Source organism: Frigoribacterium sp. Leaf44 (genome assembly GCF_001421865.1).
Classification (GTDB): Bacteria; Actinomycetota; Actinomycetes; order Actinomycetales; family Microbacteriaceae; genus Frigoribacterium.
Genome location: NZ_LMLG01000001.1, coordinates 204,553 through 246,911 on the forward strand (window position 1 = coordinate 204,553; position 42,359 = coordinate 246,911).

General features: G+C 72.0%; 33 protein-coding genes and 1 pseudogene. 23 read left to right on the forward strand and 11 right to left on the reverse strand.

The window, feature by feature from the left end; genetic code table 11:
* The 3 genes and pseudogenes from ASE87_RS16555 to araA all read left to right on the forward strand — a co-directional run.
* Positions 1–234, forward strand: a pseudogene (locus tag ASE87_RS16555) (hypothetical protein); the annotation flags it as partial.
* Entirely contained in the window at positions 231–944 is a 714-nt protein-coding gene (locus tag ASE87_RS01015; RefSeq protein ID WP_056225236.1) for an L-ribulose-5-phosphate 4-epimerase, read from the forward strand. The pseudogene ASE87_RS16555 and the gene ASE87_RS01015, both read left to right, overlap by 4 nt.
* Positions 941–2,470, forward strand: coding sequence for an L-arabinose isomerase (araA, locus tag ASE87_RS01020; RefSeq protein WP_056225239.1), 1,530 nt, complete (start codon positions 941–943; stop codon positions 2,468–2,470). Before ASE87_RS01015 ends, araA begins: the two co-directional genes overlap by 4 nt.
* Positions 2,471–2,637: 167 nt before the next feature.
* Here araA and ASE87_RS01025 read toward each other — a convergent pair whose 3' ends face one another.
* On the reverse strand, positions 2,638–3,087 hold the full coding sequence (locus ASE87_RS01025; RefSeq protein ID WP_056225241.1) for a LuxR C-terminal-related transcriptional regulator: 450 nt from the start codon (positions 3,085–3,087) through the stop codon (positions 2,638–2,640).
* A gap of 635 nt (positions 3,088–3,722) precedes the next feature.
* On the opposite strand from ASE87_RS01025, the gene ASE87_RS01030 reads away from it, so the two are divergent.
* From ASE87_RS01030 to ASE87_RS01050, 5 genes are all read left to right on the forward strand, one after another.
* Positions 3,723–4,481, forward strand: a complete 759-nt coding sequence (locus tag ASE87_RS01030) for a lysophospholipid acyltransferase family protein (protein ID WP_162235843.1) — start codon at positions 3,723–3,725, stop codon at positions 4,479–4,481.
* A gap of 86 nt (positions 4,482–4,567) precedes the next feature.
* Complete coding sequence (locus ASE87_RS01035; RefSeq protein ID WP_235472158.1) at positions 4,568–5,251, forward strand: ABC transporter ATP-binding protein; 684 nt, start codon at positions 4,568–4,570, stop codon at positions 5,249–5,251.
* Positions 5,211–7,676, forward strand: a complete 2,466-nt coding sequence (locus ASE87_RS01040; RefSeq protein ID WP_162235844.1) for an FtsX-like permease family protein — start codon at positions 5,211–5,213, stop codon at positions 7,674–7,676. The genes ASE87_RS01035 and ASE87_RS01040 overlap by 41 nt, the downstream gene beginning before the upstream one ends.
* A 110-nt stretch (positions 7,677–7,786) precedes the next feature.
* Entirely contained in the window at positions 7,787–8,794 is a 1,008-nt protein-coding gene (locus ASE87_RS01045; RefSeq protein ID WP_235472159.1) for a ThiF family adenylyltransferase, read from the forward strand.
* Between the two features lie 50 nt (positions 8,795–8,844).
* Positions 8,845–9,858, forward strand: a complete 1,014-nt coding sequence (locus tag ASE87_RS01050; protein WP_043595110.1) for an LLM class flavin-dependent oxidoreductase — start codon at positions 8,845–8,847, stop codon at positions 9,856–9,858.
* Between the two features lie 165 nt (positions 9,859–10,023).
* On the opposite strand, the gene ASE87_RS01055 is transcribed toward ASE87_RS01050, so the two are convergent.
* Complete coding sequence (locus ASE87_RS01055) at positions 10,024–11,415, reverse strand: mannosyltransferase family protein (protein ID WP_162235845.1); 1,392 nt, start codon at positions 11,413–11,415, stop codon at positions 10,024–10,026.
* Positions 11,416–11,539: 124 nt separating this feature from the next.
* Here ASE87_RS01055 and ASE87_RS01060 point away from each other — a divergent pair, with 124 nt between their 5' ends.
* The 5 genes from ASE87_RS01060 to ASE87_RS01080 all read left to right on the forward strand — a co-directional run bounded on the left by ASE87_RS01060 (position 11,540) and on the right by ASE87_RS01080 (position 20,610).
* Entirely contained in the window at positions 11,540–12,643 is a 1,104-nt protein-coding gene (locus ASE87_RS01060; protein ID WP_056225254.1) for a helix-turn-helix transcriptional regulator, read from the forward strand.
* A 109-nt stretch (positions 12,644–12,752) separates the two neighbouring features.
* Positions 12,753–14,060, forward strand: coding sequence for an esterase family protein (locus ASE87_RS01065; protein WP_056225257.1), 1,308 nt, complete (start codon positions 12,753–12,755; stop codon positions 14,058–14,060).
* Between the two features lie 229 nt (positions 14,061–14,289).
* Entirely contained in the window at positions 14,290–17,496 is a 3,207-nt protein-coding gene (locus tag ASE87_RS01070) for a S8 family serine peptidase (RefSeq protein ID WP_056225259.1), read from the forward strand.
* A 608-nt stretch (positions 17,497–18,104) separates the two neighbouring features.
* A complete protein-coding gene (locus ASE87_RS01075) occupies positions 18,105–19,805 on the forward strand; it encodes an Ig-like domain-containing protein (RefSeq protein ID WP_056225262.1) in 1,701 nt (566 codons plus the stop codon).
* Between the two features lie 112 nt (positions 19,806–19,917).
* On the forward strand, positions 19,918–20,610 hold the full coding sequence (locus ASE87_RS01080) for an endonuclease/exonuclease/phosphatase family protein (RefSeq protein ID WP_342212154.1): 693 nt from the start codon (positions 19,918–19,920) through the stop codon (positions 20,608–20,610).
* 149 nt (positions 20,611–20,759) lie between these two features.
* On the opposite strand, the gene ASE87_RS01085 is transcribed toward ASE87_RS01080, so the two are convergent.
* A complete protein-coding gene (locus tag ASE87_RS01085; protein WP_043596376.1) occupies positions 20,760–21,038 on the reverse strand; it encodes a hypothetical protein in 279 nt (92 codons plus the stop codon).
* A 332-nt stretch (positions 21,039–21,370) separates the two neighbouring features.
* Between ASE87_RS01085 and ASE87_RS01090 the strand changes: the two genes are divergently transcribed.
* Together ASE87_RS01090 and ASE87_RS01095 are read left to right on the forward strand one after the other, a co-directional pair.
* On the forward strand, positions 21,371–22,210 hold the full coding sequence (locus tag ASE87_RS01090) for an aldo/keto reductase (RefSeq protein ID WP_056225265.1): 840 nt from the start codon (positions 21,371–21,373) through the stop codon (positions 22,208–22,210).
* A gap of 174 nt (positions 22,211–22,384) precedes the next feature.
* The gene (locus ASE87_RS01095; protein WP_052505377.1) at positions 22,385–23,149 is read left to right on the forward strand and encodes a Pr6Pr family membrane protein; all 765 of its coding nucleotides are present in this window, start codon (positions 22,385–22,387) and stop codon (positions 23,147–23,149) included.
* Here the strand turns inward: ASE87_RS01095 and ASE87_RS01100 are convergent.
* Positions 23,080–24,594 carry an FAD-dependent oxidoreductase gene (locus tag ASE87_RS01100; protein WP_056225268.1) on the reverse strand — a complete coding sequence of 505 codons (1,515 nt, stop codon included), beginning with the start codon at positions 24,592–24,594 and terminating at the stop codon, positions 23,080–23,082. The two genes, ASE87_RS01095 and ASE87_RS01100, sit on opposite strands and share 70 nt — an antisense overlap.
* 110 nt (positions 24,595–24,704) lie before the next feature.
* Positions 24,705–25,502, reverse strand: coding sequence for an alpha/beta fold hydrolase (locus tag ASE87_RS01105; protein WP_043596371.1), 798 nt, complete (start codon positions 25,500–25,502; stop codon positions 24,705–24,707).
* 387 nt (positions 25,503–25,889) lie between these two features.
* On the opposite strand from ASE87_RS01105, the gene ASE87_RS15975 reads away from it, so the two are divergent.
* Both ASE87_RS15975 and ASE87_RS01115 read left to right on the forward strand, forming a co-directional pair.
* A complete protein-coding gene (locus ASE87_RS15975) occupies positions 25,890–26,747 on the forward strand; it encodes an NAD(P)H-hydrate epimerase (RefSeq protein WP_235472160.1) in 858 nt (285 codons plus the stop codon).
* A 777-nt stretch (positions 26,748–27,524) separates the two neighbouring features.
* Positions 27,525–28,172 (forward strand): hypothetical protein, encoded by a 648-nt coding sequence (locus ASE87_RS01115; protein WP_137847335.1) that lies wholly within the window; start codon positions 27,525–27,527, stop codon positions 28,170–28,172.
* A 91-nt stretch (positions 28,173–28,263) separates the two neighbouring features.
* Here ASE87_RS01115 and ASE87_RS01120 read toward each other — a convergent pair whose 3' ends face one another.
* The 4 genes from ASE87_RS01120 to ASE87_RS01140 all read right to left on the reverse strand — a co-directional run bounded on the left by ASE87_RS01120 (position 28,264) and on the right by ASE87_RS01140 (position 34,126).
* Positions 28,264–29,748, reverse strand: a complete 1,485-nt coding sequence (locus tag ASE87_RS01120) for an MFS transporter (RefSeq protein ID WP_056225277.1) — start codon at positions 29,746–29,748, stop codon at positions 28,264–28,266.
* Positions 29,749–30,642: 894 nt separating this feature from the next.
* On the reverse strand, positions 30,643–32,166 hold the full coding sequence (locus ASE87_RS01130) for a DHA2 family efflux MFS transporter permease subunit (protein WP_369813984.1): 1,524 nt from the start codon (positions 32,164–32,166) through the stop codon (positions 30,643–30,645).
* Between the two features lie 122 nt (positions 32,167–32,288).
* Positions 32,289–33,167 carry an ABC transporter permease subunit gene (locus ASE87_RS01135; RefSeq protein WP_056225283.1) on the reverse strand — a complete coding sequence of 293 codons (879 nt, stop codon included), beginning with the start codon at positions 33,165–33,167 and terminating at the stop codon, positions 32,289–32,291.
* Positions 33,164–34,126 carry an ABC transporter ATP-binding protein gene (locus tag ASE87_RS01140; protein WP_043593111.1) on the reverse strand — a complete coding sequence of 321 codons (963 nt, stop codon included), beginning with the start codon at positions 34,124–34,126 and terminating at the stop codon, positions 33,164–33,166. Before ASE87_RS01140 ends, ASE87_RS01135 begins: the two co-directional genes overlap by 4 nt.
* A 163-nt stretch (positions 34,127–34,289) precedes the next feature.
* Between ASE87_RS01140 and ASE87_RS01145 the strand changes: the two genes are divergently transcribed.
* The 3 genes from ASE87_RS01145 to ASE87_RS01155 all read left to right on the forward strand — a co-directional run bounded on the left by ASE87_RS01145 (position 34,290) and on the right by ASE87_RS01155 (position 36,831).
* Positions 34,290–35,024, forward strand: coding sequence for a DedA family protein (locus ASE87_RS01145; RefSeq protein WP_231567026.1), 735 nt, complete (start codon positions 34,290–34,292; stop codon positions 35,022–35,024).
* On the forward strand, positions 35,021–35,740 hold the full coding sequence (locus tag ASE87_RS01150) for a nucleoside/nucleotide kinase family protein (RefSeq protein ID WP_157489624.1): 720 nt from the start codon (positions 35,021–35,023) through the stop codon (positions 35,738–35,740). The genes ASE87_RS01145 and ASE87_RS01150 overlap by 4 nt, the downstream gene beginning before the upstream one ends.
* 422 nt (positions 35,741–36,162) lie before the next feature.
* On the forward strand, positions 36,163–36,831 hold the full coding sequence (locus tag ASE87_RS01155; protein ID WP_056225286.1) for a histidine phosphatase family protein: 669 nt from the start codon (positions 36,163–36,165) through the stop codon (positions 36,829–36,831).
* Between the two features lie 76 nt (positions 36,832–36,907).
* On the opposite strand, the gene ASE87_RS01160 is transcribed toward ASE87_RS01155, so the two are convergent.
* Positions 36,908–38,185 carry an FAD-binding protein gene (locus ASE87_RS01160; RefSeq protein ID WP_056225290.1) on the reverse strand — a complete coding sequence of 426 codons (1,278 nt, stop codon included), beginning with the start codon at positions 38,183–38,185 and terminating at the stop codon, positions 36,908–36,910.
* Between the two features lie 81 nt (positions 38,186–38,266).
* Entirely contained in the window at positions 38,267–39,442 is a 1,176-nt protein-coding gene (locus tag ASE87_RS01165; RefSeq protein ID WP_056225294.1) for an ABC transporter permease, read from the reverse strand.
* A 108-nt stretch (positions 39,443–39,550) separates the two neighbouring features.
* Here ASE87_RS01165 and ASE87_RS01170 point away from each other — a divergent pair, with 108 nt between their 5' ends.
* From ASE87_RS01170 to ASE87_RS01180, 3 genes are all read left to right on the forward strand, one after another.
* The gene (locus ASE87_RS01170) at positions 39,551–39,991 is read left to right on the forward strand and encodes a MarR family winged helix-turn-helix transcriptional regulator (RefSeq protein WP_043593105.1); all 441 of its coding nucleotides are present in this window, start codon (positions 39,551–39,553) and stop codon (positions 39,989–39,991) included.
* A 366-nt stretch (positions 39,992–40,357) separates the two neighbouring features.
* Entirely contained in the window at positions 40,358–41,722 is a 1,365-nt protein-coding gene (locus ASE87_RS01175) for a M23 family metallopeptidase (protein ID WP_137847341.1), read from the forward strand.
* 40 nt (positions 41,723–41,762) lie between these two features.
* Positions 41,763–42,287, forward strand: a complete 525-nt coding sequence (locus ASE87_RS01180) for a GNAT family N-acetyltransferase (protein WP_043596225.1) — start codon at positions 41,763–41,765, stop codon at positions 42,285–42,287.
* The last annotated feature ends 72 nt before the right edge of the window (positions 42,288–42,359 follow it).

Here is a 42,359-nt window from a genome sequence, read left to right on the forward strand (position 1 = left end):
CCCGACGAGGCGGCCGCCGACGCGTACGACGCGCTCTACGCCGAGTACCTCCTGCTGCACGACTGGTTCGGTCGGGGCGGCAACGACGTGATGCACCGTCTGCGGGCGATGCGTCGCGAGGCGACCCGCGCCTCCTCGGCGACCTCGGCGACGACCGAGGGCGGTGGAGGCACGGATGCCATCGAGCAGGACGCCACCGCCTCCGCCACGAGCGACGCGCAGGTGACCGCATGACCGGCTGGATCGACCGCTCGACGCAGGCGGCCATCGACGCCACCCGAGAAGACGTCGCCACCCTGCACGCCGAGCTCGTGCGCTACGGGCTCGTCGTCTGGACGGGCGGCAACGTGTCGGGTCGCGTGCCCGGCACCGACCTCTTCGTGATCAAGCCCAGCGGGGTGCTCTACGACGACCTCACGGCCGAGAACCAGATCCTCTGCCGCCTCGACGGCACCGTGGTCGAGGGCACGCCGGGCAGCGACCGCAGTCCGTCCAGCGACACCGCCGCCCACGCCTACGTCTACCGCACCATGCCGCACGTCGGCGGAGTCGTGCACACGCACTCGACCTACGCCACGGCCTGGGCCGCGCGCGGCGAGGCGATCCCGTGCGTGATCACGGCGATGGCCGACGAGTTCGGCGGCGAGATCCCCGTAGGGCCGTTCGCGATCATCGGCGACGACTCGATCGGCCGCGGCATCGTCGCGACGCTCGAGGGGCACCGCAGCCGGGCCGTGCTGATGCAGAACCACGGCGTCTTCACGATCGGCAAGGACGCCCGCGACGCGGTCAAGGCCGCCGTCATGACCGAGGACGTGGCCCGCACCGTCCACGTCACCCGCCAGCTCGGCGAACCCATCCCCATCCCGGCAGAGAGCATCGACGCCCTCTTCGACCGGTACCAGAACGTCTATGGACAAGCACCCGCAGGAGAACTGAAGTGACGAACGACACCCTCGACCCCACCGCCTTCCTCGCCTCGCGCGAGGTCTGGTTCCTCACCGGCAGCCAGGGCCTCTACGGCGAAGAGACGCTCCAGCAGGTCGCCGACCAGTCGCGTGCCATCGCCGACGAACTCGCCGCCGCCTCCGACGTGCCCGTGCGCCTCGTCTGGAAGCCCGTCCTGACCGACGCCCACGCGATCCGTCGCACCATGCTCGAGGCGAACCTCGACGACTCGGTCATCGGCGTCACGGCCTGGATGCACACCTTCAGCCCGGCCAAGATGTGGATCGGCGGCCTCGACGCCCTGCGCAAGCCGCTGCTGCACCTGCACACGCAGGCCAACGTTGCGCTGCCCTGGGCCGACATCGACTTCGACTTCATGAACCTCAACCAGGCCGCCCACGGCGACCGCGAGTTCGGCTACATGCAGACCCGTCTCGGGGTGCCCCGCAAGACCGTCGTCGGCCACGTCAGCGACCCGCGCGTGCAGCAGCAGGTCGGCACCTGGATGCGTGCCGCCGCGGGCGCCTCGGCCATGCGCTCGCTCAAGCTGGCACGCTTCGGCGACAACATGCGCTTCGTCGGCGTGACCGAGGGCGACAAGACCGAGGCCGAGCTGGCCTTCGGCGTCCAGGTCAACACCTGGGGCGTCAACGAACTGGCCGAGGCCGTCGCCGCGGCGTCCGAGACTGCGATCGACGAGCTCGTCGCGGTGTACGAGGCCGAGTACGACGTGGTCCCCGCGCTGCGGGCGGGCGGCGAGCGTCACCAGTCGCTGCGAGACGGTGCGGCGATCGAGATCGGTCTGCGCTCGTTCCTCGAAGAGGGCGGGTTCAGCGCCTTCACGACGAACTTCGAAGACCTGGGTGCACTCAAGCAGCTGCCCGGCCTCGCGGTCCAGCGCCTGATGGCCGAGGGCTACGGCTTCGGTGCCGAGGGCGACTGGAAGACCTCGGTGCTGGTGCGTGCGGCCAACGTGATGGGCGCCGGGCTGCCGGGTGGCGCCTCCTTGATGGAGGACTACACGTACCACCTGGTGCCCGGCGAGGAGAAGATCCTCGGGGCGCACATGCTCGAGGTCAGCCCGGCGCTGACGTCGGGGCGCGCCTCGCTCGAGGTGCACGCACTCGGCATCGGCGGCAAGGACGACCCGGTGCGCCTGGTCTTCTCCGCCGACCCCGGCCCGGCCGTCGTCGTCGCGATGAGCGACGTGCGCGACCGGTTCCGCCTCACGGTCAACGTGGTCGACGTGGTCGAGCCCGACGAGGACCTGCCGAACCTGCCGGTGGGGCGCGCGGTGTGGAAGCCCCGCCCGTCGTTCGCCGTGTCGGCCGAGGCGTGGCTGACGGCCGGCGCCGCGCACCACACGGTGATGTCGACCGCGGTCGGGCTCGAGGCCTTCGAGGACCTCGCCCGCATCGTCGAGACCGAGCTGCTCGTGATCGACGAGGACACCCGCATCCGCGACTTCCGTCACGAGGTCGCCTGGAACGCCGCGTACCACCGCCTCGCCCGCGGCCTGTAGGCCTCGCGGCCGGCTCGCGCGGCTCGCGCGGCTCGCGCGGCTCGCGCGGCTCGCGCATCGAGTGGTCCCGGATCGTCCTTCGCCCCATGGCGAACGACGGTTCGGGACCATTCGTCGTCGCGATGGCCGGGCCCGCTCGACCGCGTCTGCCCCGAGGAGGCGCGGGTCTAGATCCAACCGAGATCTCGCGCGTCCGAGGCGGCCCGTCCGCGGTCGGGCGCCCCGACCTTGCGGACGGCGGACGAGATCAGGTTGCGCACCGTGCCCTCGGCGAGGTGCAGCTCGGCGGCGCACCGTCTGGTCGAGAGCGACCGGTCGACGAGGCGCAGGACGTCACGCTCGCGTGCCGTGAGCGGGCACGCCTCGGCGCGGAGGACCGTGGCCGCCAACCTCGGGTCGACGTGGTCTTCTCCGGCAGCCGTTCGCCGGACGACGGCGAGGAGTTCGTCGATGCTCGCCCGCTTCGAGACGACCGCGTCGATGCCCGACTGGACGATCTGACGGACGAGCACGGCGGGCAAGCGGCGACCCAGGACGACGACCGCGTCGTGCCCTTCGCGCAGTCGCCGGGCGGCGTCCACGACGTCGGGGTGGTCGTCGGCGTCGATGACCAGCACGCTCCGCGGGGGTGGCCCTGGTTCGGAGCAGGGCTTCGCGGAATCGTGGATCGCGACAGCTCTCAGCCCTGGCGTCACACGGATGCACGCTTCGATCGCCGACCGCGTCAGCACCTCGTCAGCGACCACGCACACGTCGATCGGCCCGTCGGTCGACATGGCATCCCCCTACTCGTCATCGACTTCGGGACCAGTATGTCTCATGACGTCGACATGACGGATGCGTGGTGACTTCGTGACGGCCGTGACTTTTGAGTCGAGCTGCCGATGCCGAGACTCGGAGGTGTCTTGTCGACTCGACGTGGGAGGAGGGAACGCATGAAGAAAATCGAGAGCACGACGCTCAAGCCGGGTAGCGCAGCACGCTGCAACGGCGGATGCCTCTGCACCTGACATCCGGGGCGGGCCGCCCATCGGGTGGTCCGCTTTCCCCGTCAGTCCGGTGACCGCATCTCCCGAAAGTCGACATGTCCCTTCCCGTCTTCACCCTCTTCGAGGTCGTCCGATACGAACGTCTCTGGTCGGCGCTCCGCGCCGCCGGGCCCGCTGCCGCGTGGCGACTCATGAACGACATCGCCCGGTTCGACCTGCCCGCCTACGACTCGATCGCCGACCCGTCCGACACGAGCGCCGGCATGGCGGCCAAGGCCCGTGCCGCCATGGGGGGCTTGCCAGGTCTCGCCTCCGTCGACATCGACGCTGCAGCGGGGCGATATGGCGACTACGGGCCTCGGATGCAATTCGAGTCGACGTTCGTCACGCTGTGGCTCGACGACCGAGCTCGGCTGGACGAGGTCGTCGAGGTTCGTGGCGGCGAGCACCTCGAGGAGGCGATGGAGCACGGCCGTGGCGCCCTGGCCTTGCCCCTGCACTTCGGGGCGTCCTACGTCGTCCCGCCGATTATCGCGCACCGACACCCCACGCGCTTCGTCTTCAACAGGATGAACTTCGACGAGCTCCGGGATCGGGCGTTTCCCTCTCTCGATGTCGACGCGTTCGGCATCGACGACGACGCGACCTTCCGAAAGGGGCTCCGAGCGCTCAAGGACGGGCTCGTCTTCGCAATGTTCCCCGAATACGATCCCAGAGGCCGAGGCCGTCACCACACCGTCGTCCCGTTCCTGGGGGCTTCCGTCGTCGCACCGGAGGGGCCGGCCCTCATGAGTCGTGCCGCGGGCGCAGCCATGCTGCCGATGCACCTCGACCGGACGGGAGAAGCTCACTTCGTCCTGACGATCCACCCGGCGATTCCCGCCCCGACAGATGACGTCGAGGTCCAGGGGTCGACGGTCGCGTTGTGGCGACTCATCGAGAGGCTCATCCTCGACGGCCGCGCCGGCGACTGGGAGATGTGGACCGACTTCGATCTGATGCGGACGGAGTCGGCGGCATGAGCACGGTTCCGCTGGTCGAGATCCGAGAAGTGTCACGGCTCTTCGAGAGCCGAGGTGGGAGACCGCCCGCCGTCGACCGTGTCTCGTTGGACCTTCACGAGGGCGAGATCGTCGCGATCGTCGGTCGCTCCGGCTCGGGCAAGTCGACTCTGGTGCAGATGGTCGGTGCTCTCGACACCCCCGATCACGGTCAGATCGTCTTCGACGGAATGACACTTTCTTCCCTCTCCGAGGCGGAGCGCACCGTCCTGCGAAGAGATCGCATCGGATTCGTCTTCCAGGACTCCCACCTCGTCCCGACCCTGTCGGTGCTCGAGAATGTCGCGCTCACGTCACTCGTCGCGGGAAGACGCCGCTCGGAATGGGCGGATCGAGCGCACGCGCTGCTCGACGAACTCGGCCTCGACGGTCTCGGATCGGCCCGTCCGGCCACCTTGTCGGGCGGAGAGGCCCAGCGTGTGGCCCTGGCTCGAGCGCTCTTCTCCCGTCCGTCTCTCGTCCTCGCCGACGAGCCGACCGGCGCGCTCGACAGTGCGACCTCACGGGATGTCCTGAGGCTGCTCCGGGGCGTGGTCGTCGACGACCAGGCGTCAGCGGTCGTGGTGGTCACCCATGACCTCGAGACCGCCTGCATCGCCGACAGGATCATCGTCCTGCGAGACGGCCGAGTCATCGCCGACGAACGCTTCACACCGGCGGCCACGATCGACAGCGTCGAGGGGAGGGCCCATGAAGAACGCGTTCGCGCTTGGTTGGCGGAACATCGCTGACGGACGGCGGCGGGCAGGACTCACCGCCCTCACGGCAGCCTTGGGGGTCGCCCTTCTCACGGCCTCACTCGTCACCGGACTGACGGCGCGCCAGACGGTCGTCGACGGAATCGATTCGTTGCTCACGTTCGGGGACGTGGGCATCGTCCCCGAGGTGGATCGTGAGTTCGTCGACGAGGGTCTCGTGGACGCACTCGCCGCCGATCCCGGAGTCGTGTCGTCGCTCCCCACCCTGAGTCGAGAGACGGTCGCGGTCGGCGCGACAGGTGAGGCGGAGACCCTCCTCCTGACGGGCGCCCCGGCCGGGCCGGACTCGCTCGCCTCCCAGGTGGTCACCGACGGTCGAGCTCCTCGACCGGGCTCGGACGAGGTCCTGGTGCCGACCGATGTCGCAGACCGCATGGACGCCTCCCTGGGGAGTCGAATGTCGATGACGACTCCCTCGGGCGTCCGCTCGTTCGACGTGGTGGGGCTCGTCGACCCCCGCTCGTTGGGTGTCTTCGCCCGGGACAACCTCTTCACCGACCTCGAGGTCGTCCAGAGGGCGTTCGGGCTCGAGGGTGACCTCACCCGTCTCGACCTCGAACTCGATCCTGCAGTCGCGTCCACCTGGGCAGCAGAACACCGAGCGGCGCTCCCGTCCGGAGCCGTCTTCCAGGACACGTCGGCCGTGGCCGACGGCCTCGGGCCCATCGAAACGGCCGTGACGGCGGTGATGGCAGGGCTCGCTCTGGTCGCCCTCGCCGTGTCGGCACTGCTCGGTTCACTGGCGAGCACGGCTGCCGTCCGAGCACGGCGCCGCACCTACGGTGTGCTGCGCGCCACGGGCGCGTCCACGCGGTGGTTGGTCTCGTCGGTCGGCGCCGAGATCGCCATCTTCGCAGCGGCCGGAACGGTCGTGGGCGTCGCGGTCGGCGTCGCAGGCGCTGCGGTGGTGATGAGTCGGACGGACGGGGAGACCCCGTCTCTTCCGACCCTCACCCTCTCGGTCGGTCTCGGTGTCCTCGCGGGAGCGACCTCCGCCGTGCTCGGAGCCCGACGAGCCGTCGCCGACGTCCGTCGAATTCCGCCGGCGTTCGTCGTGAGGGGCGTCGAACCCGCAGACGGTTCGCCCGGATCGTGCTCACGGCGACGAACCGTCGTGGTCGCCGTGGTCGCATCGGTCTCAGCGCTGGTGATCTGGGCCCTCGACTCAGGCGCCGTCCTCGATGCTCTTGGCCTGGTCGCTCTGGCGGCCTGTGCGGTGGCCCTCTCCCGCCTCGCGATCGCGCCCCTGGCGGCGTTCGCGGCCAGGCTCCAATGGGCAGCCGACCTGGCGCGTCGCCGACCGACCCGCGGCAGGTCGACGGTGACCGGGGCCCTCACCCTGGTGGTCTTCGGTGCGGTGTCGCTCGCCACCTGCGTCGGTGCCGTCGCCTCCGCGACAGGGGAACAGATCGATCGGCAGTTCGGGGCCGACGTGCAAGTCACGTCGGTCGTGCCCTTGTCGGACGACGCCGAGCCGATCGTCGTCGTCGACGGCGTTCGGGACGTCGCGCGGTCGGTGTCCGGTGAAGCCACCGTCCTGTCGGCGTCCGCCGAACTCGACGTGCCGTTCCAGGCGATCGACCCCGAGACCTGGTTCGACGTGTCGGGGCTCGCGTGGTCCGCCGGTGGCGGATCGAGAGGTGTCGAGTTGCTGAGGGCCGGTGGGGGCATCGCTCTGCCGAGGGGGGTCGCCGAGTCCCTGACTGTGGCCCCGGGCGATGAGGTCGTCGTGTCGGCCGGGGGGACTCAGGTGCCCCTCGAAGTCGTCGGGCTCTTCACCTCGGTGGCCACGGGGCAACAGGTCGTCATCGACCGCAGGACGGCGGGGGAACTCGGTGTCACGGGGGTCTCTCGGTGGGACGTGTCGGCAGACGGAGGGGTCGATGTCGCCGACTTGTCAGACCGCGTCGCCGCGCAGGTGGTCGGTGTCCCCGGTGTCGACGTCATCACCGCCGAGGCGACGAGGGATCGTGCAGCCTCCGAGACGGCAGCCCTCACGGCAGGACTCTTCGCTGCGGTGACGGTGACTCTGGCCCTCGGGGCCCTGGGGGCCAGCAGCACGCTGAGCCTCGACGTCGAATCGCGGCGTGATGAACTCGCCGTGCTCCGCACCGTGGGGTGCCGACGTCGCGGCGTCGGTGCCCTCGTCGCCTGGGACGCCATCGTGATCGCCGTGGCGTCGCTGAGTGCAGGACTGCTCCTCGGCTCGTTCGGGGGAGCACTCGGGACGCGGATCGTCTCGAGGCTCCTCGGCGTGGGGGTCGACCCGGTGGTCGATCCCGTGACGATCGCGGGAATCGTCGGCGTGACGGCGATCGCTCTCGCCTTCGCCGCCGTGGGGCCGGTCCTGCGGGCCTCCCGCACGGAGCCCCTGACGATTCTGAGGGGCACGTCATGAGCGCTGACGCGAGAACGGGCTCAGCCGCCCGCCCCCGTCTGCGAGACAGCATCATCGTCGTCCAGCTCGCAGACGGTCGCCTGCAATTCAGGGCAACGTACGAGCGGGTCGTGTCGACCTTCTCCGTCGAGCCCTGGGTGGCGGACCTCGTCCCGCTGCTCGATGGGACTCGCACGCCAGTGCAGCTCGCCCAGACTCTTTCCTTACGTGATCGCGGAGCGCTCGAGGACGTGCTGGAGGTCCTCGAATCCGAACGCTTCCTGGCGTCGGAGGCATCTTCCACCGACCGTGCCACGAGGCATTCGCGTCAGCTGCAGCTGTTCGACGAGATGATCTCGGCCGATGAACTGTCAGCAGTCGCTCGAGGACACGACGCCTCGACGATCCAGAGCCGACTCACCGGTGCGTGCGTGGTCGTGGTCGGCGTCGGTGGTGCTGGTTCGTGGGTCGTCCAATCGCTGGCCGCGGCTGGGGTGGGGAGGCTCGTGCTCATCGATCCCGACGTCGTCGAACTCTCAAACCTGAACCGGCAGGTGCTCTTCGATTCCGGAGACATCGGACGAGTCAAGGTCGACGCAGCCGCAGAGCGAGTCGCCGAGATCGACAAGGACATCACCGTCGACGTCTGGCGCACTCGGGTGGACACCGCGGAACAGCTCGCGACCCTGATCTCGGGTGCCGATCTCGTCGTGAGTTGCGCAGACCAGCCCTCGGTGCCCGTCGTGGCCGACGTCGTGGCGACGGCGAGCACCGCGGTCGCTGTCCCGCACATCGTCGGAGGCGCGTACGGCGCCCTGCTCGGGGTGCCGGGTGTCACCGTCCTGCCCGGCCGAACGACGTGCTGGTCGTGCATCCGTGCCGCGACAGCCGACGATCACGGACGTGCCGCGCGAACTCTGAAGGGTTCTTCGCCCGGCGGCTCAGCCGCCCCGTTGGCCGGCGTGGTGGGGAACATGACGGCATGGGAGGCGCTCCGGATACTGCTCGGGGCACCACCGGCACTCGCCGGAGGTGTCCGCGAGGTCGATCTCGCCAGTTTCGACAGCGTCTGGCGCCCTATCCCACCACGTCTCGAATGCGGATGCGTTCCATCGTCCGAGACGACCGGTTCGACCTGACGATCGCCGAGACCGGGCATACGGCGACGCCCGTCGTTGTTCACCCCCGCATGAGCATTCCCCTCTCGATCCTCGACCTCGCCCCCGTCGCACCCGGTCAGACCGTGCGCGAGAGCTTCGCGGCCTCCGTGGCCCTGGCGCAGCAGGCCGAGGCGAGTGGGTACCGGCGGGTCTGGTACGCCGAGCACCACAACATGGCCTCCATCGCGTCGAGCGCGACGTCGGTGCTGATCGCCCACATCGCGAGCCAGACCTCGACCATCCGCCTCGGCTCCGGCGGCGTCATGCTGCCGAACCACTCGCCGCTCGCCATCGCCGAGCAGTTCGGCACCCTCGAGACCCTGCACCCGGGCCGCATCGACCTCGGCCTCGGCCGCGCCCCCGGAAGCGACCAGGCCACGTTCCGCGCCATGCGCCGCGACCCCTCGTCGTCCGAGCGCTTCCCGCAGGACGTCGTCGAGCTGCAGGCCTTCCTCGCGGGGGAGTCCCGCGTCGCCGGCGTCCAGGCCGTCCCCGGTGCCGGCACGAACGTGCCGCTGTACATCCTCGGCTCGTCGCTCTTCGGCGCGAAGCTCGCCGCCGCCCTCGGCCTGCCCTACGCGTTCGCCTCCCACTTCGCCCCCGGCGACCTGATCGACGCCGTCTCGGCCTACCGCCGAGAGTTCCAGCCGTCGACCCAGCTCAGCGAGCCGTACGTGCTCGCCGCCGTCAACGCGGTCGTCGCCGACGACGCGGACGAGGCCGACGCCCAGTTCGCCACCATGAAGCGCCAACGTCTGATGATGCTGCTGCGCCAGAGCGGCCAGATCGACCCCACGCGCGAGTTCGGTGACGACGAACTCGACCACCTGCTGCGGACCCCGGTCGGCCAGCACGTCCAGACCATGACGACCTACACCGCCGTCGGCACGCCCGGCGACGCCCGCGAGTACATGGAGCAGTTCGCCCGCACCGCCCAGGCCGACGAGCTGATCGTCGCGCACGCGGCCTCGTCGACGGAGGCGCGCCTCCGTTCGGTCGCGCTCCTCGCCGACGCGATGCAGCTGGCCCCCGCCGCCGCGTAGCCCGCCGGCGCCTCCGGGCGAGACGCGCTGCGCCCCTCCCGCCGGACACCGCCGAGTGGACTGGACACCGACAAATGCGACGGTGTGCTGTCCACTCGGCGGTGTTGTCGTCGTGACAGCTGACAGCGGCCAGGCCGCGACGCCGCGGCGGCCACGCAGCGGCGGCTACGGCGCGGTGAAGAGGAAGACGAACACGACGGCGACCGGCTGCAGGGCCGCCCCGCCGAGCAGCATCGTGCGGCGCAGCCACGGCCGCGACGAGATCGCGGGCGTGCCGAGCATGGGGCTGAGCGGCATGAGCAGCCGGAACAGGCTCTGCTGCGGCAGGAACACCGCGACGAGGTAGGCGAAGAACCCCGCGACGAACCCGACGACCTCGTGGCCGAGGCGCAGGGTCGAGCGGCGGGTCATCCAGAACGTGAACGACACGATGATGGCCAGCACGAGCACGATGCCGCCGATGCCCAACCAGCGGCCGGCCAGCAGGAACCACGGCGTCAAGGGCACGAAGGCCGGGCGGCCGACGTAGTCGACCCACCAGGCCATCTCGGTCTCGAGGTAGGCGTCCGACTGACCCGTGACGACGTGCGCGACGACCGGCCACGCGAGTCCGGCCGCGGCCATCGCGAGCCCCGCCACGACGATCGTCGTCAGTTCACGTGTCGGCATCCGGCCGCCGACGACGAACTCCCGCAGACCGGCCCAGGCGCGGCGGACCGACGTGCGGGCGGCGAGGGCGAGCGCAGGAGGCGCGGTGCCGATCCCGGCGATCCGCTGCGTCCCGGCGTCTGCGGAAGGCCGCGTCGCCGCCCCGGTCGTCGCGGCGGCGGCGGCGGCGGTCGCGGCAGGGGCATGGCCCCCGGACACAGCCGACGGCCGGGCCTCGGGACGCTCTCGCTCGGTGTGCCAGCGCACGATCAGGTGGATGCCGAGCGCCAACGCCAGGGCGAGCGCCCCGGGTCGGACGAACGACGCGAGGATGCCCGCCGACGCCACGAGCGGGTAGTTCCGCCGCTGCATGGCGAGCAGGCCGCCGAACACCAGCAGCAGGAAGAGGCTCTCGGCGTAGCCGACCGACATGACGAACGCCATCGGCCCGAAGCAGAACAGCAGCACGGCCCAGAGGGCGCCGGTGTGTCCGACCTTCGTCACGAGCAGGCGGTGGAGCACGATCGTCGCGCCCGCACCGAACACGGTGGCGAGCAGGGGCGCGGCGACGACGAAGTCCATGCCCGTGGCCACCATCAGCAGGTGGCAGAGGTACGGGAAGACCGGCAGGAACGCCCACTCGTTCGGCAGCACCTCGCCCGCGGCGTCGGTGGGCAGGGTCGACGGGTAGCCATGCAACGCGATGGTGCGGTACCGGTCGGCGTCCCACGACGACGTGAAGTCGAGGAAACTACGGTCGCTGCCCGGCGTGATGAAGGTCGCCCCGGCGAGTTTCGCGACCTCGTAGACGGCGAAGAGGACGCTCGTCGAGAACAGCCGCGACGCGAGGTAGACGACGAGCACGCTGCGCCAGCTGCCCGACAATCGACCGGCCAGATCGACGGACAAAGCGGGTCGGCGCAGCCTCGCCGCCGACGGCGACGCGATCGTCTCGCGGCTCACCGCCCCGCCCCGTGTCCGGTCATCTGGACGACGCTACCAAGAGTCGGCTGGGACGGGGCAAGATCGACCCGTGCCCCTTCCGTCCTTCGCCGCCCTCGGGATCGACGACGTCGCGGTCGCGGTCTACCGTCACGTCGTCGCCGGGGCCGGGGTGGCGGACGCCGCGGGAACGGCGGCCGGGCCGACGCCCGAGGCCGTGGCGCGGGCCGTGCACCTCGACGAGGCGACGGCCCTGGCCGCCCTGGAGCGCCTCCGTTCGCTCGGGCTCGTCCAGCGCTCGGCGGGAGGCGAGGGCTACGGCGCGGTGGACCCGCGCGTGGCCGTGCCGGCCGTCGTCGCCGCCCGTGCCGACGCGCTCGTCGAGGTCCGCGCGGCCGTGCCCGAGCTGGGAGCGCTGTTCGACGAGGGACGTCGCCCGCACGACGCCGACGAGCTGACGCGGGTGGTCGTCGGGCACGAGGCCGTGGGGGACTGGTACTCGAGGCTGGAGCACCGGGCGACCACCGACTTCGTCGCCTTCGACCGTCCGCCCTACGTGGTCGCGTCGAACGAGTCCACCCAGCGGGTCGCCCTCGGGCGTGGGGTGCGGTGGCGGGCGGTGTACACGGTCGCCAGCATCTCGGCCGACGGCAGCTGGCAGGGCGTGCACCGCCTCGGCGCCGACGGCGAGGAGGCCCGCATCACGCACGACCTGCCGGTCAAGCTCGCCGTCGCCGACCGCCGGGTCGCCCTCGTCTCGATCGGCCACGACCCCGACCGGCCCGAGGCCCTCGTGACCGAATCCGAACCGCTCGTCGCCGCCCTCCACGACCTGTTCGAGGCCCGGTGGCGCAGCGCGTTGCCCGTGCCGGGCACCCCGGGGGCCGGTCGTGCCGCGGTCGACTGGGCCTCGGTGGCCGCGCGACTGGCGTCGTCGACGACCGTGACGGCGACGTCGGGAGCCGCCGTGCCGTCGCGGGACCAGGAGGCGCGACTCGCGATGCGACCCCCCACCCCCGCCGAGCGCGACCTCCTCGCCCTCGTGGCGGCGGGGGCCACCGACGAGGTGATCGCGGGTCAGCTCGGCATCTCGTCCCGCACGCTCCGGCGGCGGCTCCACGCCCTCTTCGACGAGCTCGGCGCGAGCAACCGGTTCCACGCCGGAGTCGAGGCGGCCCGTCGTGGCTGGGTCTGACTCGGCCGACGCCCAGCCCCCTCACGGCTCACCCATCGAGTCACCTCGGTAGCGTCCCGGACGTGATCCATCCGCCCCGTGCCGAGCCGTCGTGCTGAGGCTCTCCCTGGTGTCGGCAGGCACCCTCGCCGTCGTCTACGCGGTGGCCGGCGTGCTCGTGGCCCGGACGCTGCGTCGCCCACGCCGTGCCCGCACCTGGTGGCGGTGGGTCACCGGGGCCGCCGCCCTGGGGGCCGGGCTCGGCGCGCTGGTCACCTGGTGGCTCGGAGACGTCGAGGACGTCCTCGACGTCTCGCCCACCTGGGTCGACCGCCTCTGGGTCGGGGCCCTGCTGATGGTCGCGGGCACGGCCGTGGTCGCCGTGGTCCGCGGAGGCGCGGGGCGACGGGTCCTGGCCGCGTCGACGGTCGTCGTGATGGTCCTCGCGACGGGCCTGGCCATCAACCGCGACAGCGGGCTCTTCCCGACCGTGGGGGCCTTGCTCGGCCTCTCGGACGTCCCGTCGCTCGTCCTCCCGGCCGCGCAGACGGCCGCGGTGCGGGCCGGCCGGACGTCGACCCCGGCCGCCCCCGACCTGGGACGCACCTGGCGGGCGCCCGCCGACCTTCCGTCACGGGGACGGCTCGGCAGCGTCGCGATCCCGGGCACCACGTCCCGCTTCGACGCGCGGGACGCCCTCGTGTACCTGCCGCCCGCCGCCCTCGTGGCCGATCCGCCGCCGCTGCCCGTCGACGTCGTCCTGTCCGGACAGGGCCCGGGCGCCGCCCCCGAGAACCTCGTCGACGCGGGGCGGATGGTCGAGACCCTCGACGCCCTCGCCCGTGCGCACGACGGCCTCGCGCCGATCGTCGTGATGCCCGACCAGCTCGAGCGCCCGACCAACAACCCGATGTGCGTCGACGGCCCGCTCGGGCACAGCGAGACCTACCTGACGGTCGACGTGCCCCGGTGGATCACGAGCCACCTCTCGGTCCAGGCGCCCGGCCGGGCCTGGGCGGTCTCGGGCTTCTCGCAGGGCGGCACCTGCTCGCTCCAGCTGGCGGCGGGCCACCCCGAGCTCTTCGGCTCATTCGTCGACGTCTCGGGGCAGATCGGGCCGCGGCTCGACGGGGGAGCGAGGGCCACGGTGGAGCGGGGCTTCGGCGGCGACCGGGCGGCCTACGCCGCGGCCCAGCCGCTCGCCGTGCTGGCCGCCCGCGCCCCCTACGCCGACAGCGCCGGGTTCTTCGCCGTCGGTGGAACCGACTCGCGCTACGGGCCCGTGATGCCCGTCGTCTCGGCGGCCGCCCGGGCCGCGGGGATGGACGTGACCCGCGACGTCCTGCCCGGCAGCGGCCACGACTGGGCCACGGCATCGCGGGGGCTCGCCACGGGGACCGCGTGGGCGGCGGTGCGGCTCGGGCTGACGAGGTCGTAGGGGGGTGCGGCGAGGCGACCGTCCGCCGAAGGGGGGACGACGTCGGTGCCCCGCCCGCGCCTCCTCATGTGAACTCTTTGGCCGAACCCGGTCAGTGGCCGGTTTCGGCCATGACCCCCACTAGAGGGTCGCCGGCATTCACAGGTAGTTCTTATGGATCGACCGCGGCCCGGGGCTGCGGCGCACCACCGACAGCACGTCCCGAACGACGTGCATCGAAAGGCGATCCGTGATCACACCATCCGGCCGACGCAGGCCGACCGCTCCGCCCCGCACCCGCCTCCGTGGCGGCTTCGCCACCCTCCTCGCCACCGGCGTCGTCGCCGCGGGCCTCGTCGCGGTGCCGGCCACCGCCTCCTTCGCCGCGGACGGCCCGGCCGTCGTGGGCGACAGCCAGTTCGCCGACGGGAAGTACATCGTCACGTTGCGCGAGCCGGCGGCCGCGACCTACGAGGGCGGCCAGCCGGGCCTCGCCCGCACCGCCGTGCCCGAGGGCAGCGATCTGGACGCGCAGAGCGCTCCCGTGCAGGACTACGCCGAGCACCTGAAGGGCGTCCAGCAGGACGTCGCGGCGGCCGCCGGGGCGACCGTCGAGGCGAGCTACGCCATCACGACCAACGCCTTCGCGGCCGACCTCACGGCCGCCCAGGCCGCGAAGCTCGCGAGCGACCCCTCGGTCGCCGCCGTCTCGAAGAACGAGCTGCTCAAGCTGCAGGCGACGCCGTCGACCGAGTTCCTCGGCCTGGGTGACGCCGAGGGTAACGGCGGCGTCTGGGACGCCGTGGGTGGACGCGAGAAGGCCGGCGAAGGAGTCGTCGTCGGCATCATCGACTCGGGCATCGCGGCGGGCAACGCCTCGTTCGCCGGTGACCCCCTCGGTTCGGCGAGCGACACCGAGCCCCACCTCGACGGCGACCGGACCGTCTTCGCCAAGGGCGACGGCGGGACCTTCACCGGCGTGTGCCAGACGGGCGTGCAGTTCGACGCGGGCGACTGCAACACGAAGCTGATCGGTGCGCGCTACTTCGTCGACGGCTTCGGCGTCGGCAACATCGGCACCGAGGAGCAGGGCGAGTACCTCTCACCCCGTGACGGCAACGGCCACGGTTCGCACACGGCGTCGACCGCCGCGGGCAACGCCGACGTCGAGGCCACCATCGGCGACCGCTCGTTCGGCACCGTCTCGGGCGTCGCCCCGGCCGCCAAGATCGCGGCCTACAAGGTCTGCTGGGACGGCCCCGACCGCGTCGCCACCGACGACGACGGCTGCGCCACGCTCGACCTGATCGCCGCCATCGAGGCCGCGGTCACCGACGGCGTCGACGTCATCAACTACTCGATCGGCGGAGGCGGGGCCACGAGCACCTTCTCGGCCACCGACCAGGCGTTCCTCGGCGCGGCCTCGGCCGGCGTCTTCGTGGCGGCCTCGGCCGGCAACGACGGCCCGACCGCGACCACCGCCGACAACGCGGCACCGTGGATCACCACGGTCGCGGCGTCGACCATCCCCAGCTACAGCGCGACGGTGCAGACCGCCGACGGCACCGAGTACCTGGGCGGCTCGATCACCGTGCCGACCGGCACCGACGGCCTGACGGGCGACTTCGTCTCGTCGACCGCCGTCGCGGCCGCCGGGGCGGACGCCACCGCGGTGACCCTCTGCGCACCGGACACGCTCGACCCGGCGAAGGCCGCCGGCACGATCGTGCTCTGCGACCGCGGTGTCTACGACCGCACGGCCAAGTCGGCCGAGGTCGAGCGCGTGGGCGGCATCGGCATGGTGCTCGTGAACCCGACGAGCAGCTCGGTCGACCTCGACGAGCACGCCGTCCCCACGGTCCACCTCAACGCCGACGACTACGACGCGATCCACGCGTACGCCGACACCGAAGGTGCCACCGTCACCCTGCTCGACGGCAACCCGGGCGCACTGCCCGAGCCCGCCAGCCCGCAGATCGCCGGCTTCTCGTCGCGCGGACCGGTGACCGCCGACGGCGGCAACCTGCTGAAGCCCGACATCTCGGCCCCCGGCGTGGCGATCCTCGCCGACGGCGCCAACGCGCAGGGTGAGCCCGGCACGTACGAGTTCCTCTCGGGAACGTCGATGTCGTCCCCGCACATCGCCGGTCTGGCCGCGCTCTACCTCTCGAAGGGCGTGCACCCCGACTGGACCCCCGACGAGGTCAAGTCGGCCATGATGACGACCGCGTACGACCTCGTCGGCGAGGACGGCGCTCCGAGCCAGGACGTCTTCGCCCAGGGCGCCGGGCACGTCGACCCGACCGCGTTCCTCGAACCCGGGCTGCTCTACGAGAACGGACCGGCCGACTGGCAGGCCTACGTCGACTCCATCGACACCGTCGAGGGCACCGATTCGTCGCTCAACCTCGCGTCGATCAGCGTCGGCTCGTTGGCCGGCACCGCACAGGTCACGCGCACCGTCACCTCGACCGAGGCGGGCACCTACACGGTCGCCCCGATCGAGATGGACGGCGTCACGGCCACGGTCGAACCCTCGACCTTGACGTTCGGCGCCGCGGGCGAGAAGCAGGACTACACGGTCACCTTCACCCGCACGACGGCGGCGCTCGACCAGTTCGCCACCGGCTACCTCACCTGGTCCGACGGGACCCACGACGTGCGCAGCCCGCTCGCCGTGCGCCCCGTCCAGCTGCAGGCTCCGGCCGAGGTGGCCGGCGAGGGCGCCACGGGCGAGAACGCGTTCGACGTCACGGCCGGCGACGCCCTCGAGCTGCCGCTCACGACGGAGGGCCTCGCCGCCGGGCAGGTCGCGTCCGGTTCGGGCACGGCGGGCGCCGCGGCGGCCGAGACGCCGGTCACGATCGCCGAGGGCACCACCCACGCGCGCTTCGTGCTCGACAGTGCCGACGACACCGCGGACCTCGACCTGCTGCTCTACACGGCCGACGCCGACGGTGCGCCCGACCAGCTCGCGGCCTCCTCGGCGACGGGTTCGGCGGACGAGCAGATCGACCTCGACGCCCCCGCGGCGGGCGAGTACGTCCTGCTGGTCGACTTCTACAGCGGTGCCGGGCAGCTCGACTACACGCTGACGTCGTACCTGCTCGACCCGGCGGCGGCCGTCGGAGGCCTCACGGTCGACCTGGCCACCCTCTCCGCAGGGCTGGGCGAGACGGCGACGCTGACCGCGTCCTGGACGGGCCTGCCCTACGAGCAGACCTTCCTCGGCCGCGTCGTGTACGGCGACACCGGGCAGGTCACGTACCTCACGGTCGCCTCGGGCGAGGAGCCCGAGACGCCCACACCGACCGACCCCGGCCCCGGCCCCGGCCCGGGCCCGGGTCAGCCCGGCCACCCCGGCCACCCCGGCGGCTGGAGCCTCGGCGACATCCTGCAGTGGATCTGGAACGCCCTCGGCGACCTGTTCCACGGCTGGTTCCCGTGGCGCGGCTAGCACCCGCGGCCTGACGGCCTGACCCACCCGGAGGCGGTGGTCACCTTCCCCGCGAAGGCGACCACCGCCTCCTCCCGTCCGCCCAGTCCCGCCGCGTCTCCACCCGCCCTCCCCGCTCACCGCTCCCTGAGATGCCCAGCCCCTGAAGTCGGCAACTCCTGCCTGGTGCTGCGGCGTGGCCCGTCCGCCCGGGTGTCCCTGTCCGCGGTGCGTCAGGAGGCAGGAGTTGTCGGCGGTGCGGCGTCCGTGTCGGCAACTCCTGCCTGGTGCTGCGGCGTGGCCCGTCGGCCCGCGTGTCCGGGTCCGCGGTGCGTCAGGAGGCAGGAGTTGCCGACAGGCAGAAGGACCCCGCACTGCGCGACGGTCGTCCCCCGTCACGGGCCGGTCGTCCCCCGCAGCGGGTGGCTCGGGGGACCCTCGGCGTCGCCCGTTCCTCGTCCGGGTGATCTGTCCCCCGAATGGTGGACACTGCCAGGACCCCGGCCCTAGTTTGGGTGTCACCCGAGACGTGACGATCCCTGTTCACCCGACCCCGGCGCCGTACCCGAACACGGCGCCGGGGGAGCAGGTCGAGGCGCGCGTCTACCCCACCCGAAAAAGGCACCACCATGCACTCGCTCACCCTCGCGGGGTCTCCCCGTCGCGGGCGGAGGGCCCTGCGCCTGTCCGCCGCGCTGCTCGCCACCCTCGCCCTCGCCGGCACCGCCGCCCTGACCGGGACCGCTGCCCCGGCCCGGGCCGCCGAGATCGACGGTGCCATCACGGACGTGACGGTGACCCCGACCGCGCCGCGACAGGGCACCCAGCTCACCACCACGATCGCCTGGGAGGTGCCGGACGACACCAAGACCGGTGACACCTTCACGCTGACGCTCAGCGAGCACCTGAAGAACCTGCCCACCGACTTCGCGCTCCGGGACCCCGCCACCGGTGCGGTCGTGGCAGAGGCCACCGTCGTCGGGACGCGCCCCTACGTGGTCACGTTCACGATGACCAGCTACGCCGAGAGCCACCTCAACGTCAGCGGCAAGGCGTTCGTCAAGTCGGACTTCGAGGGTCGCACCACCCCCTCGGGTGTCCCCACGCCGTTCACGTCGACGACGAACGACGGCCGCGACTTCACGACCGTGGTCACGCCGACCGGTGTGATGCGCGGCCTCGACCAGCCCACCAAGTACGGCACGTACACCGCCGCCGACCAGGGCCGCTCCACGGCCGCCCGCTTCCTCACCTGGCACGTCCTCACCCCGCTCGGCGCATTCGACTCGGCCACGACGACGGACACCGTCCCCGCCGGCCAGATGTGGACCTACGACTGCGACACGCTGGTCTTCGACTCGATCCGCGTCAAGACCGACGGCAGTTTCGCCGCCCCCCTCGCCGTCACCCCGACGTCGTACACCTGCTCGCCCGCCGGCTACACCGTGAGCTGGGGCCCCCAGGTCGTCAACGTGCAGGACCGCGTCAGCATCGCCGTGAGCCTCCCCGCGCCGACCGGCACCGCCACGGCCGCCCAGACCTTCACCAACAGTGCGACGGTGTCGACCGTCGTCGGGGGCGTCACCACCACCGGTGCGGTGAGCTCCTCCAAGACCCAGGCCTCGGCCGGTGGAACGGGCAGCGGAGACGTCCCCGACTCGGCCGTGACCATCACCAAGGACGACGCCGCGGGCAACGCGGCCGACACCGCGGCCACCGCCGTCGTCCTCTCCGACGGGACCGCCTCGCTGGCCTACCGCGTGACCAACACGGGTGCCGACGCGCTCGCCGACGTCACGGTCGCCGACGAGGTCCTGGCCAACGGCACCGTCGACGGTCTCAGTTGCGACTTCGCGCCCCTCGGCGGCCCGTCGACCGGAGTCACGTGGGCCGGCCCGTTCGCGGTCGGAGCCTCCTTCGACTGCACCGCCGCCCTGACGGGTGTCACGGCCGGTGACGTCGACCACCACGACGTCGGCACCGTGACGGCCCGTGGCATCGAGTCCGGCCAGGCCGTGTCCGCCTCGAACGCCTGGTTCGCCCGAGTCGCCGCCGCGGCCGCCACGCCCACCACGCCGACGACCTCGCCGACGACGAACCCTGCCGCGCTCGCGGCTCCCGTGGCGGGTCCCACCGCCCCGGCCGTGTCGACGCCTCGACCCGCCGCCACGGCCACGGGTCTCGCCTTCACCGGAGCCGAGCTGGCCGGTCCGGTCGCGCTGGCGGCCCTGCTCACCCTGCTCGGTGCCGCGCTCGTCGTCTCCACCCGTCGCCGCGCGGCCCGCGCCGCGCTCACCGGTGACGCCGACCGCACACACCGCGGCGAGTAACCGTTCGACGAGGGGTGCCGGGTTCGGCGGACGTCAGGTCCGCCGCACCCGGCACCCCCCGTTCGTCCAACCTGCACATGCCCGAAACAGACGTGGACTAGGTTCGCTACTCGTGACAGAACACAACGGACACACGATGCGCGTCGTCAGCTACAACCTGCGCGAGCACACGGCCAAGGGCGAGATCCGGTCGCTCGCCGAGGACAACGACGCCGACGTGCTCTGCCTCCAAGAGGCCGACACCAAGGACATCCCCGCCGAGTTCGGCGAGTTCGCCCTCGCGGCGTCGACCCACAACAACCGTCTCGGGCTCGCGGCCTACTACCGCCGCTCCCGGTTCGAGTTGTTGGGGACGAACGTCTACGCGCTCAAGAAGTCGATGCACGACCGCGTCATGTCGCCCGCTCACGAGCGCCTGCTGGCCATGCACCTGGCCGACCGCCAGAGCGGACGCGACGTGTTGATCGGCTCGTTCCACGCCGCTCCGCTCACGGCCACGAACGCCCTGCGCAAGAAGCAGGTCGAGTCGGCGCACCGTCTGATGCGTGCCCTGGCGCCGGGCGTGCCGATGCTCATGGTCGGCGACTTCAACTACCCGTGGTTCCACGGCGGTCTGCGCAAGCACATCGAGCGCGACGGCTTCGTGCTGACCCGCAGCTCGACGCCGACCTACCTCGGCTACAAGTACGTCAAGGGCCACTTCGACTTCGCGACGAGCTACGACCTCAAGATCGAGGACGTCGTCACGCTCCCGGCCGGCGTCAGCGACCACCGGCCGATCCTGGTCCGCGCCCAGGGGCTCTGACCCCGGCGTTCCCGGACAGCACGACGGGCCCGGTCACCTCTCGGTGGCCGGGCCCGTCGTCGTGGTGCCGGGGTCCGCAGGAGGCGCGGTGCGGCCGACGGCCTCACCGCGCCTCCTCGGGTCGTCGCGCCCTCGGGCGTCGCGCCGGACTAGGCCGCGAGGGCGAGCTCGCGGGCCTCGACCGACGAGGCCTGCACGATCGTGCGGCTCGGCTCGTGACGCCAGCTGCGGCCGGGGATGACCCAACCGGCGGCGCCGTCGACGACGACGGAGGCACCGACGCGCACGGCGGCCGTGACGTCGTCGCGCCAGGCGCGGACGGCGAACTCGGTGCCGCGGTCGTCGACGACGACGAACTCGACGAGGCGGGCGGTGGTCAGGGTGGGCGCGGTCGTGACCGTGCCGGTGATGCTGATGATGTCGTTCATGATGCTCGATTTCGATGTGTGCTCTGTGTTGCGACAGAATCCGTGGCACGAGGCGCCGGGTGGGCGCTCGTGGTCCGCCTGACGGCGGTGGTCGGGCCTGCGATGACGGCGGCCGGAGAAGTAGGGCAACGATGATCGGTGGTCATCGTGCGCATCCGGCGAGGTCGTCTCGCGAGGCTTTTCGGGCGGTGCACCGGTGTGGACTCGGTCGGCACCGCACGGGAACCCTCTGAGAAGAGAGCCCCAAGCGACTCATGACTGTAACACGCCCGGGGTACGCGCACCAGTGCTTCCTCGGAAGAAGTGACAGGGGTGAGTGGTTGGCTCTACACATGACCACGATCCCCACCATCACCCTGAACAACGGAATCCAGATCCCCCAGCTCGGGTTCGGCGTCTACCAGGTCGACCCGGCCGAGACGAAGGACGCCACCCTCACCGCGTTCGAGGTCGGCTACCGCCACATCGACACCGCCGAGATGTACGGCAACGAGGCGGGCGTCGGCGAGGCGATCGCCGAGAGCGGCATCGACCGCAGCGAGATCTTCGTCACCTCGAAGCTCAACAACGGCTTCCACAAGCGTGACGACGCGTTGAAGGCGTTCGACGGCACGCTCGACGCCCTCAAACAGGACTACGTCGACCTGTTCCTCATCCACTGGCCGCTGCCCGGCATCGACGTCGACTACGTCGAGACCTGGAAGGCCCTGGAAGAGATCTACGCCAGCGGCCGTGCGAAGTCGATCGGCGTCTCGAACTTCCAGCAGCCCCACCTCGAGCGCGTCCTCGACGAGGGTTCGGTCGTGCCGGTCGTCAACCAGATCGAGGTGCACCCGTACCTGACACAGGACGCACTGCGCGAGTTCGGCGTCTCGAAGGGCATCCACACCGAGGCCTGGTCGCCCATCGCCCAGGGCGGCGTCCTCAAGGACGAGACCATCACCGAGATCGCCGAGCGCGTCGGCAAGTCGACCGCCCAGATCACGCTGCGCTGGCACATCCAGCGTGGCGACATCGTCTTCCCGAAGTCGGTCACCCGGTCGCGCGTGGAAGAGAACTTCGACCTGTTCGACTTCGAGTTGACCGATGCCGACGTCGCCGCGATCACCGCCCTGAACAAGGACGAGCGCACCGGCCCGAACCCGGACGAGTTCAACTACATCCCCAGCTGATCCCCTGATCGGCACGGTGTCGCACTCCGGTGCGACGCCGAGGCACCCGAGGCCGGGCCCGAACGTCGCCACGACGCACGGGCCCGGCCTCGGCACGTCGGGCGTCCGGTGGGCGCCTAGTACGATCGACGTTTCCCCAGACCACAGCCGACCAGACCCGGAGGGCGTGACACGGTGCGACGGTTCGTCGGCGTCCTACGCCTGCTCGCGGCCGCCGTCGGCGTCGTCGCCCTCGTCGCCGACTTCGTCTACGTGCTCGGGTTCAGCACCTTCAGCTCGATCAACTACTTCAGCTACTTCACGCAGCAGAGCAACATGGCGAACGTGGTGGTGCTCGCCTTCGCGGGCGTCGTGTCGTTGCGCGGGCGACGCGAGCCCGGCTGGTTCGCGGGAGTGCACGCCCTGGTCAGCACCTACGTCATCGTGTCGGGCATCGTGTTCGGCATCATCGTCGCCGAGTCGGCCAGCCACAATTACCGCATCGAGGTGCCCTGGTCGAGCCAGCTGCTGCACTTCGTGATCCCGACGTTCGTGCTCGTCGACTGGGTCCTCGGGCCCGACCGGCCGCGGGTGCGCTGGCGGGTGCTGTCGGTCGTGCTGGTCTTCCCCCTGGTGTGGGGAGTCTTCACGATCGTCCGCGGGGCCGACGTCGGCTGGTACCCGTACTTCTTCCTCGACCCGGCCCAGGTGACCTGGCCGGGCGAGTTCCTGCTCTACAACGGCATCGCCCTGGGCACGATCGTCGGCGTCCTCGTCGCTCTCGTCGCACTCAGCCATGTGCGGCCGCACGCACGGGCCCGGCAGGGTGGCGGGGCCTCGTCGACGACGCGCACCGCGCCTCCTGCGGTCGACGGACCAGGAGGCGCGGGTCAGGACGTCGGGTCGGCCGTCGGTTCGTCGGTGGGCTCGGGGGACCCGGCCGCGACGAGGTCGAGGTAGGGCGCCAGGCTCTGCATGGCCGCCGCCACCGCCGCGTCGTCGTCGAGGGCGTCGACCTCGGTCGCCGCGCCACCGCCCGTCAGTGCGACCAGCACGGGGGCTCCCGTGGCCGGCATCAGGTTGACGAAGAGCCGGTAGGGCGCGTCGTCGTCGAGCACGGCCCAGACCGTGGCCTGGGTGGACCAGAAGGCCTCGTCGAATCGCAGCCAGAGCACCTCGCGCGTGCCGACGCCGAGCGCCTCGATCGCGTCGGCGTGGGTGGACGGCAGTTCGGGTGAGAACTCGGGGACGCCGGTCTTCAGCACCCCCAGGGGGATCGTCGACACGGCACGGTCGACCGAGAGCGACTCGCCCGTGGCGAGTCGCAGCCCGACGCCCTGGTCGCCGTACTGCACACGGACGACGTTGCTGTCGCGGAGGACGTCCAGGCCGTCGAGCAGTCCGGCGACGAAGCTCGACAGGCCACCCGTCACCACGGTGGCGCCGGTGGGCAGCAGGTCGCGTGCGGGGTCGTCGCCGAGGCTCGAGACCGCGAGATCGTCGGCCTCGGCGCCCCAGCGAGCCGGGAGGAGGGCGTCGAGCACGAGGGCGAGGCGGTCGGCGTCCGAGACGCCGTCGGGACCGGGCAGAGTCGAGGCCTGGTCGGCCCCGGACCCGACGAGGGCGTCGGTGACGCTCGTGCCGGAGTCGGCGTCGGTCGTGGTGGAGCGCGCGGCCGCCCAGGACGCGGCCTGGCCGAGACGGTCGGCCGCACCGCCGAGCGAGTCGACCGTGCCGTCGGAGGCCCGCACCTCGACGGTGGTGTCGAGCGGTCGGGTCCGGACCCGGGCGACGGCGAGGGCGGCCTGGAGGGCCACCGAATCGGGGCCCTCGAGCAGACCCACGCCGAGCTCGACCGGGTAGGGCCAGTCGTCGTCGTGCACGCTGTGGACCCGGCCTCCGACCCGGCCGCGGGCCTCGACGACGACGACGTCGTAGCCGCGCTCGACCAGGGAGCGCGCCGCGGTCGCCCCCGCGATGCCGGCGCCGATCACGGCGATGCGTTCGTCGGCCGCGGCGACCTCGGCGACCTGAGCCGCGACGTCGAAGCCCGACTGGCGGGCACCGTAGACCGTGCCGCCCATCGTCGAGGCGACGGCCTCACCGGCGAAGAAGAGCCGGTCGTCGAGCGGGGTGCCGAGCAACCGGCGGTCGGCGTCGGACGTTCCGGGGGTGAGGTGGCTCGTCGCCCCGCGCGAGTAGGGGTCGTCGGTCCACGAACTGCGGCGGAAGGCGGCGGGGACGATCGTGCCGGCCTCGGTCGGCGTCGGCGTCGGCGTCGGCGTGGTGGCTGACGGGATGGGGCTGGCCGTCGGCGTGGGGGACCCCGTCGTGCAGGCGGACAGCACGAGGATCGCGGCCCCCGAGACCGATCCCGTCAAGAACGCTCGCCGACTGATGCCCATGGTGCGTCCATTCTCGCAGCCGTCACGCGCGGGCGCGCGCCGGGGGTCGCCCTGGGGTGTCCTGTGCTCCGGCGCCGCGCCTCCCGGTCGACGACCCGGCGGGGCGTGGGTCAGGCGTCGACGGTCTCGAGGAAGGTGCGCAGCAGGTCGGTCACCTGGTCGACGGGCAGCAGCGACGAGGCGTGGTCCTGGCCGACGAGCGAGTAGAAGACGGCGGCGGGCATGCGGCGGGCGGCCTCCTGGGACTCGCGGTGGCGGTCGACGTCGCGCGTGCCGGCCAGCAGCAGCGTGGGGACCTCGACCGAGTCGAGCTGGGGGATGGTGAGGCCGCCACCCGTCTCGGCCGCGGTGAAGAAGGCGGCCAGGGCGATCGGATCGTCCTGCACGAAGGCCAGACGGGTCTCGGGGTCGATCGGACGGCCGATGGTCTCTCCCCAGCGATCGACGAAGCGGGCCATGCCGCCGGTCGTCAGGGCGTCGTGCCAGTCGGGCGTGAAGGTCGCACCGATGTTGCCGTTCATCGGGGCCCAGCTGCCCCCGATCGTGGTCAGCGTGCGGAGGCGCGAGGGCTCGTGCGCCGCGATCGACAGCCCGATGCGGGCGCCGAACGAGTACCCGACGTAGTGCGCGGGCTCGAGGCCGGTCGCCTCGAGCACGGCGCCGACGTCACCGCGGTGCAGGTCCATCGCGTACGACTCGGGATCATGGGGCTTGCCGCTCTTGCCGTGGCCGCGCATGTCGAGGGCGACCACCGTGAAGTCGCGCTGCAGGTCGCGCAGGTAGCCGAGGCCCCGCCAGGTGCCGCGCGAGAGGCCCGAACCGTGCACGAGCAGCAGGGGAGGGCCCTCGCCGTCGACCTCGTAGGCGATCTCGGTGCCGTCGACGGGGTTCGGGGTGGTCGCACGCATCCCGACAGTCTGGCAGCGCCGTGCAGCCCCTGCAGGTTGTGGTCGTAGTGCTCGCTGCGCTCGTTCTGCTCGTTCTGCTCGCTGCGTGGGGTGTCGGCAACTCCTCCTCGACGCCGCCCGCGCCTCCCGAGAGCGACACCACCGACCCTGGCGGCATCACAGCACAGGAGTTGCCGACCCGGTCGGTGCCTCGCGGGCTGGTCCGGCGTCGTGCCCGACGGAGGCGTCCGGGTGGCCCGGGGCTCTCGGCTCGGCGGAGGGGCCGCGGCTGCGCAGGCCCGGTCCTCCGGCGGAGGAGGGGAGGAGGCTGGACGCATGGTCGAGGCATGGACGGCGGCACAGATCCGCGAGGCGGAGCGCCCCCATCTGGAGGCAGGGGAAACCCTGATGAGGCGGGCCGCCGACGGACTCGCGGACGTCGTGCGCGAGATGGTGCGCGCCTCCTCGCGTTCTCGGGACGGTCGTGCGGGTCGGGTCCTGCTGCTCGTCGGAAGCGGCAACAACGGGGGTGACACGCTCTACGCCGGGGAGTCCCTCGCCCGCGAACTCGTACCGCAGGGCGGCGCGGTGACCGTGGTGCCGGTGGGGTCGCGGATGCACGAGGCCGCCCTGGCCGCGGCGCTCGCGGCAGGGGCCGTCCTCGACGACGTCGACGCGTGGTGCGATCCTGCGGTCGTGGCGGCAGCTCTGCCCGCGTACGACGTGGTGCTCGACGGACTGGTCGGGACGGGCTCCGACGGTGTGGGGCTGCGGGGGGACGCCCTGCGCGTGGTGCAGGCGGTGCTGCCGGTCGTCGGGGGTGCGACGCGGGGCTCGGGTGAGCGCACTGCGGCTGCGCCGGGGAGTGCGGGTGCGGCTCTTGCGCCGGGTGAGCGCACTGCGGCTGCGTCGGCGTCCGGGACGGCGCAGCCGCCGACGCCCGGGACGGCGCAGCCGGGGACGGGCGAAGGGACGAATGCAGGTGCGGGGTCGCACCCGGGTCGAGGTGCAGCTTCGGCGGGCGCTCCTGCGGCGCGTGCGGCACGCGTGGTCGCCGTCGACGTTCCGAGCGGCATCGGAGTGGATGACGGAGCGCTCCCCGATCCGCCCTTCGTACTTCCGGCGGACGTCACCGTCACGTTCGGCGGACACAAGGTCGGGCTACTCGTGGGCCCGGGCGCGGAGCGGGTCGGGCGCATCGTCCTCGTCGACATCGGCATCGGCGCCGACCTCGCGCGCATGCCACCGGCTGTCTCGTCCTCCTGATCCGCGTCCCGGCCTGGCCTGTCCTGTCCAGCCGCGTCCCGTCCCGTCCCGTCCTGTCCTGGCCTGTCCTGTCCAGCCCCGTCTCCCGCGTTTCATCCCGGGCCTCCGACCCTCTGCCGTCGCCACCCTTCGGCCCTGGACGGCAACTCCTGCCTGCTGCCGTCCCGAGGCCGTCCCATCCTGGTTTGGTCACGATGCGCGCGCCCCGTGCAGGAGTTCCCGGCACCTCCCCAGCACGGTCGGCAACTCCAGTCGACGGGCGGTGCCGGTCCGCCGGTCCCCGCGGGCCGCGCTCGGGTTCGGCAGGGGCCAGGAGTTCCCGGCGACATGCCCGCCGAGGTGGTGGAAGGCCGCACCGGTTCGGAGTCGTCTCGTCCCCAACGGGCTGCACCCGCCGTCCGTCCCCGACACGTGGCACCCGGGCGAGACGGTCACCGCGACTCGGACACGCTCGTGGACATGACCACCATCGCCGAACTGGTCTCGTCCGCTGGAGGGGTGCTCCACAAACGCGACCTGGTTGCCTCCGGGGCGACCGACCGACACCTCACCGCTGCCGTTCGATCGCGCAGCGTGAGCAGACCTCGGCGGGGGTGGTACTCGACGTGGTCGTCCCATGACCCCCGTTACATCGCGGTGGCCGTCGGTGGCCGACTCACGGGTGCGTCCGCCCTCCACCTGCTCGGAGCTTGGTCCTGGTCGTCGCGCCGACCACCCGTCACGGTGTCGGTGCCCGAGACGGCCTCGCGCCTCCGGAGGCGCCGAGGGGTCCGCGTCGTGTGGGACCCCGTCGAGTTGAGCGGCCGGGGTTCGACCTGGGCGGTCGATCCTCGCGACGCCCTGGCTCGTGCGGTCGTCGAGGCGCGATCCTTCGAAGACGCCGTGATCCTCGTCGACTGGGCGAGGGATGAGGGCATCGTCCACGACGATGACGACGCCGCCGAGGTGCTGTCCCGGAAGAGGGCGGACGCTGCCGGCCTTGTCGCATGGAGCGAAGGAGGCGCGGAGAGCATCCTCGAGAGCGCCGCCGGAACGAGACTTCGGCGCGCAGGACGTCATGTCGTGCGTCAGGTTCGCATCGAGGGGACGAACAAGATCATCGACATGGTGGTCGACGGGATCATCGGCTTCGAGACCGACGGACGAGCGCACCACGAGCGGCGCTTCGACGAGGATCGGGTCAAGGACGCGGACATCGCCCGCGAAGGTCGGATACCGTTCCGGGCCAGCGCCCAGATGGTGCGGGACAGATGGCGGTCGACGGCCGAGGCGATCGAGGCACTGGTCCACACTGCGGGCGGTACGCGTCCGGTCGAGGGTGCCTGCAACTCCTCATTGCCGCAGGTGCTCGGGCCCCGGGGCCGCAGACGCTGGCGCCTGGCGGTTCCTCGGTGGCGTACCGGTCAGGAATTGCCGGCGGGGTGATCTCGAGAGCAGCCAGCCCGGCCCCGCCGGGCTAAACCCGGCCCCGCCGGGCGCAACCCCGCCCGGCCCGGCCCGGCCCGGGACGGCCACGTCAGCGCCGCGGCGGCTCCTTCGACGCAGGGACGACCGAGAGGGGCGTGGTGATCGTCTCGAGCGACTTACGAGCCGCGTCGACCCCGAAGATCAGTGCGATGACGCCGCCGACGAGCATGACGCCGGCGCCCAGGAAGTACCCGCCCGTGAGTGGCCCCCGGTCGCTGCCGTCGCCGATGAGTGCGCCGTAAAGGCTCGGGGCCACGGCCCCGACGATCTGGCCGAGGGCGAAGAAGTACCCGATCACCTGGCTCCGCAGCTCGAGCGGGAAGATCTCGCTCACGGTCAGGTACGCCGACGAGGCGCCCGCCGAGGCGAAGAAGAACGAGACGCTCCAGAACGCGGTCTGCGTCGCGGCGTTCAGCACGTCCGCCTGGAAGAGAATCGCCGACACGGCCAGCACGGCGGCCGACACGGCGTACGTCAGGAAGATCATCTGACGCCGACCCCAGCTGTCGAACAGCGGCCCCAGCACGAGAGGTCCGAGCAGGTTGCCCACGGCGAAGATCAGGAAGAAGTACTGCGTGCTGCTGGGGCTCGTGCCGTAGAAGTTCTGCAACACGAGCGCGTAGGTGAAGAAGATCGCGTTGTACAGGAACGACTGCGTGATCATCATCGCGGCGCCGACGAAGGTGCGCTTCGGGTAGTCGTGTACCAAGGTGCGGATGATGGTGCCGAACCCGATCCGCCCCGCGGCGACCACCTCGATGGCCTGGTCGTCCGACACGGGGGTGAGGTGGCCGGTGCCCTCGTCCTTCTCGACGCGGGCCTCGATGTCGTCGACCGTCGCCTCGGCTTCCTTCTCGCGTCCGTGCGTCATCAGCCACCGTGGGCTCTCGGGGATGTGGCGGCGCAGGTAGATGATCGCGAGTCCGAGCACCGGGCCGATGAAGAACCCGATGCGCCAGCCGACGTTCTCGGCGAACAGGTTCGGGTCGAGCAGGAAGATGTTGGCCGTGGCGCCCAGGGCCGCGCCGCCCCAGTACGTCCCGTTGATGGCGATGTCGACGCGTCCTCGGTACTTCGACGGGATGAGCTCGTCGATCGCAGAGTTGATGGCGGCGTACTCCCCGCCGATCCCCGCCCCGGCGAAGAACCGGAACACGGCCAGGAACACGAAGTTCGGTGACAGGCCCGCGATGGCGCTCGCCACGAGGTAGATCGCCAGGGTCAGGATGAACAGCTTCTTGCGCCCGAGGCTGTCGGCCATCCGCCCGAAGATGAGTGCCCCGAAGACCTGGCCGACGAGGTAGATCGTGCCCAGCAGTCCGACCTCGGCTGCGGTGAGCCCCAGGTCGGCCTGGAACCCGGCCGACGCGACGATCTGGATCTCGAGCCCGTCGAGCACCCACGAGAACCCCAGGCCCACGACGATCGACCAGTGGAACCTCGTCCACGGCAGACGGTCCATCCGGGCCGGGACGAGGCTGCGCGTGCCTCCGCCCGAGGCGCCGTTCGGCGAGGTGGTGGGTGAGCTTGTCATGGGTCGGCCTCCCGGTGGTGCGTGACGACGGGTGCGCGGACTGCAAGTCTGCATGATCTGCACGTGCCAGGACGCTACTCGCGCTCGAAGCCCGTGTCCGCATCGGCCCGTACGTCGAGGAAGCAGCAGCCCCAGGAGGCGCGGGTCGGTAACGCAGGACCGCCGAGGAGGCGCGGGCCGGAAAGACAGGGACCCAGAGGCGGGGCTCATCCGGGGACAGGAGTTGCCGCCACCCGCACCCGCACCCGCAGGGGCTGAGGAGGTGCGTGTCGGTTACGCAGGACGGCCGAAGAGGCGCGGGACGGAAAGGCAGGGACCCGGAGGCGGGACGCGCCTCAGGGCAGGAATTGCCTGCACCTGCAGCCTCACCCGCACCCAGCGGTTCATGGGCGAACTGGTGGAGCACCGCAGTCGGCACCCGCAACCGCAGGGGCTGAGGGGGTGCGCGTCGGCAACGCAGGACCGGCGATGAGGTGCGGACCAGGAAGACAGGGACCCGGAGGCCGGGCGCGCCCCAGGACAGGAGTTGCCGTCACCCGCACCCGCACCCGCACCCGCAGCGGCTGAGGTGGCGCGGGCGCGGGTACGACGCCGGTGCCATCGGGCGGTCCGGGCACGGCATCACGCGGTTCGGGCCGTCGGTGCTGTGATGGTCCTCGACCTCACGGTCGATCGACACGGCGACGAGCTGCCGATGGTCGGCTCCTCCCCAGTGGAGGGCCGTGACCATCGGCAGCTCGAAAGTCGCGAATCACGAGGCGCCGAAGCGCACAGCGTCGACGCACGACGCACGATGCGCGTCCCGCGTCCCGCGTCGCGCGATGCGCGGCCCGCGTCGCACGATCCGCTTCCCGCGCCGTGCGCCGTGCGTCCCGCGCCGTGCGTCGCGGCAGGCTAGTGCGCGACGACCGGCTCGGCGCCCTCGACGACCGGCGGGCGCCGCACGAAGAACGACCCCACGACGGCGAACACCGAGATGATGGCCCCGACCAGGAACGCGGCGCGCACGCCGACTCCGGTCGCGGCGGCACCGGCACCGGACTGGCTGGCGGCCGCGGTGGCGGCGAGGGTCATCACGGTGACGAACACGGCGGTGCCGGCGGCGCCGGCCAGCTGCTGCACCGTGCCGACGATCGCGCTGCCGTGCGAGTACAGGTTCGACGGCAACGACCCGAGGCCCGACGTGAACAGCGGCGTGAACATGAAGGCCAGGCCGATGCTGAGGGCGACGTGGGCGGCGAGGACCATCGGGATCGGGGTGGACTCGGACACCGTCGACATGAACCACAGCACGGCGCTGACGAGGGTGGTGCCGGGCACGAGCAGCACGGTCGGGCCGTACTTGTCGAACAGGCGTCCCACGACGGGCGACAGCAGGCCCTGGACGAGACCGCCGGGCAGCAGCAGCAGCCCGGTGGCGAGCGGGTCGAGGCCGTGCACGTTCTGCAGGTAGATCGGCAGGACGATCAGGGTGCCGAACAGGGCGATCATGCCGACGCCGAGCACCGACGCCGAGATCGTGAAGGTGCGCGACGAGAACGTGCGCAGGTCGAGCAGGGCGCGGTCGCGACGCTGCAGCGAGCGCTGGCGCAGCACGAACGCGACGAGCGCGACGACGCCGACGGCCAGCGGCACCCAGGCGGGGACGGCGGCCTCGGCCCCCTCGCCGATCGAACTGAGCCCGAAGACGATGCCGCCGAAGGCGAAGGCCGACAGGATCACCGACGTGACGTCGAGGGGCACCTTCTTCGGCGTGGTGACGTTCTTGACGCGGGCGGCGCCGAGCGCGAGCGCGGCGAGGGCGATCGGCAGCACGAGGATGAACATGAAGCGCCACTCGAGCACGCTCAGGATGACGCCCGAGATCGTCGGACCGATGGCCGGGGCGACCGAGATGACGATCGAGATGTTGCCCATCGTGCGGCCGCGCGTGGCCGGCGGCACGAGGGTGAGCACGGTGGTCATCAGCAGCGGCATCATGATCGCCGTGCCCGAGGCCTGCACGACGCGTCCGAGCAGCAATACGCCGAAGCCGGGGGCGATCGCCGAGATGGCCGTCCCGAGGCTGAAGAGGCTCATCGCGGTGATGAACACCGGGCGGGTGTTGAAGCGCTGCAGCAGGAAGCCCGTGATCGGGATGACCACGGCCATGGTGAGCATGAAGCCCGTGGTCAACCACTGCCCCGCCGTGACGGTGATGTCGAGGTCTCGCGTGAGGCTCGGCAGGGCGACGCCCATGATCGTCTCGTTGAGGATCACGACGAAAGCCGACACGAGCAGCAGCCCGATGACGAGCTTGTTGCGCGCCTCGGTGCCGGCCTGGTCGCCGTCGGCACCCGCTGTCGCGGTGTCGCCGACTCGGCTCTCGCCGGCTCGGCTGTCGCCGACGGTCGTCGGGGGAGAGGGGTCGATGCTCAAATGGGGCTCCTCGGAGGTGACGGCGGGTATGCCTGTGCGTCCGAACGTACGAGACGGTCCGGTTCTTCCCGATCCGTCACGAACGCCCCGACGTCACCCCGAGGAGGCGCGGTGCCGGTCGGTCAGACGTCGCGTCGCTTGACGAGCGCGAGCGCCAGACCGAAGAGCACCACGACCCAGCCGACGAGCACGAGCAGAGCGCTCCACGGCTCGAGGACGAGGGCTCCGTCCGGGCTGGGCAGGGCCACGGCCGACTGGCCGGAGACGACGTAGTCGTAGAGCCGGGCGGCGGCGTTCGGCGGGATGATCTCGGCCAGCGTGTACACCCACGCGGCGTCGACGAACGCCGTGAAGATCTGCACGATGATCGGCAGCACGAAGACCAGGCCGACCGAGGCCGCGATGGCACCGGCACCGTTGCGGATGATCGCCCCGAGCGAGAAGGCGATCATGCCGATGAAGGCGATCGAGGCCGCGGCACCGACCACGCTCCGCCAGAGGGCGCCGTCGCCGAAGTCGACCGTGATGTCGTTCGACGGCAGGATCGCGCTGTTGATCAGCAGGGTCAGGACGAGGGCGACCAGCGACACCACGAAGAGCGTCAGCGCGACCACGACGAGCTTGGCGACGACCGCGGGCAGGCGCTTGGGCACCGTGGAGAAGGTCGACCGGATCATGCCCGTGCCGAACTCGCCGGTGATCACCAGGGCGCCCAGGATCGACGCGACGAGCTGGCCGAACACCACGCCGACCGAGACGGACTGCGCGACGATCTGCTGCTGTTGTTCGGTGCTGGCCTCGCCGGCCTGGAACAGGCCCGCGCTCAGGGCGAAGAGGGCACCGAAGCCGACGATGATGACGACCATGATCGACAGGCACCACCAGGTCGAGCGGAGCGTGCGCAGCTTGATGACCTCGCTGCGCAGCACGCCGCCGAAGGTGAGCTTCGAGGTCGGGCGCGCGGGTCGGTCGCGGTGACGGGTGGGGGTCGTGGCGGTCATCGGGTCGCTCCCTGGGGGGTCTGCGTGTCGGGGGCGACGTGGCTGCCTCGCGCCGCGCCTCCTGCGTGGTATTCGACGGAGTCCTGCGTGAGGGTCATGTACGCGTCCTCGAGCGAGCGGACCAGTGGGGTGAGCTCGTGCAGCACGACGCCGGACGAGGCGGCGAGGTCGCCGACCCGCTCGGCGGTGATGCCGCGCAGCTCGACGACGCCGGGCTCGACGGCCGTGACGGCGACGTCGGGCCCCTGCAGCAACGAGACGAGGTGGTCGGCGTGCGGGCTGCGGACGCGGACGGCGTCGCCCGAGGCCTGTGAGATGACGTCCGAGATGGGGGAGTCGGCGAGCACCTTGCCGCGCCCGAGCACGATGAGGTGGTCGGCGGTCTGCGCCATCTCGCTCATCAGGTGCGACGAGAGGAACACGGTGCGGCCCTCGCTCGCGAGGAAGCGGGCCAGGGTGCGCACCCAGACGACGCCCTCGGGGTCGAGGCCGTTGACGGGCTCGTCGAGGATGACGGTGGCCGGGTCGCCGAGCAGTGCGGCGGCGATGCCGAGGCGCTGGCCCATGCCGAGCGAGAACCCGCCGACGCGCTTCTTCGCGACCGATTCGAGGCCGGTCAGGGCGATCACCTCGTCGACGCGCTTCTTGCCGATGCCGTGGGTGGCTCCCATGGCGAGCAGGTGGTCGTGCGCGCTGCGACCGGTGTGCACGGCCTTGGCGTCGAGCAGGACGCCGACCTCGTGCAGGGGGGCCGCGTGGTCGGCGAACCGCTTGCCGTTGACCGTGACGCTGCCGCTGGTGGGGCGGTCGAGTCCGACGATCATGCGCATGGTGGTGGACTTGCCGGCGCCGTTCGGGCCGAGGAACCCGGTGACGAGACCGGGTCGGACCGTGAAGGTGGCGTCGTCGAGCGCGCGCTTGTCTCCGTAGATCTTGGTGAGGTTCCGGGCTTCGATCATCGCGTGCGTCCTGTCGTCGGCATGCTGAGGGGTGTCCGCATCGCCCCAGGCTAGGGGCGCGGTGCGCCCGGGGCATCCCCCGCCCGGCCGAGACCGGTGGATGCACGAGTGGTCCGCTCGGTGGACGCCGCGTCCCGGGGTCGACCCGTTACAGTCGTCCCTCGTGATCGCCGACACCCTGCTCGCCGCCCTGCCCGCCTCGACCGGTGGGGGGTTCGTCCTCTTCAACCCCGACGAGCTGCTGCCCGCCCTGGGGCCCTGGGCCCTCGCCGGCATCTCGCTGATGGTCTTCATCGAGTCGGGCGTGCTGTTCCCCTTCCTGCCCGGCGACTCGCTGCTCTTCACCGCCGGCGTGCTGCACGAGGCGCTGGGGCTGCAGGTCTGGGTGATCGCGCTCTGCGCCTTCGTCGCCGCGGTGCTGGGCGACCAGGTGGGCTACTTCCTCGGCAACCGATTCGGCCGCCGCCTCTTCACGGACGACGCGCGCATCCTGAAGACGGCCTACCTCGAACGTGCCGAGGCCTTCTTCGCGAAGTACGGCGGCACGAGCCTGATCCTCGGACGGTTCGTCCCGATCGTCCGCACCTACGTCCCTCTGGCGGCCGGGACCGCGGGCTACCGGTACCCGAAGTTCCTGCTCTTCAACGTGACGGGCGCCTTCCTCTGGGCCGTGGGCATGACGGTGCTCGGCTCGCTGCTCGGCGGCATCCCGTTCATCCGCGACCACATCGACGTGCTGGCGGTCGTGCTCGTCGTGCTGTCGGTCGTGCCGATCGCCCTGCACGCCCTGCTCGCCTGGCGCCGGTCGCGCCGCGAGGCCGCCCTGACCGAGCTGCGCACCGCCGACGTCGGCGACGACGACGGCACCCGTCCCGGCTCGGCCGGCCGCCCCGAGTGACCGTCGCACCGATCGGCTCGGTCGACGACCTCGTCTCCCGTGCCCTCGCGGTCCACGCCCGGACGCAGGAGGCGCGGCTCGGCTCCTCCGCGGGCCTCGCCTCGGCCGTCGGGTCGGCCCCGACGCCCGTCCGCACCCTGATCGGCGTCGCGGGTGAGCCCGGTGGCGGGAAGAGCACGGCGGCCGCGGCCGCCGTCGAGGGCCTCACGCGGGTCGGGGTGCGCGCCGTCGTCGTCCCCATGGACGGTTTCCACCTCGCCGGTGCAACCCTCGCCCGACTCGACCGTCTCGACCGCAAGGGAGCCATCGACACCTTCGACGCCGACGGCTACCTCGCCCTGCTCGAGCGGCTGCGGTGGCGGTCGGGGACGGTGTGGGCACCCGAGTACGTCCGGGGCGTCGAGGAGTCGATCGGCGGCGCGGTCGAGGTCGATCCGTCCGTCGAGGTCGTGGTCAGCGAGGGGAACTACCTGCTGGCCGAGCTCGCGCCGTGGCCCGAGGTGCGCTCGGCGTTCGACGAGGTGTGGTTCGTCGACACCCCGTCCGGGCTCCGACGCCGCTGGCTCGTCGACCGCCACGTCCGCTTCGGCATGACGCCCGAGGCCGCCGAGGCCTGGGCCGCCGGCCCCGACGAGGCGAACGCCCGGCTCGTCCGGGCCACCCGCGCCCGGGCCGACGTCGTCGTGGACGCCGGCCGCCTCTGGCCCGACGCCTGACCGCCCGGCCGCACCGCGCCTCCTCGCCTTCCGCCTCCCTGTCCCTGCCGCCGCCGCCGCCCGCGCGCTGAGCATTTCGCGACAGAGGCGCCGTGACATGCCGGTGCGGCACGGAGGTGAGCGGCGTGTCCCGGGGGAGTTGTCGGGTTCGGTACGTCGACGCGGCCGGCAACGGTCGGGAATGGCACAGGCGGAGGGGATGTGCGGGCCGGGATGTGCGCGCCGAGTCCAGGAGGCGCGGGCCGGGATGTGCGCACCGAGTCCAGGAGGCGCGGGCCGGGATGTGCGCGCCGAGTCCGGGAGGCGCGGGCCGGGACGTGCGCACCGAGTCCGGGAGGCGCGGGTCGCGTTCGTCGACCGACCGACCGGCTGACCGGCCGACCGGCCGACCGTGCCGGAGGTCCGCCCTAGGGTGGACGATCATGCGCCTGTTGTTGATCCGCCACGGTCAGACCCCCGACAACGTCGAGGGCAAGCTCGGCACCGTCGCCCCCGGCGTGGGGCTCACCGACCTCGGTCGGCGCCAGGCCGAGGCGCTGCCCACGGCCCTCGCCGACGAGACGGTCGGTGCGCTCGCGGTCAGCACGCTCGTGCGCACGCAGCTCACCGCGGCTCCTCTGGCCGCCGCCACGGGGCTGACGCCGACGGTGTTCGACGGGCTGCGCGAGGTGAAGGCGGGTGACCTCGAAGACCGCAGCGACGCCGCCGCGGTCACGGCCTACGTCGGCTGCGTCTTCTCCTGGGCGGAGGGTGACCTCGACGCGCGGGTGCCCGGATCGGAAGACGGGCACGAGTTCTTCGCTCGCTACGACGCGGCGCTGGCCGACCTGATCGTCGCGGGCGAGCGTGACGGTCACGAGACGGTCGCCGCCGTCAGCCACGGCGCGGCCATCCGCGCCTGGGTCGGGTCGCGGGCGGTCAACGCCGACGACGAGTTCATCCGGCACCACCTGCTCGAGAACACGGGCGTCGTCACGCTCGAGGGCACCCTCGATCGCGGCTGGCGCCTCCGGACCTGGCAGGGCCTGCCCGTCGGCGGTGCCGAACTGCTCGACCTCGACGCGGCCGATCCCACCGGCGAGTCCTACTGACCGTCGAGACGACCGTCGGTCCGGCACCGGGGCCGACTCTCGGTCCGACCCCCGATCCGGCGGCCGCCCGGCACGGCTAGGCGAGCAGGCGCTCGAGTGCCGGGCCGGAGAACTTGCCCTCGGGGTCGACCTCGTGGACGAGCGCGGCGAAGTCGGCCAGCCGGGGGTAGGCCTCGACGATCGCCGCGTGCGGCAGGGCCGACAGCTTGCCCCAGTGGGGGCGCGGGCTGAACGGTGCCAGCGCCTCCTCGATCCGGGGGATCAAGGCGGCGACCTCGGTGGGGTGCTTCTTCCAGGTGAACGCGATGGCCAGGCTGTCCTGCGGTGTCGGACTCAACCAGAGCGGGTCGCCCGCGACGGTGCGGGTCTCGCAGGTGTGCAGGTGCGGGCGCAGCTCGTCGCCGAGGTGTCGTACGGCGCGGAGTGCGGCCGCACCGTCCTCGAGGGCGACGAAGTGTTCGCTCTGCAGTTCGGAACCGACCGACGGGGTGGCGTCGATGCGGAAGTGCGGCAGCCGGTCGGCCCACGACCCCACGCTGCCGTCCATCGGGGTCGACTTCGTGCCGGTGACCTCGGCGTGCTCGTCGACGGGGGCGGGGCGGGCGCCCCACAGGTCACGGGGCATCGACACGTCGGCGAGGCCCTCGGGCACGCGCGACTTGACCAGCACCTCGCGGATGCGGTGGTCGAACTCGTGGAAGAAGCTGACGCTGTGACCGGCTCCCATGACGTCCGTCAAGTGGTCCTCGACGCTCGACCAGGGCAGGTCGACGTAGGTGTCCTGCCGCATGCGGAACCCGGGCTGGACGTCGAGGGTCACCCTGACCACCACGCCGAGGGCGCCCAGGGCCACGACGCTGCCGTCGAAGCCCTGCTGCCCACGACGGACGGTCCGGAGCGACCCGTCGGGCCCGACGATCTTGAGGGCCGACACCGCGCTCGACAGGCTCCCCAGGCCGAGTCCCGAGCCGTGGGTGCCGGTCGCGATCGCGCCACCCACCGAGATGTGCGGCAACGACCCCATGTTCAGCAGGGCGAGTCCGTGCCGGTCGAGGTGCTGCGCGAGGACGGCGTAGTTCGTGCCGGCCCCGACGGTGACGCTGTGGCCGTCGTCCGAGATCACGGGGTCGGCGGGCAACGCCGTGGTCGACACCAGCAGCCCCGGGCCGTCGGCCACGTCGCTGAACGAGTGGCGTGTGCCCAGCGCCCGGATGCGGGGGGCCCCGGCGACGAGTTCGCTCAGCTCGTCGACCGTGGTCGGCTGCACGACCCGGGTCGCCCCGTAGCTGAAGCTGTCGGCCCAGTTGCGCTCGTCGCGTCGGGGTGGCCGGAGGGTCTCGTGCGTCGTCGTCACCGGTCGAGTCTCGCACGCGCCCGCGACGCCTGCCGGGTCGGCCCGCGACGCCTGCCGGGTCGGCCCGCGCCCCCTGCCGGGTCAGGCCGCGATGCCCTCCTCGTCCTCGCGGACGGCCACGCGTTCGTTCGCGAGCCGGGTGCGGCGCACGCTCCAGAGATGGGTGAGTCCGGCGAGGGCGAGACCGGCTGCGAGCCAGAGCGAGAGCGTCAGCCCGGCCCGGCCCCAGCCCTGGCCGGGGAAGTACACGATCGACTGCGTGGCGTGCAGCCAGGCGGAGCCGTTCCAGAAGGCACCCAACGCCCCGAAGAAGGGCGGCACGAGCTGCGACGAGAAGACGCCGCCCGAACTGGTGAAGTTCAACATGACGAACAGCATGGTCAGGGCCGGCGTCGTCCAGTGGCGCAGCAGGGGGTGCAGGCCGATGCCGATCACGACGACGGCGGTGACGTACAACCAGCTGACGAGTGCCACGCCCCACAGGCCGGTCGTGACGATACCGTAGACGGGGCCGACGACGACGGTGCCTATCGCCGCGATCACGGCGGCCGTGACGACACCGGCGAGGAGGCGCGAGCCGAGTCCCAGCCGGGCGCTCGCCGCCGAGATGGCCGCGGCGCTCGCGTACGCGCCGACGCTCAGGGCGACGAGCAGGAAGAACAGTCCCTGTCCCGTTGGGTCGCCCTCGCCGCTCGGCACGACGTCGTCGACCTTCAGGGGCAGGCCGAGCTCGTAGGCGACCGGTCCGAACACCTTCTGCAGGACGCTCGCGGTCGTGTCGGACGCCGCGGACGAGACGTACAGGGTCGCGTCGGTGGCGCCGACCTCGAACGCACCCGAGATCTCGCGGTCGGTGATGAGCCTGCGCGCCGCGTCGGCGTCCGCGACGGTGCGCACGTCGAGGGCGTCCGGGTCGGCGTCGTTGAGCTGCTGGGCGAAGACCTCGCTCTGGGCCGAGCTGCCCACGACGGCGACGGGCACGTGGTGGGGGGTCGGGTGGCCGAAGGCGCCGAGGTAGGCGAGGGCCATGCCGGTGGCCAGGAAGAGGGGGATGAGCACGTGCAGGCCGAGGGACCGCCAGGCCGCGGCGTCGGGTCGCGGGCGGCGCACGGTCGTGGGCCCGGCGTGCTGGTGGCCGCGATGGAGGCGCGGGTCGGGTCGGTCGTCCCGCCCACGGAGAGGGTCGCCGCGGAACGAGTCGGGGTCGGGGCGCGCGCCGTCGTCCGGGCGGTGCAGGGTCAGGTCGGTGGTCGTCACGGGGCTCCTCGTGGTCGGGGGCGCCGTTGCCCGTCGGGTCTACAGTTGCAGTATGCAACACAATCGACCCCCTCGGTGTTCCCGACGGCACGCCGTTAGGCTGGCCCCGTGACGGACCAGCGGGGGCAGCAAGGCATCGACACGGTCTACTCGGAGCTCGAGACCGTGTCCCGACGGGCCGTCGCCCGCGCCCGGCACAAGAGCGCCCCGCTGTCGTTCGTCGAGCACTCGCTCGTCACCTTCATCGCGGCCCACCCCGGGTGCCGAGCCACCGACATCGCGGCGGACTTCGGCCTCAACCGGTCGACCGTCTCGCGCCAGCTCGGCGGACTCGTCCAGCTGGGCCTCGTCGAGCCCGGCGAGGGGGCCGCGGTCGAGGGGCGACGAGGGCAGGCGCTCACGCTGACCGTCCGTGGTCGTGATCTGCTCGCCCGGTCCGTCGACGCCAACCGGTCCGCTCTCGCCGACCGGCTCGAGGGGTGGACGGCCGCCGAGGTCGACGCGCTCGCCGCGGCGTTGCACCGTCTCAACTCCGCCTTCGTCGACTGACCCGGACGGCGCGTCCGGGTCCGTCCACCTCCGCGACCGGGTCCGTCGGCATCGGCGCCCGAGTCCGGTCCCCGGCGCCGGGTCCCGGCCCGCCCGGGCGATGCCTGTCGTCGTGGGCGACGGGTGTCGCCGACCCGCGCCTCCTCGTCATTCGGGGTACAGATCGTGTGACTCGTGTGACTGGAGTCGTGTCGTGCATCCCCCTGTGAACCCCCGACTGGGGACAAGCCGATGACGAGAAACCTTGATGTGCGGGTTTACCCTTCCCGTTTCCGCCCGTAGGCTGATCGGGTTCCCCACCCCCCGACGACCGTCGATCCGGCGCGTCCTGCGGGCTCGGGGCCGACCAGAGATAGGTGCTCCTCCGTGACTTCGCCCGTGACCCTGCCCCGCCGACAGGGCGTCGCCGCCGCCGTGGCGACGGTGCTGCTCAGCCTCACGCTCGTCGTGTCGGGCACGGTGCTCGGGGCCTCGCCCGCGCAGGCCGCTTCGTACCCCTCGTGGGACGACGTCCAGGCCGCCCGGTCGAGCGAGTCGGCCAAGGCCGCCGAGGTCAGCCGCATCCAGGGGCTGCTCGATCAGCTCGCGAGCGACGCCAGCACCGCCCAGGCCGAGGCCGAGCGTCTCGGTGCCGAGTTCGAGCAGGCCCAGGCCGACGCCGACGCCGGTGCCGCCAAGCTCGCCGAACTGCAGTCGCAGGCCGACGAGAAGGCCGCGGTGGCCGACGCCAGCGAGCAGCGCGCCGGTCAGGTCTCGGCCCAGCTCGCCCGCACGGGTGGCGGCAACGTGTCGTCGCAGCTCGTGGGCGACACCGAGCAGGCCGACGACCTCCTCTACCGGCTCGGCGCGATGAGCAAGCTCACCGAGCAGACCGACGGCATCCGTCAGCAGGCCGTGAACGACCGCAACGTGGCGCAGTCGCTGTCCGACCAGGCCAAGGTCGCCTCGGACGCGCTCGTGAAGCTACAGGGTGCCGCCCAGGTCTCGATGGACGAGGCGCAGGCCGCGTCCGACGCCGCCGCGGCCGCCGTCGCCGCCCAGCAAGAGAACGAGTCGCGCCTCCAGGGTCAGCTCGCCGTGCTGCAGGACCAGAGCCTGCAGACCGAGGCCGACTACGCCACCGGCGTCGAGGTCGCACGTCAGGCCGAAGAAGCCCGCAAGGCCGCGGCGGCCGCCGAGGCCGCCCGCCAGGCCGAGGCCCTCCGTCAGCAGCGCGCCGCGGCTGCCGCGGCCGCCGCCGCCCGGCCCTCGACGCCTTCCGCTCCCGCACCCGCTCCGTCGACCGGCGGCGGTTCGTCCGGTGGCGGCGGTGCCTCGACCGGCTCGGGCTGGGTGCGTCCCAGCGCCGGCTACATGTCGAGCGGCTACGGCATGCGCGTCAACCCGGTGACCGGCGTCTACCGCATGCACGACGGCATCGACCTGGCCCCCGGCTGCAACAGCCCCATCTATGCCGCGACCTCGGGCACGGTGACCTTCGCGGGCCTGACCGGCGGCTACGGCAACTACATCCAGATCAGCCACGGCGGAGGCGTCTCGACCGCCTACGGCCACATCGTCAACGGCGGCATCAAGGTGTCCCGTGGGCAGAGCGTCGTCGCGGGCCAGTTGATCGCGCTCGTCGGCTCGACGGGCAACTCGACCGGCTGCCACCTGCACTTCGAGACCCGCGTCGGCGGCGCCTCGACGAACCCCGTGCCGTTCATGTCGGCGCGCGGCGTCCGCCTGTAGCACGTCCACCGGGTCCCGCCCGAGGGGGCAGAATCGTCTGGTGACGAACACCGCTCCCTCCGCCCTGCCCCCGCTCCACCTCGAACGCGTCGCCTTCGACGACCCCCGTGCCGTCGCCCTGCGTGACGCCATGGACGCCGAGATGACCGTCCGCTACCACCGCGACGTCGTCGAGCCCGTCGCCGTCGTCGAGGCGCGGAACGCCGCCCTCACGGTCCACCCGTCGAACGTGTTGGCCACCGTGCTGGTGGTCGCCGACGACGGTGCCGACGGCGGCACGCCCGTCGGCCACGCCCTCGTGCAGAGCCGGGACGGCGAATGGGAGGTCAAGCGCGTGATCGTCGCGGACGGTCAGCGCGGCCGCGGCATCGGCCGACTCCTGATGGCCGAGCTCGAGACGGTCGCCCGCGAGGGCGGTGCGAGCCGACTCATCCTGCAGACCGGGGATCGCCAGCCCGACGCCGTCGCCCTCTACGAGAAGATCGGGTTCACCCGCATCCCGACCTACGAGCCCTACGTCACGACCATCCCGCAGTCGATCTGTTTTGAGAAGCCGATCGTCTGACGTCCGGCGGCCGACGCCGCCGAGGAGGCGCGGGTCGCCACGACGACGGAGGCGCGCCCCGGTCACGTGACC

Bases quoted from the DNA above. Each gene is read 5' to 3' on its own strand.
- ASE87_RS01040 (WP_162235844.1), top strand. From the start codon at position 5,211: ATGAAGAACGCGTTCGCGCTTGGTTGGCGGAACATCGCTGACGGACGG.
- ASE87_RS01050 (WP_043595110.1), top strand. From the start codon at position 8,845: ATGAGCATTCCCCTCTCGATCCTCGACCTCGCCCCCGTCGCACCCGGT.
- ASE87_RS01100 (WP_056225268.1), bottom strand. From the start codon at position 24,594: ATGGGCATCAGTCGGCGAGCGTTCTTGACGGGATCGGTCTCGGGGGCC.
- ASE87_RS01135 (WP_056225283.1), bottom strand. From the start codon at position 33,167: ATGACCGCCACGACCCCCACCCGTCACCGCGACCGACCCGCGCGCCCG.
- ASE87_RS01015 (WP_056225236.1), top strand. From the start codon at position 231: ATGACCGGCTGGATCGACCGCTCGACGCAGGCGGCCATCGACGCCACC.
- ASE87_RS01140 (WP_043593111.1), bottom strand. From the start codon at position 34,126: ATGATCGAAGCCCGGAACCTCACCAAGATCTACGGAGACAAGCGCGCG.
- ASE87_RS01075 (WP_056225262.1), top strand. From the start codon at position 18,105: ATGCACTCGCTCACCCTCGCGGGGTCTCCCCGTCGCGGGCGGAGGGCC.
- ASE87_RS01030 (WP_162235843.1), top strand. From the start codon at position 3,723: ATGGCGGCCAAGGCCCGTGCCGCCATGGGGGGCTTGCCAGGTCTCGCC.
- ASE87_RS15975 (WP_235472160.1), top strand. From the start codon at position 25,890: ATGAGGCGGGCCGCCGACGGACTCGCGGACGTCGTGCGCGAGATGGTG.
- ASE87_RS01155 (WP_056225286.1), top strand. From the start codon at position 36,163: ATGCGCCTGTTGTTGATCCGCCACGGTCAGACCCCCGACAACGTCGAG.
- ASE87_RS01105 (WP_043596371.1), bottom strand. From the start codon at position 25,502: ATGCGTGCGACCACCCCGAACCCCGTCGACGGCACCGAGATCGCCTAC.
- ASE87_RS01090 (WP_056225265.1), top strand. From the start codon at position 21,371: ATGACCACGATCCCCACCATCACCCTGAACAACGGAATCCAGATCCCC.
- ASE87_RS01120 (WP_056225277.1), bottom strand. From the start codon at position 29,748: ATGACAAGCTCACCCACCACCTCGCCGAACGGCGCCTCGGGCGGAGGC.
- ASE87_RS01085 (WP_043596376.1), bottom strand. From the start codon at position 21,038: ATGAACGACATCATCAGCATCACCGGCACGGTCACGACCGCGCCCACC.